Source organism: Bacillus daqingensis (assembly GCF_042654445.1).
Taxonomy (GTDB): Bacteria; Bacillota; Bacilli; order Bacillales; family Salisediminibacteriaceae; genus Alkalicoccus; species Alkalicoccus luteus.
This window is the reverse complement of sequence record NZ_JBHSGK010000009.1, coordinates 1-56,848: the sequence shown is the minus strand read 5'-3', so window position 1 is coordinate 56,848 and position 56,848 is coordinate 1. Positions and strand designations below refer to the sequence as shown.

Annotated in this window: 54 protein-coding genes and 1 pseudogene; 39 read left to right on the top strand and 16 right to left on the bottom strand. The window is 52.1% G+C overall.

Translation table 11 applies throughout. The features are described 5' to 3' along the window. The first annotated feature begins 10 nt into the window (after positions 1-10). Genes ACFO4L_RS09540 through ACFO4L_RS09515 form a run of 6 tightly spaced genes read left to right on the top strand, consistent with a single transcriptional unit; the run spans position 11 to position 4,752 of the window. On the top strand, positions 11-268 hold the full coding sequence (locus ACFO4L_RS09540) for an HPr family phosphocarrier protein (protein ID WP_377909438.1): 258 nt from the start codon (positions 11-13) through the stop codon (positions 266-268). Between the two features lie 11 nt (positions 269-279). After that, the gene (dgoD, locus tag ACFO4L_RS09535) at positions 280-1,428 is read left to right on the top strand and encodes a galactonate dehydratase (RefSeq protein ID WP_377909437.1); all 1,149 of its coding nucleotides are present in this window, start codon (positions 280-282) and stop codon (positions 1,426-1,428) included. Positions 1,429-1,442: 14 nt separating this feature from the next. Continuing rightward, positions 1,443-2,420 carry a sugar kinase gene (locus tag ACFO4L_RS09530; protein WP_377909436.1) on the top strand — a complete coding sequence of 326 codons (978 nt, stop codon included), beginning with the start codon at positions 1,443-1,445 and terminating at the stop codon, positions 2,418-2,420. 17 nt (positions 2,421-2,437) lie between these two features. Then, complete coding sequence (locus tag ACFO4L_RS09525) at positions 2,438-3,070, top strand: bifunctional 4-hydroxy-2-oxoglutarate aldolase/2-dehydro-3-deoxy-phosphogluconate aldolase (RefSeq protein ID WP_377909435.1); 633 nt, start codon at positions 2,438-2,440, stop codon at positions 3,068-3,070. Then, complete coding sequence (gene rpiA, locus ACFO4L_RS09520) at positions 3,067-3,747, top strand: ribose-5-phosphate isomerase RpiA (protein ID WP_377909434.1); 681 nt, start codon at positions 3,067-3,069, stop codon at positions 3,745-3,747. The genes ACFO4L_RS09525 and rpiA overlap by 4 nt, the downstream gene beginning before the upstream one ends. Positions 3,748-3,759: 12 nt before the next feature. Further along, a complete protein-coding gene (locus ACFO4L_RS09515) occupies positions 3,760-4,752 on the top strand; it encodes a C-terminal binding protein (RefSeq protein WP_377909433.1) in 993 nt (330 codons plus the stop codon). An 83-nt stretch (positions 4,753-4,835) separates the two neighbouring features. On the opposite strand, the gene ACFO4L_RS09510 is transcribed toward ACFO4L_RS09515, so the two are convergent. Further along, entirely contained in the window at positions 4,836-6,155 is a 1,320-nt protein-coding gene (locus ACFO4L_RS09510) for a S8 family serine peptidase (RefSeq protein ID WP_377909432.1), read from the bottom strand. A gap of 295 nt (positions 6,156-6,450) precedes the next feature. Here ACFO4L_RS09510 and ACFO4L_RS09505 point away from each other — a divergent pair, with 295 nt between their 5' ends. From ACFO4L_RS09505 to ACFO4L_RS09470, 8 genes are all read left to right on the top strand, one after another. Then, positions 6,451-7,815 (top strand): aspartate aminotransferase family protein, encoded by a 1,365-nt coding sequence (locus ACFO4L_RS09505; RefSeq protein ID WP_377909431.1) that lies wholly within the window; start codon positions 6,451-6,453, stop codon positions 7,813-7,815. A 479-nt stretch (positions 7,816-8,294) separates the two neighbouring features. Continuing rightward, positions 8,295-8,768, top strand: a complete 474-nt coding sequence (locus ACFO4L_RS09500) for a hypothetical protein (RefSeq protein ID WP_377909430.1) — start codon at positions 8,295-8,297, stop codon at positions 8,766-8,768. A gap of 107 nt (positions 8,769-8,875) precedes the next feature. Beyond that, a complete protein-coding gene (locus tag ACFO4L_RS09495; protein ID WP_377909429.1) occupies positions 8,876-10,330 on the top strand; it encodes an NADP-dependent isocitrate dehydrogenase in 1,455 nt (484 codons plus the stop codon). A gap of 698 nt (positions 10,331-11,028) precedes the next feature. Further along, entirely contained in the window at positions 11,029-11,241 is a 213-nt protein-coding gene (locus ACFO4L_RS09490; RefSeq protein WP_168004370.1) for a hypothetical protein, read from the top strand. A 29-nt stretch (positions 11,242-11,270) separates the two neighbouring features. After that, positions 11,271-11,855, top strand: a complete 585-nt coding sequence (locus ACFO4L_RS09485; RefSeq protein ID WP_377909428.1) for a hypothetical protein — start codon at positions 11,271-11,273, stop codon at positions 11,853-11,855. Positions 11,856-11,897: 42 nt separating this feature from the next. Beyond that, positions 11,898-13,550 (top strand): ATP-binding protein, encoded by a 1,653-nt coding sequence (locus tag ACFO4L_RS09480; RefSeq protein WP_377909427.1) that lies wholly within the window; start codon positions 11,898-11,900, stop codon positions 13,548-13,550. Beyond that, the gene (locus ACFO4L_RS09475) at positions 13,543-14,220 is read left to right on the top strand and encodes a response regulator (protein ID WP_377909426.1); all 678 of its coding nucleotides are present in this window, start codon (positions 13,543-13,545) and stop codon (positions 14,218-14,220) included. Before ACFO4L_RS09480 ends, ACFO4L_RS09475 begins: the two co-directional genes overlap by 8 nt. 133 nt (positions 14,221-14,353) lie before the next feature. Continuing rightward, positions 14,354-15,679 (top strand): CitMHS family transporter, encoded by a 1,326-nt coding sequence (locus ACFO4L_RS09470; RefSeq protein ID WP_377909425.1) that lies wholly within the window; start codon positions 14,354-14,356, stop codon positions 15,677-15,679. 59 nt (positions 15,680-15,738) lie between these two features. Here ACFO4L_RS09470 and ACFO4L_RS09465 read toward each other — a convergent pair whose 3' ends face one another. Together ACFO4L_RS09465 and ACFO4L_RS09460 are read right to left on the bottom strand one after the other, a co-directional pair. Next, positions 15,739-16,398: a hypothetical protein gene (locus ACFO4L_RS09465; RefSeq protein ID WP_377909424.1), complete on the bottom strand. Its 660-nt coding sequence runs from the start codon at positions 16,396-16,398 to the stop codon at positions 15,739-15,741. Between the two features lie 114 nt (positions 16,399-16,512). Next, positions 16,513-17,325 carry a hypothetical protein gene (locus ACFO4L_RS09460; RefSeq protein ID WP_377909423.1) on the bottom strand — a complete coding sequence of 271 codons (813 nt, stop codon included), beginning with the start codon at positions 17,323-17,325 and terminating at the stop codon, positions 16,513-16,515. Positions 17,326-17,480: 155 nt separating this feature from the next. On the opposite strand from ACFO4L_RS09460, the gene ACFO4L_RS09455 reads away from it, so the two are divergent. The 3 genes from ACFO4L_RS09455 to ACFO4L_RS09445 all read left to right on the top strand — a co-directional run bounded on the left by ACFO4L_RS09455 (position 17,481) and on the right by ACFO4L_RS09445 (position 20,294). Continuing rightward, a complete protein-coding gene (locus ACFO4L_RS09455; protein WP_377909422.1) occupies positions 17,481-18,233 on the top strand; it encodes a hypothetical protein in 753 nt (250 codons plus the stop codon). 92 nt (positions 18,234-18,325) lie between these two features. Further along, a complete protein-coding gene (locus tag ACFO4L_RS09450) occupies positions 18,326-19,231 on the top strand; it encodes a YusW family protein (RefSeq protein WP_377909421.1) in 906 nt (301 codons plus the stop codon). A 172-nt stretch (positions 19,232-19,403) separates the two neighbouring features. After that, entirely contained in the window at positions 19,404-20,294 is an 891-nt protein-coding gene (locus ACFO4L_RS09445) for a metal ABC transporter solute-binding protein, Zn/Mn family (protein ID WP_377909420.1), read from the top strand. A gap of 277 nt (positions 20,295-20,571) precedes the next feature. Here ACFO4L_RS09445 and ACFO4L_RS09440 read toward each other — a convergent pair whose 3' ends face one another. The 6 genes from ACFO4L_RS09440 to ACFO4L_RS09415 form a co-directional block, all read right to left on the bottom strand. After that, entirely contained in the window at positions 20,572-21,759 is a 1,188-nt protein-coding gene (locus ACFO4L_RS09440; protein WP_377909419.1) for an iron-containing alcohol dehydrogenase, read from the bottom strand. Between the two features lie 19 nt (positions 21,760-21,778). Then, a complete protein-coding gene (locus ACFO4L_RS09435; RefSeq protein WP_377909418.1) occupies positions 21,779-23,290 on the bottom strand; it encodes a sodium:solute symporter family protein in 1,512 nt (503 codons plus the stop codon). Positions 23,291-23,407: 117 nt separating this feature from the next. Next, positions 23,408-23,893: a hypothetical protein gene (locus ACFO4L_RS09430; RefSeq protein ID WP_377909417.1), complete on the bottom strand. Its 486-nt coding sequence runs from the start codon at positions 23,891-23,893 to the stop codon at positions 23,408-23,410. A gap of 11 nt (positions 23,894-23,904) precedes the next feature. Beyond that, positions 23,905-25,347, bottom strand: coding sequence for an aldehyde dehydrogenase family protein (locus tag ACFO4L_RS09425; protein ID WP_377909416.1), 1,443 nt, complete (start codon positions 25,345-25,347; stop codon positions 23,905-23,907). 56 nt (positions 25,348-25,403) lie between these two features. Then, complete coding sequence (locus ACFO4L_RS09420; RefSeq protein WP_377909415.1) at positions 25,404-26,405, bottom strand: LacI family DNA-binding transcriptional regulator; 1,002 nt, start codon at positions 26,403-26,405, stop codon at positions 25,404-25,406. Positions 26,406-26,516: 111 nt separating this feature from the next. Further along, entirely contained in the window at positions 26,517-27,695 is a 1,179-nt protein-coding gene (locus tag ACFO4L_RS09415; protein ID WP_377909414.1) for a pyridoxal phosphate-dependent aminotransferase, read from the bottom strand. Between the two features lie 166 nt (positions 27,696-27,861). On the opposite strand from ACFO4L_RS09415, the gene ACFO4L_RS09410 reads away from it, so the two are divergent. Both ACFO4L_RS09410 and ACFO4L_RS09405 read left to right on the top strand, forming a co-directional pair. Then, positions 27,862-29,262, top strand: a complete 1,401-nt coding sequence (locus tag ACFO4L_RS09410) for an MDR family MFS transporter (RefSeq protein ID WP_377909413.1) — start codon at positions 27,862-27,864, stop codon at positions 29,260-29,262. 555 nt (positions 29,263-29,817) lie between these two features. Next, complete coding sequence (locus ACFO4L_RS09405) at positions 29,818-31,326, top strand: alpha-amylase (protein ID WP_377909412.1); 1,509 nt, start codon at positions 29,818-29,820, stop codon at positions 31,324-31,326. Positions 31,327-31,407: 81 nt separating this feature from the next. Here ACFO4L_RS09405 and ACFO4L_RS09400 read toward each other — a convergent pair whose 3' ends face one another. After that, the gene (locus ACFO4L_RS09400) at positions 31,408-32,214 is read right to left on the bottom strand and encodes an STAS domain-containing protein (protein ID WP_377909411.1); all 807 of its coding nucleotides are present in this window, start codon (positions 32,212-32,214) and stop codon (positions 31,408-31,410) included. 82 nt (positions 32,215-32,296) lie between these two features. Then, entirely contained in the window at positions 32,297-33,304 is a 1,008-nt protein-coding gene (locus ACFO4L_RS09395; protein WP_377909410.1) for a GGDEF domain-containing protein, read from the bottom strand. A 230-nt stretch (positions 33,305-33,534) separates the two neighbouring features. Here ACFO4L_RS09395 and ACFO4L_RS09390 point away from each other — a divergent pair, with 230 nt between their 5' ends. From ACFO4L_RS09390 to ACFO4L_RS09360, 7 genes and pseudogenes are all read left to right on the top strand, one after another. Further along, positions 33,535-34,503, top strand: coding sequence for a S8 family peptidase (locus ACFO4L_RS09390; protein WP_377909409.1), 969 nt, complete (start codon positions 33,535-33,537; stop codon positions 34,501-34,503). A gap of 18 nt (positions 34,504-34,521) precedes the next feature. Next, entirely contained in the window at positions 34,522-35,385 is an 864-nt protein-coding gene (locus ACFO4L_RS09385; RefSeq protein WP_377909408.1) for an alpha/beta fold hydrolase, read from the top strand. Positions 35,386-35,526: 141 nt separating this feature from the next. Further along, positions 35,527-36,270, top strand: a pseudogene (locus ACFO4L_RS09380) (MCP four helix bundle domain-containing protein); the annotation flags it as partial. Next, on the top strand, positions 36,244-37,215 hold the full coding sequence (locus ACFO4L_RS09375; protein ID WP_377909450.1) for a methyl-accepting chemotaxis protein: 972 nt from the start codon (positions 36,244-36,246) through the stop codon (positions 37,213-37,215). The pseudogene ACFO4L_RS09380 and the gene ACFO4L_RS09375, both read left to right, overlap by 27 nt. 270 nt (positions 37,216-37,485) lie before the next feature. Continuing rightward, positions 37,486-38,403 (top strand): transporter substrate-binding domain-containing protein, encoded by a 918-nt coding sequence (locus ACFO4L_RS09370; RefSeq protein WP_377909407.1) that lies wholly within the window; start codon positions 37,486-37,488, stop codon positions 38,401-38,403. 73 nt (positions 38,404-38,476) lie between these two features. Then, positions 38,477-39,148, top strand: coding sequence for an amino acid ABC transporter permease (locus ACFO4L_RS09365; protein ID WP_377909406.1), 672 nt, complete (start codon positions 38,477-38,479; stop codon positions 39,146-39,148). Continuing rightward, positions 39,148-39,870, top strand: a complete 723-nt coding sequence (locus ACFO4L_RS09360; RefSeq protein ID WP_377909405.1) for an amino acid ABC transporter ATP-binding protein — start codon at positions 39,148-39,150, stop codon at positions 39,868-39,870. The genes ACFO4L_RS09365 and ACFO4L_RS09360 overlap by 1 nt, the downstream gene beginning before the upstream one ends. Positions 39,871-39,936: 66 nt before the next feature. Here ACFO4L_RS09360 and ACFO4L_RS09355 read toward each other — a convergent pair whose 3' ends face one another. Next, positions 39,937-40,923, bottom strand: a complete 987-nt coding sequence (locus ACFO4L_RS09355; protein WP_377909404.1) for a 3'-5' exoribonuclease YhaM family protein — start codon at positions 40,921-40,923, stop codon at positions 39,937-39,939. A gap of 101 nt (positions 40,924-41,024) precedes the next feature. Here ACFO4L_RS09355 and ACFO4L_RS09350 point away from each other — a divergent pair, with 101 nt between their 5' ends. The 3 genes from ACFO4L_RS09350 (at position 41,025) to ACFO4L_RS09340 (ending at position 43,499) form a co-directional block, all read left to right on the top strand. Beyond that, a complete protein-coding gene (locus ACFO4L_RS09350) occupies positions 41,025-41,705 on the top strand; it encodes a response regulator transcription factor (RefSeq protein ID WP_377909403.1) in 681 nt (226 codons plus the stop codon). After that, entirely contained in the window at positions 41,702-42,982 is a 1,281-nt protein-coding gene (locus ACFO4L_RS09345) for a sensor histidine kinase (RefSeq protein ID WP_377909402.1), read from the top strand. Before ACFO4L_RS09350 ends, ACFO4L_RS09345 begins: the two co-directional genes overlap by 4 nt. Before the next feature lie 73 nt (positions 42,983-43,055). Further along, positions 43,056-43,499, top strand: a complete 444-nt coding sequence (locus ACFO4L_RS09340) for a hypothetical protein (RefSeq protein ID WP_377909401.1) — start codon at positions 43,056-43,058, stop codon at positions 43,497-43,499. Here ACFO4L_RS09340 and ACFO4L_RS09335 read toward each other — a convergent pair. Both ACFO4L_RS09335 and ACFO4L_RS09330 read right to left on the bottom strand, forming a co-directional pair. Then, complete coding sequence (locus ACFO4L_RS09335) at positions 43,496-44,473, bottom strand: quinone oxidoreductase family protein (RefSeq protein ID WP_377909400.1); 978 nt, start codon at positions 44,471-44,473, stop codon at positions 43,496-43,498. The genes ACFO4L_RS09340 and ACFO4L_RS09335 overlap by 4 nt on opposite strands. Before the next feature lie 117 nt (positions 44,474-44,590). Continuing rightward, positions 44,591-44,767 carry a CsbD family protein gene (locus tag ACFO4L_RS09330; RefSeq protein WP_168004398.1) on the bottom strand — a complete coding sequence of 59 codons (177 nt, stop codon included), beginning with the start codon at positions 44,765-44,767 and terminating at the stop codon, positions 44,591-44,593. Between the two features lie 142 nt (positions 44,768-44,909). On the opposite strand from ACFO4L_RS09330, the gene ACFO4L_RS09325 reads away from it, so the two are divergent. From ACFO4L_RS09325 to nagB, 6 genes are all read left to right on the top strand, one after another. After that, a complete protein-coding gene (locus ACFO4L_RS09325; RefSeq protein ID WP_377909399.1) occupies positions 44,910-46,322 on the top strand; it encodes an MBL fold metallo-hydrolase in 1,413 nt (470 codons plus the stop codon). A gap of 111 nt (positions 46,323-46,433) precedes the next feature. Continuing rightward, the gene (locus tag ACFO4L_RS09320) at positions 46,434-46,925 is read left to right on the top strand and encodes an NUDIX hydrolase (RefSeq protein WP_377909398.1); all 492 of its coding nucleotides are present in this window, start codon (positions 46,434-46,436) and stop codon (positions 46,923-46,925) included. 85 nt (positions 46,926-47,010) lie between these two features. Then, positions 47,011-47,748, top strand: coding sequence for a GntR family transcriptional regulator (locus ACFO4L_RS09315; RefSeq protein WP_377909397.1), 738 nt, complete (start codon positions 47,011-47,013; stop codon positions 47,746-47,748). A 1-nt stretch (position 47,749) separates the two neighbouring features. After that, positions 47,750-48,496 (top strand): SIS domain-containing protein, encoded by a 747-nt coding sequence (locus ACFO4L_RS09310; RefSeq protein WP_377909396.1) that lies wholly within the window; start codon positions 47,750-47,752, stop codon positions 48,494-48,496. Further along, positions 48,493-49,653, top strand: a complete 1,161-nt coding sequence (nagA, locus tag ACFO4L_RS09305; protein WP_377909395.1) for an N-acetylglucosamine-6-phosphate deacetylase — start codon at positions 48,493-48,495, stop codon at positions 49,651-49,653. Before ACFO4L_RS09310 ends, nagA begins: the two co-directional genes overlap by 4 nt. After that, entirely contained in the window at positions 49,650-50,399 is a 750-nt protein-coding gene (gene nagB, locus ACFO4L_RS09300; RefSeq protein ID WP_377909394.1) for a glucosamine-6-phosphate deaminase, read from the top strand. Before nagA ends, nagB begins: the two co-directional genes overlap by 4 nt. Here nagB and ACFO4L_RS09295 read toward each other — a convergent pair whose 3' ends face one another. Then, positions 50,400-51,086, bottom strand: a complete 687-nt coding sequence (locus ACFO4L_RS09295) for an SDR family oxidoreductase (protein ID WP_377909393.1) — start codon at positions 51,084-51,086, stop codon at positions 50,400-50,402. Between the two features lie 119 nt (positions 51,087-51,205). Between ACFO4L_RS09295 and ACFO4L_RS09290 the strand changes: the two genes are divergently transcribed. Next, positions 51,206-51,829, top strand: coding sequence for a DUF1349 domain-containing protein (locus ACFO4L_RS09290; RefSeq protein ID WP_377909392.1), 624 nt, complete (start codon positions 51,206-51,208; stop codon positions 51,827-51,829). Here the strand turns inward: ACFO4L_RS09290 and ACFO4L_RS09285 are convergent. Then, positions 51,820-52,173, bottom strand: coding sequence for a hypothetical protein (locus tag ACFO4L_RS09285; RefSeq protein WP_377909391.1), 354 nt, complete (start codon positions 52,171-52,173; stop codon positions 51,820-51,822). The genes ACFO4L_RS09290 and ACFO4L_RS09285 overlap by 10 nt on opposite strands. Before the next feature lie 155 nt (positions 52,174-52,328). Between ACFO4L_RS09285 and ACFO4L_RS09280 the strand changes: the two genes are divergently transcribed. The 3 genes from ACFO4L_RS09280 to ACFO4L_RS09270 all read left to right on the top strand — a co-directional run bounded on the left by ACFO4L_RS09280 (position 52,329) and on the right by ACFO4L_RS09270 (position 56,711). Next, positions 52,329-53,456 carry an NADH-dependent flavin oxidoreductase gene (locus ACFO4L_RS09280; RefSeq protein ID WP_377909449.1) on the top strand — a complete coding sequence of 376 codons (1,128 nt, stop codon included), beginning with the start codon at positions 52,329-52,331 and terminating at the stop codon, positions 53,454-53,456. A gap of 517 nt (positions 53,457-53,973) precedes the next feature. Then, the gene (locus ACFO4L_RS09275) at positions 53,974-55,323 is read left to right on the top strand and encodes a sigma-54 interaction domain-containing protein (RefSeq protein WP_377909448.1); all 1,350 of its coding nucleotides are present in this window, start codon (positions 53,974-53,976) and stop codon (positions 55,321-55,323) included. A gap of 185 nt (positions 55,324-55,508) precedes the next feature. Further along, positions 55,509-56,711: an ornithine--oxo-acid transaminase gene (locus ACFO4L_RS09270; RefSeq protein ID WP_377909390.1), complete on the top strand. Its 1,203-nt coding sequence runs from the start codon at positions 55,509-55,511 to the stop codon at positions 56,709-56,711. Positions 56,712-56,848: the final 137 nt, after the last annotated feature.

Here is a 56,848-nt window from a genome sequence, read left to right as displayed (position 1 = left end):
TGCTGTAGATATGGAGATTGCCAAACAGGATATTACGATCCGTCTGGAAGAAACTCAGACGATTGTCGAACTGACGAATCTGCTGACGCCGTATGAGTCGGACATTTATATCGTGAATCGCTCCGGGGGCAACGTGATCGAGGCAAACGTCAAAAGCCTGCTCGGGCTCGTCAGCCTGCGTATCGGCAACGGGGACCGGGTCACGGTCAGGGCAGAAGGAACAGATGCAGAGGCGGCGCTCGATGCCGTTGTTCAATTTTTAACGTAGGAGGAATCGGGATGAAAGTGACGTCGATGGAATGCTTTATCGTACCGCCGAGGTGGTGCTTTCTGAAGGTGGAAACGGACGAGGGAATCACCGGCTGGGGCGAACCGGTCGTGGAAGGCCGTGCCGCTACAGTAAAGGCAGCAGTTGAAGAACTGAAGGAATACGTCATCGGCCGCGATCCGCGGCTGATTGAAGATACGTGGAACATGCTCTACCGGAGCGGCTTTTACCGCGGGGGACCGGTGCACATGAGTGCACTCGCCGGTATCGACCAGGCGCTCTGGGACATTAAAGGCAAGTTTCACGGTGTGCCGGTATATGACCTGCTCGGAGGAGCGTGCAGGGAAAAAATGCGCGTCTATTCGTGGATCGGCGGCGACCGGCCTGACGACGTAGCTGGACACGTGAAGCAGCAGCTCGCACAGGGCTTTACCGCAGTCAAAATGAATGCGACCAATGAGATGCAGTACATTGATTCCTATAAAAAGGTCGATGAAGCGGTGGACCGGATTGCGGCGATCCGCGACGCCGTCGGGCAGGACGTGGAAGTCGGGCTCGATTTTCACGGCCGGGTGCATAAACCGATGGCAAAAGTACTTGCCAAAGCACTGGAGCCGTACCGGCCGATGTTTCTGGAGGAGCCGGTGCTTCCGGAAAACAATGAGGCGCTTGCGGAAATTGCGCGCAGCACGTCGATCCCGATTGCGACCGGAGAGCGGATGTATTCGAAATGGGATTTTAAGCCGCTGCTTGAAGGCGGCTACGCTGACATCATCCAGCCGGATCTTTCGCACGCGGGCGGCATCACCGAATGCCGGAAAATCGCGTCGATGGCGGAAGCGTATGATGTGGCGCTCGCACCGCACTGTCCGCTGGGCCCGGTCGCGCTCGCTTCGTGCCTGCAGGTGGACGCGGTCTCGCATAACGCGTTTATTCAGGAGCAAAGCTTTGGCATCCACTACAACGTCGGCAATGACTTAAATGACTACTTAAAGGATACGTCGGTTTTTGCGTTCGAAGACGGATTTGTTCATCTGCCGAAGGGACCAGGTCTTGGTGTAGAGATGGATGAAGATAAAATCCGCCGCGCAGCAAATGATGCGTTTGCCTGGAAAAACCCGGTCTGGCGCCACGCAGATGGCAGCATTGCAGAATGGTAAGGAGGAGAAGCGATATGATGTCCCCGGAAGTGATAACGATGGGGGAAACGATGGTGATCATGAACCCCCAGCAGGATCTGCCGCTTGAATATGTGGATACCTTCCGCAAGCAAATCGGCGGCGCGGAATCGAACGTAGCCGTCGGTGTGGCAAGGCTCGGACATACGAGCGGCTGGATCAGCCGCGTAGGCGACGATCCGTTCGGCACGTATATTGAGAAAACACTCCGCGGGGAAGGGATCGATCTGTCACATGTAGCGCGGGATCAGCAGGCACCGACGGGTTTCTTTTTTAAGGAACGCCGCCGCGCGGCCAGCGTTAACGTGTACTACTACCGGGCCGGCTCGGCAGCTAGCAGGCTGCAGCCGGGGGACGTGGACCCGGAATACGTGGCTGGCGCAAAGCTCGTGCATTTGTCCGGAATCCTTCCGGCATTGAGCACCGACTGCCGTCACGCAGCCGATCAGCTGCAGGAAACGGCGAAAAACGCAGCCATTCCGGTTGTATTTGACCCGAATGTGCGGATGAAGCTGTGGAACAGCCGCGAAGAAGCGGCTGAGATTTTGAACCGCTATGCGCTTGCAAGCGACTACGTGCTGATCGGTCAGTCAGAAGGCGAGCTGCTAGCAGACGAACGCGAACCGGAGGCGATCGCTTCGTTTTACCAGCGACAGAATCCGGAGCTGACGGTCGTGGTCAAGCTCGGAGAAGACGGGGCGTTCGTTTCAGCACCCAGCGAGCAGTTATATGTCGCCGGCTACCCCGTTCAGAACGTGACCGATCCAATCGGCGCAGGCGACGCATTTGCCGCTGCCTTTATGAGCGGACTGCTGCACGAAGAAACGCTCTCGAAATCGGTGCAGCTCGGTAACGCTGCCGGAGCATGTACGGTTCAGGCAGCAGGTGACATAGAAGGATTTCCATCACGACAGGAGCTGGACACGCTGATTCAGGCTGAAGGAAAACGACCGGCCGAAGACGTGAACCGGTAAGTTAAGGAGGGAAAAGTATGCATACATTTCCGATGTTTGAAGCATCACCGATTATTGCTGTGATCCGTAAACCGCCGAAGGAGCACGTGTTTTCGCTCGTCGAGGCGCTGTTAAAAGGCGGTGTTACGAATTTGGAGCTGACGATGCAGGAGCATGATTCTGCTGATACGATTCATGAACTTGTGCACCGCTACGGGCAAGAAGCCTGGATCGGCGCCGGCACCGTGATTGACGAAGCGCAGGCTGTAGCTGCGGTGCAGGCGGGAGCTTCGTTTATTTTTTCCCCGAACATGGACAGGCGCGTGATTCAAACGGCAAAAAAGCTTGGTGCCGTCTCGATTCCCGGCGTGCTTACGCCTACAGAAGCGCTGCAGGCGGTGGAGGCTGGCGCTGACTGTGTCAAAGTCTTTCCGGCGTCCGCGTTCGGACCGCGCTACATCAAGGAGCTGAAGGGACCGCTTCCGCATGTGCCGATCATTCCGACAGGCGGCATCGACCGGACAAACATCGCGGACTTCCGCGAAGCAGGGGCAATAGCCTGCGGACTTGGAGGCTCGCTCGTCGACCAGAAGCTGATCGACTCTGGAAACTTTTCTGAACTAACGAGCCGTGCAGAAGAGCTGGTGGCACTTGCCGGAGGCCGTTCATGAGCCGGGAGCGGGAAAAAGAACTCGCGGCTTTAACTGCCGTCGACTGGGTGAAAGACGGAATGACGATCGGTCTCGGCTCGGGCAGCACGATGAACATCTTTATTGAAAAGCTTGGCGAACGGGTGCAGCAGGGGCTGACAATCGAAGCTGTTTCCTCGTCGGTAAAATCGGCCCGCCTCGCCGGGCAGTATGGCATCCGCGTTCGTACTATGGAGGAAGTGGATGCCGTCGAGCTCGCTGTTGATGGCGCCGATGAAGTGACGCCGGAAGGACTGCTCGTCAAAGGCGGGGGCGGCTCGCTGCTGCGGGAGAAGCTCGTACTGGAAGCAGCAGATAAGCGGCTGATTTTGATTGATGCAGGGAAATACGTGAACGCAGCTGGCGCGTTCCCGCTGCCGGTGGAAATCGTTCCGTTTGCATACAGGCAAACGATGGAGCGGATCCGCCGGACGGGCCTTGAACCGGAGCTGCGTGTACGTGAAGACGAGCCGTTTGTGACGGACAATGGCCTTTGGATCGTTGACTGTAAAACGAAAGGCGTCACGGTTAGCGAATCGCTGCACGAACAGCTGAAGCTGCTTACTGGCATCGTCGAGACCGGTATTTTCGCGTCGGTGGCAGACGATGTGCTGATTGGCAAACAGGATGAGGTTGAGCACCTGACATTCCCGAGGTAGGAGGAGATTCACATGACACAATGGACAATCGCCGTTACCGATTATGACTATACGACATTTGAACCGGAACAGAGCGTGATAGACGGTCAGAATATAAAGCTGGAGCTGCATCAGTGCAAAACAGAAGCAGAGGTCATTGAGGCGTGCCAGCATGCGGACGCGCTGTTGAATCAGTATGCGCCGATTACACGAAACGTGCTGGAACAGCTGCCGAATGTAAAGGTGGTCGCCCGGTACGGGATCGGGGTGAATACGATTGATGTCGAAGCTGCAACGGATCGTAACGTGCTTGTTTGCAACGTCACCGACTACTGTCTGGATGAAGTTGCGGATCACACGATGGCCTTTGTACTGGAGCACGCCAGAAAACTAGTCACTCTGCGTGATTCGGTCCGCAAAGGTGAATGGCATTTTCAAAAGGCAGCACCGATTCCGAGGCTCCGAAAGCAGACGCTCGGGTTAGCCGGATTCGGCAACATACCGAGAAACGTAGCAGAAAAAGCGAAGCCGTTCGGTCTGCGAGTGGTAGCATACGATCCATTTGTCGACGAAGAATCCGCCGCCTCAGCTGGCGTCAAGCTCGTTTCGTTTGAAACGCTCTGCCGAGAATCGGACTTCCTTTCGGTCCACCTGCCGCAGACGAACGAAACAGAAGGCATGTTCAACAAAGAAGCATTTCAGCAGATGAAAGAGAATGCGCTGATTATTAACACGTCACGCGGACCGGTGATCGATGAACAGGCGCTGATCGACGCGCTGAAGCAAGGGGAAATCGGCGCGGCGTCTCTGGACGTGCTGGAGCAGGAGCCGGCAGCTGCCGACCATCCGTTCCGCACGATGGATAACGTGATTCTGACGCCGCACTCCGCCTTCTATTCAGAAGAATCCGTGCATGAGCTGAAACAAAAAACCGCACAGAACGTGGTGGACGTCCTCCAGGGCCGCTTTCCCGCTTACATCGTGAACCGGGATGTGAAAGAAAAACTGGCGCTTGCGGAGCGGTAGCAAAACGATTCCAACCAGTTAAGGAGATAAAGAATCTAAAAAACGTCCGCTCTCCTTCCCGGGGAGCGGACGTTTCTAATGGTCTAGCGCAGTGCTTCGTATACGTCGACGATGCCGTGGCCGAATTCGTTGCTGCGGCCGTTGCCGTCCACCTGATCAGCTGTCTGCTGCAGGTGCGTGATGACGCGCGGGCGCTGCATGTTCGGGTTTTCTACCTTCACGAGCGCAGCAGCTGCGGCTACTTTCGGCGCGGCCATGCTCGTACCCATCGCCCAGCCGTAGGAGCCCTGATCAACTGGGATCGTGCTGTAGGCGCGGGACTCCTCTTCCAGCAGCGACTGATCTTGATCCGGGTTCGGCCAGTTTGGACCGTAGTCACCGCCCGGTGCAGCGAGGCTCACGTTGGACGTGCCGTAGTTGGAATAGTAGGCAAGCGTATCACGGTCGGTGGACGCAGATACGCTGATTACGCCTGGAATGTCCGTAAACGTGTCAAACAGCGGCCCGTACTGACGCCCTTCGCCCGGAACGGTATGAACAGCTTTACCGAGATCGAGTCCGTCATTGCCGTTCGCCCCGACGATAATCATGCCTTCGCGATGTGCATACTGTACGGCGCGCTTGGACGACAGGTGAAGCAGACGGTCTGCTTCTTCATTGATAAAGCTGTACGTGCCGAGGCTCAGGTTAGCAACATCGACGCCATCATCAGCGGCGGTCGTAATCGCATCCAGAATACCGGTCCAGTTCATGCGCCCCTGGTCGTTCGTGACGCGGTAGGAAGCAATGCCGAGCTCTGGTCCAACGCCGAGCACGCGTCCGTTACCGGCAATCGAGCCTGCCACATGCGTGCCGTGCATACCGGAGTCTTCATAGGCATCCTCCGGAGATGAATCCGGGTGGAACGTTTTACCGTACAGCAGGTTGTCTTCTAAGTCCGGATGGGAAAAATCAACGCCGGTATCAATCACGCCGACAACAACAGAATGATCGCCCTTCGTCACATCCCATGCTGCGCCGTCGTTTGTGACGCGTTTAATGTCCCACTGATACTGCTCAAACAAATCTGCCTCTGCGGCTTCATCCGGTACTACGTCATCGGCTTCCAGCACGAGGTCTTTCGTCTCAATGCGCACGTCTTCGACAGCTGAAGCGGCGATCCCGCTCGCTTCCACGTCTTCCAAAAAGCCTTCTCCGGCTGCAACATGTACGAGTCCAATCGCTTCCGCATCGGCGACGACTTCTGCTCCTAGTGATTCCAGTTCTGCCGTACCTTCCTCGATGCTTACATTTCCGTTTAACAGCACCATATATTCGGCTTCTTCTTCAGCTGAAGCGGCTCCAGCGAATGCTCCTGCGCCGATCAGTCCAGCAGCAGATACGATAAACAGCTGTTTTTTCATCATCATCTTCCTCCCCATGTTTTCTTTCGTATAACGAATAAAATCAGCATAGCACATTCAATTATCTGAATAGTTAAAATGAGGCAGGTTCACGAAAAGGTACCAGTTACATTTACTGACAATTGAGCCTGCGCAGGCAATTAGTATGCCAAACGAGCAGGACTTTTTTAAGCGAGGGGTGACTTTCGCATTAATTTCCAAGAAACTGTCCACATTTGATGTGTTTACTCCATTTTTCATATAAAATGGAGTAAATAATTCATTTTGAATAAAAACATGGAGGAATGACTCACGAATGGAAAACGTAACGGAAACCGCAGCGGAAGTCAGTACAGCGAAATCACAGGCGCTTTTTGAGGAAGCGATGGACGTGATGCCAGGGGGCGTAACGGCAAATATCAAGTATTTTAAGCCGCACCCGATCGTGATGGAGGAAGGACACGGAAGCAGACTGTACGACGTGGACGGCAATGAATACATTGACTACCTGCTCTGCTACGGAGCACTCATGACCGGCCATGGGCACCCGGCTGTCTATACGGCGGTAACCGAGCAGATGTATTCCAAAGGTACGACGATCTTCGGCGCCCCGCACCGGCTGGAAATCACGATGGCGCAGAAGCTGCGCGATCTGTACCGCGGCATTGACCAGGTCCGCTTCTGCAATTCCGGCATGGAGGCGACGCTTCTGGCGGTAAGGCTTGCCGCTGCTTACACCGGTCGGCATAAAATCGCAAAATTCGAAGGCCACTATCACGGCGGCTACGATCAAGTGCTGATGAGTGTGAACCCAAATGAAACAGAAGAAGGAACAGCGGAGAACCCGGCTTGCGTGCCGGATTCGAGCGGAGTGTCGAGCGAATGCGTAGCTAACACGGTCATCCTTCCGTTTAACGACATCACCGCATGTGAAACGATTTTACGAAAGCAGGCAGATGACGTTTCCTGTGTGATGATGGAGCCGATTCAATCCGGTTTCATTCCGGCCTCACCGGATTTCATGAAGCAGCTGCGTGCCCTTACAGAGGAGCTTGGCATCGTGCTCATTTACGACGAGGTCAAAACAGGTTTTCGGGTCTCCCTCGGCGGAGCGCAGGAAATCTACGGCATTAAGCCGGATTTGACGACGCTTGGAAAAGTACTCGGCGGCGGTTTCCCTGTCGGCGCACTCGGCGGAAAACGCGAGATCATGGAGCTCTGTTCACCGGCTTCCGGACGTGACATTCTTACAGCCGGCACATCGGGATCAGAAAAAGCATTTTTCCACAGCGGTACGTACAACGGACATCCGACAACGCTTGCTGCGGGGCTCGCAACGATTCAGCTGCTGGAAAAACGCGGCGGCATTGCAGATGTCTTTCGGAAAACCGAGCAGCTAAAGCGCGGCCTCACAGAGCTCTATCAAGAGTTTAACGTGCCGATGCAGGCGATGGGGGTGGGCAGCATTTTCAACATCGTACTGACGGATGAACCGATCCGCAACCTGCGCGATATGCGTAAAGCCGACACCGATCTGCGCCGCCGTATTGACGAAGCACTGCTGACGCTCGGCATTTACTCCAAGCCGATGAACCGCTACTCGATGTCGACCGCTCATGATGAAGCAGATATCGAAAAGACAATCGACGCCCATCGCAGGGCGCTGGAGCTCGTGCTTTAGGTGAATGTGGAAGGAGGCTTCCGGCTGAGTGCCGGGAGCTTTTTTACGGGACTCGTCAGGTTTGATAACTTGGGAGGTCAGGATGAAACGTTTGGTGTTGCAAATGATCATAATTTCGCTATCGAGAACGCCAGGTAATAACACGTATAAGCTTCAGCCCGAAAATGATACGTTCAAGCAGTTTGTTGAAAACTGCTGCCCTGCAAATGAGAAAGTTGCGGAACAGATTAATAACTTTCAGGCCGTTAGTCAACACAACATGTTGTTCGTTATAAAAGTTATACAAAAGGTAGCAAAAAGAAGGTCAATATTCTCTATAAGAAACAAGTTGTGTAAAATAGTTGATTTTTATTGAAAAAATGTCGAATCGTGACGGAATTTTGCTGAAAAAGCGTATACTGTAGGTACGTGATAACGAACGGAAGCGTTTTTTTACCGCCGGGGGAATTCCGGCCTGCAGGCCAAAGAGGAGCATTATCATGAAAGGGTTAAAGGTGCTGATCGCAGGATTGTTGGCCGTCCTCTTTGTTTTTGGAGCAGCGGCATCAGCGGGAGCAGGCTCTTTTGGAAGTGACGCAAACAAAATGCTGGCGGAGACACGAGCAGCAACAGCTAAGTATCAGCAGGTAGAGCGGGCGGAAGATGATGGCTACGTATGGGTTAACTGTGTACCTGGTATGGGAAATCACTACGTTAACTTCGAGCTTGTTGAAACTCCGGGACATGATCATAAGCAGCCGGAGGTTCTAGTGTATGAAGAGATGAAAAACGGGAAGATGAAGCTGGCTGCCGTAGAATTTTTAGGGGGTGCAGAGGAGGCTCCGGAACTTTATGGGCAGACGTTTGATGACGGCCCGTTTGGACCGGGAAGCTATGCGCTGCACGTATGGATTTGGAAACATAATAAAGACGGCATGTTTGCTGAATACAATTCAGCCGTAAGCTGTAAGTAACGATCCAACCGCCACCCCCGGCGGTTTTTTTCATGAAATCAATGATTAGCGCCTCCTGTGAAAGGGGTATGGGAAAAAGAGTCAATTATACAGGAGGAGGCGGAACAATGGGCAGAACACCAGTCACAGTTGCGCGCGGAGACGGGATCGGGCCGGAAATCATGGATGCCGTTCTGCGCATATTGGAAGCGGCAGATGCACCAATTGAACCGGAATACATCGATATCGGAAAAGAAGCCTACTTAAACGGGTGGACGACGGGGATCACCGACGATGCCTGGAAGTCGCTCAACCGCACAAAGCTGTTTTTAAAAGCACCAATTACAACGCCGCAGGGAGGCGGTTATAAAAGCCTGAATGTGACGATCCGTACGACGCTTGGGCTGTATGCAAACGTGCGGCCGACGATGTCGCTTGCTCCGTTTGTGAAAACGAAGCATCCGGAGATGGACCTCGTTGTGATCCGTGAAAACGAAGAGGATCTCTATACGGGTATCGAGTACCAGCAGACGCCGGAAGTCGTGCAGAGCATGAAGCTGATCACGCGTCCCGGCACGGAACGGATCGTCCGCTATGCGTTTGACTACGCAAAAAAACACGGCCGGAAAAAGGTGACGTGCATTACGAAGGATAACATCATGAAGCGCTCGGACGGGCTGTTTCACAAGGTATTTGAGGAAGTGGCGAATGAATATCCGGAGCTGGAAACGGACCACTGGATTGTGGACATCGGCCTTGCGAAAATTGCCGACACGCCGGAGGATTTCGATGTGGTCGTCATGCCGAACCTTTACGGTGATATCGGATCCGATATCGCTGCCCAAATTTCGGGCAGCGTCGGGCTTGCAGGTTCTGCCAACGTCGGCGATGAGTATGCGATGTTTGAAGCGATTCACGGCAGTGCGCCGGACATCGCTGGAAAGGGTATCGCTAACCCATCCGGCCTGTTGAATGGCGCGGTGCAGCTGCTGCTCCATATCGGAGAAGCGGAGACAGCGGAGAACATTCAAAACGCCTGGCTGAAAACATTGGAAGACGGCGTGCATACCGGCGATATTGCGAAAGGCGGTAAGTCGGTCGGCTCCAAGGAGTTTGCGGATGCCGTCATCGAGCGTCTCGGCAGCCGTCCGGAAAAGCTGCAGGCTGTTTCATTCGAAGCGACTTCCGGGAGCATGCCGGAGCCGCTGCCAAAGAAGGCGTCGGAGCGGGCAGGACAGCCTCCAAAGCGGGAGCTCGACGGCGTCGACGTATACGTATATAACAAGGATCTGTCGGCTGATCAGCTGGCAATGCTCATCTCGCGTGCAGCTGAGCCGGACTATGAGCTTTCTGTCATCACGAACCGCGGCGTCAACGCTTACCCGACGGAGCGGGACGATCTGTTTACGACCGATCACTGGCGCTGCCGCCTGCTGCCGGCTGCCGGCGTGAAGGCGGATCATGAGGGCATTTTGAAGCTGCTCGCAAGACTGACCGGCGCAGACGTCGACTGGATTCAGGTCCAGAATCTCTACAGCTTTGATCAAACGGAAGGCTATTCCGAAGCAAAACGGGATCGCTGATCGCAGAACCGCTCCTATTAACGTGGAGCGGTTTTTTCTGTTTGGAGGAAGCGCGGCGTAGTTGAACGTTTCCTTGAAAAAGTTGACTGTTTTACCCGTTCAAATGATGCTTTCTTCGTTATAGCAGTTCTAAGTTAATGCTCGTGAACAACTGCAAGCCAAAGTTAATGCTTTTCAAGCCATTGGTAAAGCTTTCAGGAGTGAGGTTAACGCTTTACCCCGGAAAGTTGAACATTTTCCTAATGGAGCAATTTCATCATCCACCTCCGCAGGCTGCGCCTGCCTCTGATTACACCATTCAAAAAAACCAGCGACGTTCTTTTCACTCGGAATGCTTTTTCCACCGGTCAGCTTGAACGACCAAGCTGCTGCGTGTTCTTCGTATGATAACTTTCGCCACGAAATGATAACTTCATCTATCAGCTTGAAAACTTTTTCGTTATTAAGAACGAAACATGATAACCATAATAAGTTTGAAGCTGAGAATGAAATGTTTCGCGACAAAGACGATAACTCGCGGCCGGCAAATGAAAACTTTGTGCACCAGTTTAATAACTTTCAGCGGAAACAAAAAAGCGTCCTTGTTACAGCATCAGCAAGCATGTTCACAAAAAGCCCTATGTTAGAAATCAGTGAATGCGGGAATAGAGGAATTACTGATGCCGCTAAGAAAAAATGGAAAACAGGGAGGGATAACCATGATACCTGAAGAAGAGTATGAGAACGAGCTGGTTGAGCTTGTATCCAAGGCGCAGGAGCGCTATAAAGAATTGACGGAGCAGATCGAAGAGGAGAAGCGGAAGCTGGAATATGAGGTTCCGGGTGAGCCGGAGGACCGTGTTGCCGTTGAGCAGACGATCGAGCGTCTCGAGGAAGAGCGCCGCCGTATTTCAGAGGGAGGACCGCTTTAACAGACTGCTTCGCAAGCGGGGAGGCTGTCATGCAACGACTACGTACGGCTGCCGTGATCACGGCAGCTGCTTTTTTAGGTGGATGTGGAAGCGATGAACCGATGGAAGTCTGGGAGCCGGACGAATCAGAGACGGAGACCGTGCTGACGATCATGTCGGATACGTGGGTCGGCGTGTCATTTGAGTCAGAGCCCGGGCGTATGGTGATGGCGGAGATGGAGCACTATACATATGGTGAATTGGAGGAAGAAACGAGCGGAGGCGTAGGAGTGGAGCTGGAAGGAGAAGAAGGCTTTGCATTTGGATCGGTGCGCGATGAGGAGGATGCGCTCTTATTTGATGTCGGTATCCGCTCAGATGGGACTACTGGATCGGCGCGCCCGAGAGTCGAAAAAGAGGCTTTACATGAAGACAGTTTCGGTCTCATTTCGATGAGAGAAGAAGATTTTCATGAGCCTTCGCTTGAAGACGGCGTGTATGTGATGGCGTGGGTGTACGGCGAAGAAGACGGCTCGCATGCAGTCGAATCCAACCTGCTCACAGGTGTCACTGACAACCCGGATATGCTGGATGACTATCCGGCGGCTTTTTTACTGAAGCTCTCTTATGAATAACTGACTGATGCGGTATACTGGCATCAGAAGGGGGAGCGGACCGTGGGAAACCTGACGAGGCATGACATGAAAAAGTATATCAGCCGGCCGCCGCAGCGGATCAGTCTGCTGGCGAAGCTGACGATTATGACGGCGGTGCTGATCACGGGCACGCTGCTAGTGCTGGGCCTGTTTTTTTACCAGCTGCTCGCTGATTCGCTCGAGGAGCAGATGGGCGAGCGGGCATTGAGCATGTCGAGAACGGTTTCGGAAATTCCGGAGCTGCAGGAGGAAATGGGCAGCGCCGATCCGTCAGCTGAGATGGTACAGGTATTGATAGCGCCCCTCCATGAAGCGTCGGAGGCGGAGTTTATCGTCGTCGGAGACACGGAGGAAATCCGCTATTCCCACCCGAATCCGGACCGGCTCGGGGAGCGCATGGTCGGAGAAGACAACGAGCGGGCGCTGGCACTTGGGGAGTCGTACATATCACAGGCGGAAGGATCGCTTGGGCCCTCGATCCGCGGCAAGACGCCGCTTATATCAGACGGGGAAATCGTCGGGGTCGTGTCGGTCGGGTTTCTCATGGAAGACGTGCGCTCTGTCGTCGGGCCGTACCGGAACGAGCTGCTATCGACGCTGGCATTGATCACGGCGTTCGGGGCAGGAGGGGCGTGGCTTCTGTCGCGCTACATTAAACGGCGCCTGTTTCAGCTGGAGCCGGAGGAAATTTCCTACCTGCTGCTGCAGAAGGAAACGATGCTGCAGTCGGCGTATGAAGGTATTATCGCCGTCAACCGCGAAGGAAAAATTACGCTCATGAATCGGGCCGCGCAAAAGCTCGTGAAGGGCGCGGAGGAAGCTTCCGCCTGGATTGGGCGTCCGATTCAGGAGGTGCTGCCGCTCTCCAGGCTCCCGGAAGTGCTCGAGACGGGGGTTGCCCAATATGATGAAGAAATGGCGTTCGGGGCGAACGTCGTCCTCGTCAACCGGGTCCCGATGTATGATGGGGATAAGCTGATCGGCGCGGTGTCAACGTTTCGAAACAAAACGGAAATTGAGAAGCTGTCCAATGAGCTTGCGCGCGTGCGTGAATATGCTGAAGGGCTGCGTGCTCAGACGCATGAGTTTTCCAACAAGCTGCACACGATTTCCGGACTCCTGCAGCTGGAAGAGATCGAAAAGGCAAAGCGTTACATTAAAGAAGAGAGTGTGAATCAGAAAAACTGGATCCGCCGCTTAATTCATAACGTGAAAGACCCGATGCTAAGTGCGATTCTGCTCGGGAAGCTGAACCTGGCGCATGAAAACGGGGTGAAGCTGGAAATTGATGAATCGAGCCATCTGGCAGAGGAGCTTCCGGAAAATGTGCGGCAGGCACTCATCACCGCTGTCGGCAACATCATCGATAACGCGATTGAAGCGATGCAGGAGCTGCCGCGCGGCGAGAGGCTGATCGAGGTTTATTTCAGCGATGCCGGGCAGGATGTGCTCATTGAAGTGGAAGACGTCGGACCAGGCATTCCTGAAACGATGGAGCAGTCGCTGTTTGAGCAGGGTGTTTCCAGTAAATCCGGCGAAGGACGCGGCTTCGGCCTGGCGTTATCGAAGGCGCAGGTGGAGGCATGCGGAGGCACCATTTTTGCCGAAAACACCGATGAGGGGACGTGCTTTGTCGTGACGATTCCGAAGCAGAGGAGGAAGCTGCATGGCTGAACCACTGAAGGTCATGATCGTAGAAGATGATTTCCGGGTAGCAGAAATCACGCAGGCGTACGTGGATAAGCTGGACGGCTTTTTTACGGCCGCCCAGGCAAAGACAGCGGCTGAAGCCGAGCAGGCGGCTGACGCAGTGAAGCCGGATATCATTCTGCTCGACATGTTTATTCCGGACACGCGCGGGCTGCAGCTGTTTCATTCGCTGCAGCAGAAGCTTCCGGACGCAGCGCTGCTTGTGGTGACAGCCGCGAAGGAGCAGGATATCGTCAGGCGCGCGCTTCTTGGGGGAGCAATCGACTACATGATAAAGCCAGTCGAATTCAACCGGCTTGAAAGCGGTCTGAAGCGTGCGGCGCACTGGCTGCATGTGCTGAACGCTTCGGATGAGATGCCGCAGCAGGACATTGACCAGCTGCTGCACCTCACCGATCAGACCAGTGCGAAGGAAGAGCTGCCGAAAGGGATTGACCGGATTACGCTGGAGCAGATTTTGGAGCTGCTCGCGAGCGATCGCGGGGTCACAGCGGTAGAAGCCGGCGAAGCAATCGGTGCGAGCCGGTCGACGGCACGGCGGTATTTGGAGTATCTCGTCACCGAAGGAAATGCGGAGGCTATCTTAAAATACGGAGACGTCGGCCGTCCGGAGCGACGCTACGTCCGTTCGTGAACAAAATGAACAAAATAACATAAACGACGAATATACGGTTTATGTTCGTTATATTTTCTTTCAAAACCCCTCCTGATACGCTTAGTGCAATCAACTCGTAAGCGTTTTCAATTAAGACAGGAGGGGTTTTCCTATGCTCAGTATTATCGGTATTTTGACGATCGGTGTTATTGTCGCCCTGTTGATCAGCGGCCGCATCACGCCGATTGTCGGGCTCGTACTCGTTCCCGTGATTGGCGCCCTGCTGACCGGCTTCTCGGTAGAAGCGATCGGCGGCTTCTTTAACGAAGGTATCGATTCCGTCATCAGCGTCGTTATCATGTTCATCTTTGCGATTCTCTTTTTCGGCATCATGCAGGACACCGGACTGTTTGACCCGTTCATTAACCGTGTGATCTCGCTCACTCGCGGAAGTGTCGTCGCGGTTGCTGTTGGTACGGTTGCGATCGGAGCGGTGACGCATCTGGATGGATCCGGTGCATCGACGTTTTTGATCACGATTCCCGCGCTTTTGCCGATTTACTTGAAGCTCGGCATGAGCCCTTACCTGCTTTTGCTGCTCGTCGGGCTGAGCGCGAGTATCATGAACATGGTGCCGTGGGCCGGACCGATCGGCCGGGCCGGTGCTGTACTGGGCGTGGATCCGACGGAGCTGTGGCGTCCGCTTATCCCGGTGCAGATCAGTGCGATGGTGCTGCTCGTTGGTCTTGCTGTCTTCCTCGGTCTGCGTGAGAAAAAGCGTATTGCCAAGCGCGGTCATGAGGCAGCGGATCAGGTGTCAGAGGAAGTGGCCGCAACACTTGATACCGCAGATGACGAGTGGAAGGATGAAAAAGACGATCTGCGCCGTCCGAAGCTGATCTGGCTGAACGCGCTCATTGCAATTGCCGTTGTCGTGACGCTCGTCTGGGGCATTATCCCGTCTGGATTCGTGTTTATGATTGCGCTCAGCATTGCGCTGCCGCTGAACTACCCGAAGGTGGACCAGCAGATGGACCGGATCAAAACACATGCGCCAAACGCGCTGATGATGGGTTCCATCATTCTCGCAGCCGGTTCCTTCCTCGGTATTATGAACGGAACAGGTATGCTGGATGCGATTGCTGTTGATATGGTGGCGATTCTGCCGGCCTTTATCGTGCCGTACCTGCACGTGATCATGGGGGTATTCGGTGTCCCGTTTGACCTGATTTTAAGTACAGATGCCTATTACTTTGCGCTTCTCCCGGTTGTGGAGCAGATTGTGAGTGCGAACGGCATCGACTCGATTACGGCTGCCTACACGATGATTATCGGCAACATCATCGGCACGTTCGTCAGTCCGTTCTCCCCGGCGCTCTGGCTTGCGCTCGGACTTGCCGGCCTCGAAATGGGCAAGCACATCCGCTACTCGTTCTTCTGGGTATGGGGCTTCAGCATCGTCCTAATGGGAGTTGCGTTTTTGCTCGGTGTTATTTAATCAAAACAGACCTCAGGGTGACGAAATAAGTCACTCTGAGGTCTTTCTTTATGCAGCGATCAATTAATGTTGTCATACGACTCCATCTGCTCGTTGAAGACGAATTCCACCATAGTAAAGTCGTATCCCCAGTCTTTAAAGGCGCGTTCGAGCTGGGTTGCTTCTACTTCCGTTGTGATGGAAAGATTTTTCAGTGTGTTGTAGGCTGCCTGCTGCTCCCCGATCACAAATTCCCGCATGCTGTAATCATCAGCCCAGTCGGCTTCTGCCTGTTTGCGGATTTCCGCTTCCACGTCTGAGGATGAAAGAGCGGCGATCACGTTCGTGTAGCTGCCGCTTTCGGTCTCTTCCTCTGCAGGTTCATCGGCTGTTTCTTCCGGTTCGCTTTGCCCGGACTCGGGCTCCGCCTCGGCCTGAGCCAGCTTTAATTCCAGGCTGCTGTGGTTATCTTCAAGCGTTTCGTAGTCGGTTTCCAGCTCCTGATATGCGTCCTGAAGCTCCTCCAAATCCGCTTCTAACGCCGCATAGGCGTCTTTTAATTCCTCGTGATCGGCAAGCAGATCGGGATTGGACAAGTCGCTCAGCAGCTGTTCGAGCTCGTCATTTTCCACGTGTAACGCTTCAATTGCTGCTTCCTGTTCGGCGGCTTGCTCCTCTGCTTCCGCATTGGAACAGGCTGCAAGCAGGCAAATCGCAGAGAGTAGTACGGCTTTTTTCATAGTTTCCTCCGGCGTGAACGTTTTTCTTTTTTATCATAGCCGAGGGAAAGGCAATATACAAGCATTTTTGGGTATATTATCCTGGTCATAAAGGATAATATCGCGTGGGATCGGTTAATTGATGTTTTCGTGAGACTTCATCTGTTCTTCAAACACGAATTCCACCATGATAAAATCGTAGCCCCAGTCCCAGTAGGCGCGTTCCAGCTGTGTCGCCTCCACTTCCGTTGAGATCGTCAGGTTTTTAAGCTTGTTATAGGCAGCTGTTTGTTCATCAATCACAAATTCCTGCATGATATAATCGTCGGGCCAGTCGGCTTCTGCTTTTTTTCGGATTTCACTTTCAACCTCAGATGCAGAGAGACCGGCGATGACATTGTCGAGCGAGCTGCTGCTCGTCTCGGACTCGCTTTCTTCGCTGGAGTCAGAGGTGGTGGCAGCGGATTCTCCCGAAGCAGCGGCGCTCTCAGCAGCTTCTGCCTCCGCTGTCAGGCGGCTGTTTTCAGATGTCAGCGTCTCGACTTCGTCTTCTAAGGCAGACAGGTTATTTTGGAGGTTTTCTTTCTCGGAAGAAAGCGACGCGGCTTCTTCTTCCAAGGAGGCCGCGGTGTCCGCAAGTTCGTCATAGGTTTCCTCCAACTCGCTCATTTCCTCCTGCAGCTCAGCGAGTTCTTCCTCCAGTTCAGTGCTGCTGGCTGCTTCCGCTTCGCTCAGCTCTTTTTTCAGTTCACTGATCTCGTCCCGGCGCTCTCGTCCGCGGTTTCGCTCACGTTCCAAATCGGTCTCCAGGTTGTCCACCTGCTCCTCCAGCCCGCTGATCTCCTCCTCTGCCTGAAGCGCCTCTGCCTGTCCATCCGCCTCCTCACTCGTATCGCTGCACCCGGCGGCAACCAGCATCATCGCGGCTAACCAGACTGCCCGTTTCATGGGTCTATCCCCTTTCTATTTCTCTGTTAGCTTTAGTGTAAGGGAAATGCAGGCAAGCTGCCATAATTATTCTGATTTTTCTGTAAATTTAGTGAGCAGGAACTTTTTCCCTCTTTTATCGTAACAAGTAGCAGAGAATTCGGAGGGGATGCGTCATGAAAAAGGGATGGGCTGCGGCGTTGCTGCTTCTGCTTACAGCTTGTGGGGAGGAAGAGCAGGACGTGATTACAGGATATAATTTAGGAAGCCATGTACTTGAACACGGGAAGATTACGGTATTTGTAGAAGATAACAAATTCGGAACGGAGCTCCCTCCGCATGTCACGAGCATGACGGCGGAAATGGAGGAATACGAAGTAGAAGCATACACAGTCGTGTATGATGACGACACGGAGATCATTGACAGCGAAACAGGAGAACGTATAGAGAATCCTCCAAATCTGTTCACACCGGTCTCCCAGCAAATACGTGTTGTTCCAGAGGCGGGGTTCAAGCCGACAATCTCGACGAACCGGGAAAATCACGTACTTCATGACCGAGCGCTGCTTCCAACGGTCCGAGCGCAGCAGATCGAGCTGGAGCCGCTCAGTCTGGAAAACATTCATGCGTATGTAGATGAAACGGCGTGGGACCATTTTACAGATGGATTTGTGCTGGCTCTTTTAGAGGACGGCACGCAGGAAGCGATTGATTTTGCCACACGCCAGCAGGCCTATCACGAGGAGCTGAGAGAAATCAGCGGGGGCAGAGATCGCTGGTCGATTGGAAGCTTCGGAGAATCCTATGCGGATGCGATGAGCGGCGGAGAAGTCGAATTCCCTTCCTATTTCATTTATCAGGAAGGCGAGGAGCCGGTAAAAAAGAAGTCCATCGATGAGGTAATGGAATATGTAGAAGGCGTTTCCTGAATTCTCATCAAATTCTAATGAACGTTTCACGATCCTCTCATACAGGCGGGGTAAGCTATACCTGTAATGAACAAACGAGAGGATGAGATATGATGAAAAAAATAATGACAGGACTTACAGCGGTGGCACTGCTGACAGCATGCGGACAGATGGAGAGTGTGGAGCCGGATAATGGCGGGACAACCGCTTCTGAACAAAATGTAGAAACCGAGATGAGTACAGAAAACGAGGACGATCAGGCTGCTGATGAGGAACCTGCGGCAAACAATGAAACAGCGGAAGAAGCGCAGGAAAATGAGACGGCGGACGAATCCGCCAAAGAGGCCAACACAGAAGAAGAGGAGGCCGCGGCATACGAGGCAGAGGTGGATGAATTTGATCTGGACTTGGAATGGAAAAACGGCGATGAGTGGGAGTACGACTACCGAGCTGACCGCGATAACGAAACAGATATCGAACGGGACGGGGACGAATCGGTCCGGGGAGAAGCCGCAGCACAGGAAATAGAAGAATTGCTAGCAGCCGTTGACATTCACAAGGACCGCTCCATTGAAGAGATGCGTGATGATATCCTCGCTCACATCGATATGCCGCTCGAGGAGCTTGATGATATCGAAATTGAAATGAAGCTTGCTTCCGGAGAAGAGCTGCAGGTGGATCAGGAAAATATCGCCGGTACAGAGCCGGGAGCGGTGCGGGAGCTGGACATAGATATCGATTTTACAAACGGTGAGGACTTGGAATACGACTATGAAGCGGACGATCCGGAGGCTGAAATAGAGCATCGTGACGGAACAGAAGTGGAAGGACGTGAAGCTCTTGAGGAGATCGAATCTTTGCTTGGCGCGATTCAACTGCAGACGAACCGTCCGATTCGTGATATGAAAGACGAGCTGGTCACCGAGCTGGACCTGGATGAATCAGAAATCGAAAAAATAGAAGTAGAAGTAAAATGGGAATCTGGAGAAGAAATGAAGTGGAAGCATAAAACATCCTGATTTTATCATCATAAGCAGAACGGCTTCGAAGCAATACAGAGCCGTTCTGCTTTTTTTTTGAAGCAAACAGCTTTACTTTTCATGAAGAGCAGGATAAGATGGTCTCAACAACAAAAGTTTCCTTAGGGAAACATCGTGGCTGTACATAAACATATATAAAGAGGGATGACGAATGAAAAAGTTGATTTGGCTGCTGCCGGCGCTGCTGCTGGCCGCCTGCGGAGAAGCAGAATCCGGAGGCAGCAATGAAGAAGAGGATTTATATATTACAACAAGCTTTTCCGTGCTCGGTGACATTGCTGCCACGGTTGCAGGCGAGCATGCGGAAGTTGATTACATCGTGCCGATCGGCGAAGAGCCGCATGAGTACGAGCCGGTACCAAGTGATTTCCGTAATGTGAATGAAGCAGATGTGTTCTATGTAAACGGTTTGGGGCTGGAAGAGTGGCTGCAGCGGGTGGTCGAAAATGCTGCGGACACCGATGTTGTGGAGACGTCTACCGGCGTTAAGGAAATTCCGCTTGAGGGCGAAGAGGGCGTCGACCCGCACGCATGGCTGAGTCCAGCAAACATTCCTTACTATGTAGACAACATCGTCGCAGATCTGTCCGAGCGGGCGCCGGACGCCGCTGCCGATTTTGAAGCAAACGGCGAACAGCTGAAGCAGGAAGCAGAGGAGCTGTCGGCGCAAATTGAAGAAGAGCTTGCAGACATTCCAGAAGAGCAGCGGCTGATTGTCGTCAGTGAAAATGCCTTTAAGTATTTCGGGGCTGATTTTGATATCGACACCGACGGCATCTGGGAACTGAACTCGCACGAAGAAGGCACGACCGGCCAGATGAACCGGATCATAGACGTGATTCAGGATCGCGGCGTCCCGGCAGTATTTGTCGAGTCAACCGTTGATCCGCGCTACATGGAAACCGTATCTGATAACTCCGGCGTGCCGATTGCCGGCGAAGTCTACACCGATGCTGTCGGTGAAGAAGGAAGCGGAGCAGAAACGTACCTCGATATGCTGCGCCACAACGCATCGGTGTTTGCAGAGGGATTAACAGAATAAACAAAGAGGAGCCGGCGGTTGCGGCTCCTCTTTTTAGTGCGATCGCTGAAACACGTCCAGCTAGCTAGAGTTTTTGTGAGAGCCGCGGTCAAACGTAACAGACAGCGGCTTGAAAGCAACTTAACAGATCTTTATAACGAAAAAACGACAAGTCAGCCGCTTAAAAATAACGTAAGGCTTACAGAAAGCGACAAGTACCTGACTGAACCAATATGGCGGTATTTGCATAAGAGTGCATGAAATATGGGAAGAGGAGCCTTAGAAAGGTGAACTATTATCAACTATGAGTTTTACTGACTTCTAATTTTCCTTCGAAAGCTGCTACATACCGATCAAAGATCTCTTCGTATGAATAGGATTTTGGACTTCGGGCAAGCAAGCGGGATTGCTTAGTAGCTGCTTCCGTTAACGCCTTCAAATCATCGCGCTTTACTCCGAAGTGTGTTAGATCAGCTGGGATTTGCACATCTTCTACAATAGATTTTAGTTCTAATACAGCGGCTTTTGCTGCTTCCTCTTCTGACATATCTTCTTCATAAACATTCAAGGCCTGAGCCATCATATTCATTTTAGGGGTAGCGTAGGGCCAAATGAAATCAAAAATATATGGAAGAAGTACAGCGTTGGCTTCACCATGGGGCACCTTAAACATACCGCCGAGCGGGTATGCTAATGCATGGACACCAGAGACACCTGCGTTATAAAAACTTAACCCTGCTATCATACTGCCCCAAGCCATATTGGATCTGGCTTCTTTATTGGACCCATCTCTCACTGCTTGCCTGATACTGCTGGAAATGAGCTGAATCGCTTTCATAGCTAATGTGTCTGTTAAAGGAGTAGCATTCACGGATACTAAGGCTTCAACCGCATGAGTAAGCGCATCGACTCCAGTTGCTGCAGTAATAGAAGCGGGAACGGTATAAGTCAAGGCGGGGTCGACTACGGCAGCATCGGCTAACAAATATTCATGCGTTAACACATCTTTTGTATTCTCCAGAGAAAATACTGCGATGTCTGTGATTTCAGCCCCAGTTCCAGCAGTGGTGGGAATTAATATTTTTGGGAGCCCTTTATGCTGGAACGATTTGGTGCCGCTTAAGTTTAAATAATCTTCTATAGAGCCTTCATTCCCATGCATAACAGCAGCTGCACTGGCTATATCCAGAGCACTCCCGCCTCCAACACCAATCACCAGGTCAGCCTGAAAATCCTTTAAAGCCGCTACTGCATGATCGCCAATGTGAATCGGCGGTTCCGGCTGTAAATCCTGATAGACGTAATAGGTAATCCCTTCTTGATCAAGCTCATCAGTTACAGGTGTTGTAATACCTGCTTTGACAACCCCGGGATCTGCAAAAACAAATACTCGTTCAGCCCCAAAGGATTTTACTAGGTTGGGAAGTTGTTTTACAGCCGCTTCACCGGCTTCGATACGTAAAGGTGATACAAATGAAAATGACATCGTTTAAAACCTCCAACTATTATCCGGTTTTCACCGTGGATTTACGTTCAAAAGGCACACTAACATCATGCTTCGCAGAAGTGGCCAAGGTTACAAAATACATCGTAGACATGCTGATGATGACACCTAGTCCAGCTGCACCAAATGGATTAGCGAAATCAAATCCGAAAGGCAAATAGATGATCCAATAAGAAATGGTGCCAGCCAAGAGGGACGAAATAGCTGCACTTTTTGTAGCTCTTTTCCAAAGGGCACCCACAATTAGCGGTCCGGCAGTAGCTGCCATGATACCTCCTATTCCTATCCACATAAATACAGATAAAAATTCGGGAGGAGACCAGGCAATAAAGATGGCTGCAATGATCACTATAAATGTACTGTATCTGCTGATCAGAAGTTCGTTTCTTTCTGCTTTCTCTTTTGTAATCCGCAGCTTTGGAACAATAGATTTTCGATATAAATCATTTGCAAGAAGTTGGGTTAAGGAGACGATTAGCCCATCCGAAGTCGACATAATTGCTGATAAAACAGCTACTGCGAAGAAAGCGGCAATGACTGGTGGAAACAGTTCGCTGAATAAAACAGGGATAATCTGGTCAGGATGGATACCGGCATCACCGCCGATGACTGCGATTCCCAGCATACCGCCAAGTGCCATTAGTGGCAAAATGGTAGCGATAATCGTACAGTACATGATCAACTTTTTTAGATCTTTTCCAGATTTAACTGCCATGAATTTATTTCCCAAATGAGGCAGCACAGCAAAAGGAAGGTGAGCGATAAACAATAAGCCTACGAGCCATAAAGAGCCATATGTTGCATCCCCTGGTAAAAAAAGTTGATTGAAACCACCTTCAGGACGCTCCTGACTGATGGTCGAGAGCATTTGCTGGAAGTTCCCTCCAGTTCCAAAACTGGTTAAAAATGTAGTGAAGACAACTACAGCAATAATCACCATCAAGAAACCTTGAATAGCATCGGTAATAATATCTGAGTGAGAGCCTCCCATAAATACATAGATGGCAAGAACTACAGCTGTTAAGATGAGCCCTGTTCCATAGTTAATGCCCATCATCGTCTGGAACATCGTTGCAGCTGCAACAAATTGAGAAACCACGTAAAAGATCAGCAAGATTGAGATGATCGTCAGTGCTAGTCTTAAAAAATCACTTTGGAATCGTTCACCAATAAACTCTGGAATCGTTCTTGTTCCAAATTTATCACCGTAGCGCTTGATTACCTTTGCTACAAAAACCATTCCTATAACAGTCGCTATCGGGTAGAGGAGCGGATACCACAGCGAAGGTGTACCGATGGAATATGCCAGCCCGGGCATACCCATGAAAGTAGATCCGCTGGAGATGCCTGCTGCAATAACCAATGCCACTACAAGAGGACCGTAGCTGGAGCGGGCAGTAGCAAAATCATCTGGTGTATTAGTACGTTTCATTCCTACCCAGCCCATTGCCAGCATAAGAAGAATAAACAGACTCATGAATATCCAGGAAAACGTAATAATTGTCGTATCCATTTACGAAACCTCTTTTCTTTTTTTATTCTTCTTCATCTACTAATCTTGTTTTAAAAAGAAGCAGTGCCATGCCAATCCATGTACCGATAATTAACGTGCCCATAATAAAAAGAAAAGTCATCCAATCGCCTCCTTGGCAGATACATGCTCTAATATTTCAGGGTGCTTTTTTAAAGGTTCTTCACTGTTTGACAAAGGCTCGTACAGAAAAAGAGCATCTTTTTTCAGCCAACGTGTTTGCTTGACATAATACTCAAATGGAACATACACCAGCGTTGAATACTGAAGCGTAATATCAGGTATTTTCCAGGAACGGGCTTTATGCAGATAAAATCTTCTAAGCATTTCGAACGCATCTTCTTCAGCTTCGTTAAAAGATACTGCTGAAGTCATCACAGATCTTGGTAACGCTTTCATAATTGTCGTATGTGGGGGAACCGCAAAACTGGTTCCTCCTTTAACCAAGTTGGTCATTAACGCGCGCTTCTCTGTTTGCGGAGAAAATAGTGTTCGATATGATGATCGCCATACTGAAAGTAGATAAGGGTAGTACAATTGTCTTCTCGTTGAAGTTGGTTGAAAGGTGATAGTGGTAATCTCCATTTCAGATCCTCCTAAGATTGGTAATTGATGCTGATCATCTTCAGTTCAGCCATTTCCCTCATCGCGTACTTGACTCCTTCTCTGCCATAACCGGATTGTTTTACACCTCCATAAGGCATGTGATCAAATCGTAATGTTGGAACATCATTGATGAGTACTTGACCAGTCTCAAGTTCATGAGCCATTTGCATAGCTTGAGATAAGTTATTAGTAAATACGCCGGCATTCAATCCATAGTGGCTGTCATTCATCGCCTCTAAAGCTTCTTGGCTATCACGCACTTCGTTGATTAAAACTACGGGACCGAATACCTCTGCACAAGAAATGGAGGCGGTGGCCGGAACACGTTCAAGAACTGCTGGTGTTATTCCGTTATCTTTTTTCTCCCCCCCTGTAAGCAAAGAGGCTCCTTGCTCTACAGCTTCTCCAATCCATTTAAAAACTCGTTCTTGAGAGCGTTTATTTATCAAGCTGGAGACATCCGTTTCCTGCTCTTCAGGTGCACCAAATCGAAGTTTTTCTGTAAACGTTACAAACGCTTTTTTGAATGATGAAGCTACTTCCTCATGCACATAGATGCGCTGGGTGCTAAGGCAAACTTGTCCATTATATGCAAAAGCTCCCTGAACCGCTTTTTGAGCTACAGTCTCTACATCGGTAATGGAGCGGTCAACATACATAGGGGAGTTGCTCCCTAGCTCTAACGTTACTCGCTTTAGACCTGCCTGACTTTTAATTAGTTTTCCTACCTCAGGGCTTCCAGTAAAGGATATTTTTTTCACGCGATCGTCTTCCAGCAGCACCTTTCCAAGAGAAACTCCATCACCGGGAACGACCGATAAAGCTCCTTTTGGAAAACCGGATTTAGTTAATACTTTTGCTAAATATAAAGCAGAGAGAGGGGTTTGTTCACTGGGTTTAATAATTATAGGATTTCCAGCTGCAAGAGCTGGTCCTACTTTATGCACTGTCAAATTTAAAGGGAAGTTAAACGGTGTAATAGCTCCAATAACCCCAATAGGCTGAAAAATAGTATACGCATCTCGCCCTTCACCACCAGCTGCTGCATCTAAAGAAAGATATTCACCATCCAGTCGCTTTGCTTCTTCGCCGGCGAACTGTAAAGTCTGCACAGTTCGGTCCACTTCAGCTAAGGAAGCTTTTAATGGTTTACATGCTTCTTTGCTGATGGTTAGTGCGACTTCCTCTTTCTCTTGCTCAATGAAAGAAGCTGCTTTAAAAAGCATGTCTGCGCGTTCTTTTTTCGTTAGCTTTTTAAGCTTTGGGAATGCAGCATGCGCAGCCTCAATCGCTTGTTTCATCATATCTGGAGTAGAATCAGGCACTTGTGCTAGTTTGTCTTCTGTATGGGGATGAAAAATATCATATGTTTTATCAACGTACGTTTCTTCGCCATTTAAAAACCAACCTCTAGTAGTTTCTGTTAGTTGCATGTCAACTCTCCCTTTCTATGAATACGTATTCAAGAAAACTTAAAGTGAATCCCCGATTATAACAATCGGGGCTTTGTTGTCTTTCGATCATATAATGCTGGTTCTAGTGTGATCTGAACATCTTCATTAGCTGGTTTTTCCATTAATTCAATTAAGTGTTCAGCACTTATCAAACCAAGATTTTTAGGACCTTTTTGTCCAATAGATGTAAGCTGAAATGACCGGTGATTTGCTAAGCTCACGTTGTCCATACCACAAATTGAAACATCGTCTGGAATACTATAGCCAATTTGCTGTAGCTTATCCATTGCAAAAATAGCGATGGCATCAGTAGCTGCAAAGATGGCTGTTGGTGGTTTCCTGCTGCTCATAATGTCTAAAACAGCCTGATGAACAGCAGCTTCAGTTGTATTGGTTTCCTTTATCAGGTCTAGAGTGAGGTCCATTCCAGTTATTCGCTTGTATTCATCTAAAAATCCTTGCTTTCGACCATGAAAGGTCGAGGTATAGTTAGGACCGCTGACGACAGCCAGCCTTTCGTGTCCTAGCTCCAGTAAATGATTCGCAGCTAGTCTGCCAGACTCGATATTGTTGATTTCTACAAAATTACCACCTTTATTATGACGGCGATTATACATGACGACAGGAATGTCAAGGGCTTGAAGGTCGTCAAAAACCGGATCTTCTCTGAAAATTGAAGATAAAAGAATACCATCTACTCGTTCAGACAGTACAGCGTCATAAATAGGCTTGTTTTCATCGGTGTGTTCGAAAAAGACCATCGTGCGATACCCTTTGGACTCTGCATAGTTCACAATGGAAGTCGTAGTTTCCACGAAAAATGGATTATGCAAGGGGCCCGAAATTAGTGCGATCGTCCGTGTTCTATTGCTGACAAGAGACCTGGCGACAGAGTTTGGCCTGTAGTTCAACGCTCTCATTGCCTCCTGCACTTTTAAAACATTCTCACTATTTACTTTAGAAGGCTCGTTTAAAACACGGGAAACGGTGGATTGTGACACTCCGGCATACCTAGCTACATCTTTTGACGAAACCAATGGACATCTCTCCTGAAACATTCTTGAATACGTATTCAAGAAGTTAGTTTTCATAATAAAGCGCTTACAACAAGAAGTCAATACAGAAAATGAAATTTTCTGATTTTTTATTTACGGCTGAAACACGTCCAGCTTGCTGATCCGCTCTACGGCTTCCTGAATCCGTTCTTCCGGCTGGACGAGACCGACGCGCAGAAACCCTTCTCCTGACGGACCGAATCCGCTGCCTGGTGCGGTGACGACATGGGCTTCGTGAAGCAGCTTGTCAGCGAACGTTTCCGAAGTCCAGCCGTTGGGTACGGGGAGCCAGGCGAAAAATGATCCCGCCGGAGCAGGAACCTCCCAGCCGGCGTCGCGCAGGCCGCTGATAAGCAGATCCCGTCTTTTTTTATACGTGGCCGTAAGCTCCAGTACGCTGTCCTGCGGTCCGTTCAGCGCATCAGCGGCGGCATGCTGCACGGCGCCGAACAGGCTCACGTACAAATGGTCCTGCAGCAGGTTCAGGTGCTTGATGACAGAGGCATTGCCGACGGCGAATCCGACCCGCCAGCCCGCCATGTTAAAGGCCTTTGACATCGTAAACATTTCCACCCCGATGTCTTTCGCCCCCGGAGTTTCCAGAAAGCTGACCGGTTTTTCTTCAAAGCCGATCGTCCCGTACGCAAAATCATGGCAGACGCAGAGGTCGTGCCGTTCGGCGAGGGAGACCGTTTCCTCAAAAAAGCGGCTGTTCGCGACTGCGGCAGTCGGGTTGTTCGGGTAGTTTAAGAACATCAGCTTTGCTTCATCCAGCACGCTGCTGTTGAGCTGACCGAAGTCCGGTAAAAACTGATTTTCCTGTTTGAGCGGCATAAACGTAACGTCTGCACCGGCCATCGACGTACCGGAAAGGTAGTCGGGGTAGCCGGGATCCGGCAGCAGGGCACGGTCGCCCGGATTCAACAAGCACTGACTGATTTCAACAAGACCCGTTTTCGCACCGGAAAGTACGGCGACCTCCGTTTCCGGATCGAGCGTGACACCGTGCTCGCGCTTGTAATACGCGGCGACAGCCTCCTTTAAAAACGCCCAGCCGGTAAATGGGGAATATTTATGATAGAGCGGATGTTCTGCAGCATTCTGGAGGGATTGGACGACGTGCTCCGGCGTTGGCAGATCCGGATTTCCCTGCCCAAGATTAATGACATCATGGCCTTCCTGTTTCAAAGCGGCAGCCGTGCCGGCAAGCTTGGCAAAAAACTGCTCCGGCAGCTGCTGGAGCATCGATGATGGTGCAAATGTGCGGCTCATAGCATCGGTCCTTTCTTCATCTGTTTCCTTTAGTGTACGGAAAAGGGAGCGGAATCGTAAACAAAAGCTTCGACTCTCGTCAGGCAGAACCCTTTTTCGGGTATGTAGAAAAGAGTAAGATAGAGGAAGGCGCGTTCCAGCCAGGAACCAGACGGGAGAGGACATCATGCCAGACGACATACGAAAAGGCCCGCTCGTCGCCGTGTTGCTGACAGGTACGTTCGTTGCGATTTTAAACCAGACGCTGCTTGTCACAGCGATCCCGCCGATTATGAGGGATCTTGGAATCGATGCGAATACGGCGCAGTGGCTGAATACGATTTTTATGCTCGTAAACGGAATTATGATTCCGATTACAGCCTTTTTAATAGGAAAATATACGACGAGAGCATTGTTCATGACGGCGATGAGCCTGTTTGCACTCGGGACGCTCATTGCCGGGCTTTCGCCGAACTTTGAAATGCTGATCGCCGGGCGGATCGTCCAGGCATCCGGCGCCGGAATTATGATTCCGCTGATGCAGACGGTGCTATTTATGGTCTTCCCGGTTGAAAAGCGGGGACAGGCGATGGGGCTTGTCGGGTTGGTCATTGCGTTTGCTCCGGCGATCGGCCCAACGCTCTCCGGATGGGTCGTCGACCAGTATCCGTGGCGGGCGCTGTTTTTCATCGTGCTGCCGATTGCGGTTATCGATTTGATCGTCGCGTACTTCGTACTGAAAAATGTGACGAAGCGGACCTTTCCGAAAATTGACCGGCTCTCGATAATGCTGTCGACACTTGGCTTCGGCGGTCTGCTTTACGCCTTCAGCAGCGCCGGTTCAACGGGCTGGGGAAGCACGCAGGTGCTCGCCTCTGTATCCGTCGGCGCCGTAGCGCTGTTTTGGTTTATCAGCCGTCAGCTGAAGCTGACGGAGCCGATTCTTGAATTCCGCGTCTTCCGCTACGGCATCTTCACGATTTCCAACATCATTGGCGTCGTGCTGTTTATGTCGATGATCGGGGCAGCGACGATTCTGCCGATCTACATGCAGGACATGCTCGGCTTCAGCGCATTTCAGTCTGGGCTGATGCTGCTGCCGGGAGCCATTTTGATGGGTGTGTTCAATCCGATCACCGGGCGTATTTTTGACAAGGTTGGAGCCAGGTGGCTTTCGATCAGCGGCATGGCGCTCTTAACGGTGATGACATTTCTCTTTACGAGACTGACGGAAGATACGTCGTTTGCCTACATGGCGACGGTGCACGCCTTCCGGATGCTTGCGCTGGCCATGGTGATGATGCCGGTCACTACAGCCGGATTAAACCGGCTGCCGGAGCATCTGATTCCGCACGGCACGGCGATGAACAACACGCTCCGCCAGGTCGGGGGCTCGCTCGGCACCGCCTTTCTCGTGACGATGATGACCGTCGGGGCAGCGGCCTCCGGAAACGGCATCTCCGAAAACGAGGCGATGATTCAGGGAGTGAACATTTCTTTCTGGGTCGCGACCGGCCTGTCATTTATCGGCTTCGTGATCGCGATGTTTATCAAAAATCCAGCTTCTAAACAACAGGAAGAAGCATAAGAGAGCGGTGCCGGAGATTGACCTCCGGCACCTTTTTCAAGGGAGCAGCGGATTTTCATAAGTCGGAGTTTTCGACTTGTAAACTGGTGACAGCAACGCATAAAGAGGTAGTGGATACGCATAAAGCGGGAACCCGTTGCGGATAAGGGTCTCCAGTTACGCATACGGGGGAGAACGATGGTTAAAAAAGGTCGCCAGCGGCAGTTTCACGTAAAGCGGTTGAGCTTCCTCGTAAAACGAGAAAACCTCCTCATAACGTGCCGTCTCCTCCTCACAAAAAGCAGAAGCATCCTCATAAAGCGGGAACCCGTTGCGAATAAGGGCCTTCAGTTACGGATAAGGGTCTGACTGATACGAACAGCTGCCGCTTCCCGCACCCCCATTCCCGTCTACAATAGTCCTGTGCAGTCCGAGTAGTTGCACAATCGTTTGCACAACGATAGCCGCAACAGGTCTTATGCCATTCTGCTGAACTTGACAGACAGCGTTGCAAGAAAAAGAAAAACAGGCTAACGTCATAAATGAAAGCGATTTCATAAAAGAGAGGATGGTTTCATGAAAAAGACGTTGCTGACTGGATTGGCGTTTTTCATGCAGATGCCGGCGGGCACAGCGCTTGCAGAAGCAGAAAATGGCACGATGATGCAGTATTTTGAATGGCACCTCGAAAATGACGGAGAGCATTGGAATCGAATGAATGCGGAAGCGGAGGCGTTGAGCGATGCCGGCATCACGGCGCTTTGGATTCCGCCTGCTTATAAAGGCTCCGGACAGGGGGACGTTGGATACGGAGCCTACGACTTGTACGATCTCGGTGAATTTAATCAAAAAGGTACCGTGCGGACAAAGTACGGAACGAAGGCAGAGCTGGAATCAGCCATCAGCGAAGTGCAGTCTCAGGGAATCCAGGTATACGGCGATGTCGTCATGAATCATAAAATGGGGGCAGATTTTACAGAGCCAGTGGAGGCGGTGCAGGTAAATCGCTCCAACAGGATGCAGGACATTTCCGGTGCTTATGAAATTGAAGCGTGGACCGGCTTTGACTTTCCGGGGAGAGACGGGGTGTATTCTGATTTTCAGTGGCGCTGGTTTCATTTTAACGGCGTAGACTGGGACGCCCGGTATGAAGAAGATCACCTTTTCCGCTTGACACATACAGGCTGGAATTCCGACGTCGATCTGGAAAATGGCAATTACGATTATCTGCTCGGAGCAAACATTGATTACAGCCACCCGGAAGTCCGGGAAGAGATGATGAACTGGGGCAGCTGGTTTACGGACGAGCTGAATCTCGATGGCTACCGGCTGGATGCAGTGAAGCACGTACCCGCCTGGTACATGAATGACTGGGTCGGCTTTCAGCGTAACGAAGCAGAGCAGGATTTGTTTGTCGTCGGTGAATACTGGGCGGATGATCTGGGTGCGATTGAGAGCTACCTGGAGCGGATGGACTGGGATGTATCCATGTTCGACGTACCGCTGAACTACAATTTTTATGAAGCGTCGAGAACAGGCGGCAGCTACGATATGCGCAACCTGTTAGACGGCTCGCTCGTTGAAACGCATCCGATGCATGCGGTGACGTTTGTCGACAATCATGATACGCAGCCGGGAGAATCGCTGGAATCATGGGTGGACGACTGGTTTAAACCGCTTGCCTACGCCGTTATTTTGACGCGTGAAGGCGGCTATCCGTCTGTTTTTTACGGGGACTATTACGGCATTCCCAACGACGGCATCGGCGCAAAGCAGGAAATGCTCGATACGCTGCTGGAAGCGAGGCAGGATTACGCATATGGTGCGCAGCATGACTATTTTGACCACTGGGATGTCGTCGGCTGGACACGTGAAGGAAGCAGCAGTCATCCCGGATCCGGCATGGCAGCGGTTATGTCCAATGGCCCCGGCGGATCAAAGTGGATGTATGTAGGCAGAGACCGGGCCGGCGAAACGTGGAGCGATATGACGGGTAATCACGGCGCGTCTGTCACCATTAACAGCGACGGCTGGGGAGAATTCCATACGGACGGCGGAGCTGTATCGATTTATGTGCAGCAATAGGGAGTCGGCTCACACTAAAAAAGCGCTGAAACAGGGGACAACCTTGTTTCAGCGCTTTTTTTATCCCGGCTGCTTATAAGCTCAGTTCTCGTGACCGGCGATGTCGTTTAAGACGGATTTCACGCTTTGATATGTTGGATAGTCCGCGAGGTTGATGTTCTGTTCAATGATCATCTGAGCTGTTTCGGAGCGAATACCGCTTACGATAACCTTCAGTCCGACGAGCTTCATCGAATCGAGAATCATAAACAAATGGTCGGCTACCTCCTGGGTGATTTCATACGCGCCGGAAAAATCAACGATGATCGTCTGTGTTTTCGATTCGGTCAGGCGTGGGAGCGTATTTTCGAGCAAGCTGCTCGTGCGCCGCTGGGTCAGATTGCCGATGAGCGGCAGCACGGAAATGCGGTCGCGTACAGGAACAATTGGCGCAGAAAGCTCCAGCATTTCCTTTCGCATCTGCTCGAGCTGCTCCTGATAGCGGCTGTTGTAGTTCGATGTCGTAGTGTTAATCACTTCATCGAACACTTCGACGACGCTGTTGATCAGCTGATAGCAGCTCATCGACGTGTGCTCGGCTTTCCCCTGCAGCCGTTTCAGCAGTTCCATGCGCATCTGATTTAAGTAACCGGTCATATCTTCAATTTCCAGTCCGCCTTCTGCAGCGCGGTTATGTGTATCATAGTCCAGTTTATCGAGCGGTGTGGCCCCGTTTTTCCCTTCAAGCCGGCGCCGGATCGTCTCCATTAGCCCATAAGATAGACGGTAGTGCATCTCATAGCTGTTTTCGTCCTCATGTAAAAATGGAGAGCTTTCCCGCAGACTTTCCATCAAATCGGCGGTTAAGCCGTCCAAATCCTCAAATATTTCCGCTTCCTGAACAGACATCGTCATTCGATCACCTTTATTCTTAATAGATTCAGAGTCCATATTACTAGATGGAGGCAAAAATTACAATCGATGACTGCGCTCATGACGCACCCGTAGCAGGCAGAAACGTTACTTGATTTTTAGCAGACTGCTTGCCTTCCACGAGCGCCTGATCGGCTCTGGACAGCGTTTGCTCCAAGGAAGAATCGACTTCGGTCAGGCCGCCTGTGAAGGAAAGGCCCTGCGGCTCTGGCAGCTCATTAATCGCGAGTGCCATACGGCGTACCGCCTGCTCGACCTCTGATTTATCGCCATCAGGAAAATAAAGTAAAAATTCTTCGCCGCCCCACCTGGCTGCCATAGCGTTTGCCGTCATTTCCGCTTTAATAATTCCGGCCGCCTGAGCCAAGGCGTGGTCACCAGCAGTTTGACCGAGCTCGCCATTGATTTTTTTAAAATCATCCAAATCAAGCAGCGCCAAATAGCCGGATTTCCCCTGGTCCAGAGCTTCCTGCATCTGTACGTACATCCAACGCCGGTTGAACAGGCCAGTCAGGGGGTCAAACCGCTCGGCGGCTTCCAGTTCCATGCTTTTTTGATCGTGCATGCGCTTATAAAACAGCAGGCAAATAAAAAAGATCGCAAATATCATAAATACGTTCATCGTCAAAATGGTCTGGAGTACACTCGGCGGAAAATATCCGGTATTAGCGGGGGCAATCAAAAAGATGAGAAAGAAAAACGAAACGGCAGCAGTATTTAAGACTACCTGCCAGGCGAACGGCAGAAAAATCAGGGTCAGAACAGGAAAATTTAATATAAACAAATGAAGGCCGGCGGCTGTACCGACGAGGTAAGAGCCGATGGTGATATGGACAATTGTGTTAACGAGCTGGGTGACCGCAATCTGCTTATACTGCTCCTTTTGCACAAGCGGCAGCAGCAGGAAAACGACGATCGTGCTGACCACGTGCGCACTCGCCAAAATCCAGTCTCCAGAAAAAATGTTGAGGATCATCAGAATCAAGTGGACCGACCAGTTTAGATAAAGAAAACGGGTCATCAGCTTCTGCAGCGGCGTGTAGGCGTTAGTTGCAGCATGATTCACAGCACTCATCCTCCAAATTTGATAAGAAAAACACGTCTCAGGTCCTATTGAAAAATAGTTCGTTACTATAATAATAACGTAAATTGCTAAAAAATCAATCCGCCCATTTTCGCAGAATGGCTGCTGCCCGAAATGAGGGCGCTGTTTTAAGCAGCTATGTCCCGCAGGAGTGTGTGTTTGTACAATTTATGGAAGGGAATGAGAGTGGAAACAGGAAAGGAGTGTCCTGCATGAGCGATGTAAGGCTGATTCCATATAAGGTGGAAAAACGGTTTCGAACAATGTCGGACGTACCGCGCGGAATTGAAATGGTAGAGGCCCCTGCTTTCTGGAACACAGCAGGTAAAGGAAGCGGACACGTTACAGCTGTCATTGATACGGGCATTTCTCTAAACCATCCGGACTTAGAGGATCGGATCGTGGGAGGAAGGAACTTTTCGCAGGATGACGGGGGAGACCCGGAGAGCTATGACGACTATAACGGTCACGGCACGCACGTTGCAGGTACGATCGCAGCAGCTGAAAATGGGTCCGGCGTAGTCGGTGTGGCTCCGGAAGCGAAGCTGCTCAGCTTAAAGGCACTTGATCAAAACGGTGGCGGTTCGATGCAGTCGGTCGTTGACGCGATCCACTATGCAGTAGACTGGGAAGGTACTGACGGAGAGCGAGTGCGTGTGATCTGCATGTCGCTTGGAGGACCGGAAGATCTTCCGGAACTGCACGAGGCAGTGAAGCGGGCCGTGTCAGAACGGATCGCAGTCGTCGTCGCAGCTGGCAATGAAGGCGATGGCAATCTGGATACAGACGAGTTTGCTTATCCAGGCGCTTATAATGAAGTCATTCAAGTCGGCGCAGTCAATTTTCAAGGTGAGCTGACGGAGTTTACAAACACGAACGATGAAATTGATCTCGTTGCCCCTGGTCATAACATTCTCTCCACGTACCTCGACGGCGGCTACTCGGAGTTGAGCGGAACGTCAATGGCAGCTCCGCACGTAGCCGGTGCGATGGTGCTGCTGCTTCACTGGGCCGAAGAAGGCTTTGGACGGCGTATTTCAGAGGCAGAAATGTACGCACAGCTGATCCGCCGTACAACACCGCTCGGAAATCCGCTGACAGCTGAAGGAAATGGTCTCCTTATGCTCGGTCTGGTGGAACGAATTGCCGCCTGGACCGGTGAACAGCCGGCGGCCCCATAAGCAGAGGAGGAACGAATGATGGCAGTTGATATAGAGTTTACATTTATTGATACGAATCATGTGACCCTGCACACCGCACTCGCCGGACCGAAGGACGGCGAACTCGTTGTTTTGCTGCACGGCTTCCCGGAGTTCTGGTACGGCTGGCGCCATCAGATCGAAGCGCTTGCGGAGGCAGGCTACCGGGTCGCGGTGCCAGACCAGCGCGGCTACAATTTAAGCAGCAAGCCCGATGGTGCATCGCTTTACACTGTTGATCTGCTCCGCGACGATGTTGCCGGTTTGATCGAGCAGCTTGGCTATCAGGAGGCGTACTGGGTCGGCCACGACTGGGGAGGCGCAGTTGCGTGGTATGCGGCAGCGACAAAGCCGAAGCTCGTCAAAAAACTGACGGCGATTAACATTCCGTATCCCGGAGCGATGGGCAAGGCGCTGCTTCGATATCCGCCGCAGCTGTTGAAAAGCTTATACATGGCGTTTTTCCAGATACCGGAGCTTCCCGAAAAGCTGATGCAGACGGATGATCTGGAGCAGATGAAAAAAGGCATCGCGATGGCAGCCAACCCGGGAGCGTTTACCGAAGACGATCTCGATCGCTACAAAACCGCCTGGGCGCAGCCCGGTGCTTTGACCGGCATGCTGAACTGGTATCGTGCCATTTGGCGAAAAGAGATCCGTCCCGATCTCGTGCAGGTGCCGGTGCGGATTCTCTGGGGGCTGGGGGATCCGTTTCTGCACAAAACGACGGCGAAGGTGAGTCTTGAGTACTGCGCGAAGGGCGAGCTGATCTATATTGACGATGCCACCCACTGGGTTCATCATGAACAGCCGGACGTCATCAACCGACTGATGCTGGAGTTTTTGCAGCAGGAAAAAACGTAAGACCAGAAGTCACTAAGGTACCTTTCGACTTACGAAAGGTGCCTTTTTTTATGCCTTCAGCTTCCAACTAAGTGCTCCGGTGCCGATATTAGAACCGGAGGACAAGGGCCTCTGCCACCATACGAAGAGGGGGAGAAGATCGTGACGCTGAAAGCAAAGCTGCTTGGCGCATTTTCGGTCGTTGTTGTCATTATTTTTGTTATTGGAGGACTGGCGCTCTCAAGCCTCAGTTCGATGAATCAAAACGGGGAAACCATGTATGAGGATCGCGTGATGGCATTAAGCTACCTGATCGACATCGTGCAGCATGCCGAAATGGCCAGGGGTGAAATGTTGACATCCCTATTGACAGGAGAAGCACTGCGGGCAGAGGAGGCCCTTGGTGAACTGGAATATGTAGATGGTGTCCTGGAAGCATATGCAGGAACGTATTTAACGTCAGAGGAAGCCGAAGCGCTGAGCCAGCTGGAATCAGAGTGGCTGGATTTCTCAGCAGCATTACAGTTTATGAATGAGGAAATTCAAAATGGAAATGTGGAGGCTGCTACCCGCTTTACAGAAACGGCAGCAACAGAGTTTGCACAGGTGGAGGAAACGCTGGAGTCCTTGATCGTGATTAATGAAGGAGTTGCGGGGGAACTCAATGCCGCAAACCAGTCTTTGTTTGAGCAAAGCCGTATGTTAATGATTGCAGCGGCCGTTGCTGCGGTTATCGCTGCAGCAGGTCTCGGTATCTTTCTCGGGCGCTCGATCGGCGGAGCAGCAAGCCGGGTGTCGGATTATATGAAATCAGTGGCTGCGGGGGATTTGACGCGGGAGCCGCTTCAGGTCAACCGAAAGGACGAGCTTGGTGAGCTGATGACATCCGCTAACACGATGCAGGAAAGCTTGCAAGATGTCCTGCAAGGGGTCGCAGATGCCTCCTCTGATGTGACGCAGAACAGCGAGGAACTGCTTCAATCCGTGGATGAAATGCGAAATGGCAGTGAACAAGTCGCTTCTACGATGGAAGAGCTGGCGTCCGGTGCAGAGCTTCAGGCAGGCAGCGCCGGTACGCTTGCGGAAAGCATTGAGGCGTTTTTGGAGCAGATTGAAGCAAGCCGGATTGCAGGAGAGGCGGCTTCTGAAAATACGAAGGCGGCTGATGAAGCGGCAGCCGTAGGACGCGAACGAATGGTTTCGTCCCTCACGTCGATGGAAGACATTCACGATGCGGTGCGCTCTGCAGTAGCCGACGTACGCGGCCTGGATGAAAAAACGAAAAACATCACGTCGCTCGTGGATATGATTCAAGGTGTGGCGGATCAGACAAATCTGCTTGCGCTGAATGCTGCGATCGAAGCAGCGAGAGCAGGCGAACATGGACGCGGTTTTGCCGTTGTAGCAGATGAAGTGCGCAAACTTGCGGAACAGGTGTCGGTGTCCGTCTCGGAAATTACGAGCATCGTTCACGCGATTCAGCAGGAGTCGGCGGTTGTCGCTGCCGGCCTTGAAAGCGGCTTTAAGAAAGCGGAAGCCGGTGCGGAACAGGTACGCCTGACCGGCGAAGCGTTTGAAACGGTTCAGCAGGCTGCGGCTGCTTCAGCTGAGCGGATGCAGGAGCTGACCGGCCGGCTTGCCGAGGTAACAGCCGGAAGCGGAAAAATCCGCAGTTCGATCAGTGAAGTTGCTTCTGTGTCGCAGCAGTCGGCAGCCGGAATTGAAGAAACAGCTGCTTCAACCGAGCAGTCTCTCAGCTCCATGGAAGAGATTGCTTCCAGTTCCGCAGATCTCGCCCGTCTTGCAGAAAATCTGCAGGAAAAAGTGCAGCAGTTTCAGCTTCGTGCATAATTAAGAACGTTTTCGATTAAAAATGTATACACGCTGACGCTTTTGTCAGGTGACGCATGACAGAGAACGGCAGAAAACGGCTGACAGCAGCCGTTTTCCTTGTTTAATTTGAGCTGAAATCATGTAAGGAAATATGACATACTTTTCAGCTTATTCATAAAAATGTTTTATCAGAATATTGATAATTATGTAATTGTATGATACGCTCTTTTTTATCAGTAATCATTTTCAAATTAATTAAACCATTAGGACGAGAGGGGATCAGTACACATGAAAAAGAAATGGGCAGGTATCGTTTTAGGTACAGCAGCAGTTACAGCACTTGCTGCCTGCGGGGGAAATGAAGATGGGGATATGCCTACATACACGGTGGCGACAGACTCCAACTACGTTCCGTTTGAATTTCTGAATGATGAGACAGGGGAAATGGAAGGCTTCGATATTGACCTGATCAATGCGATTGCCGAAGAAGTTGGCTTCGAAATCGATCTGGAAGTAGTCGAATTCGACGGTATCGTTTCCGGAATGGGAACAGGACGCTATGACATCGGGATTGCCGGCATGACGATCACAGAAGAGCGTGCCGAGAACTTTGAATTCTCACGTCCTTACTACAGTGCCGGTCTGATTCTGGCAGTGCAGCCGGGTGAAGAAGAAATTCAGTCCATCGACGACGTCGACGGTCTGCGTGTCGCAACGCGTGCTGCTACAACGAGCCAGACTTATCTGGAAGAAAACACGGATGCAGAAGTGGTCACGTTCCCAGACATCGTGAACGCTTACCAGGATCTGCAGGCAGGTCGCGTTGATGCCGCTATTTATGACCTTCCAAACGTTCTCTACTACATTGAAACAGAAGGTGTAGGCGAAATGGAAACAGTCGGTGATACGCTCACTGGTGAGCAGTATGGCATTGCCTTCCCGGAAGGCTCCGAGCTGCGTGAAGACGTAGATGCTGCGCTCGAAACACTGATGGAAGATGGCACATATGCCGAAATTTATGAAGAGTGGTTCGGTCAGGAGCCTAACCTCGACCAGCTTGCAGATACAGCAGAAGATGCGATGAATCTGGAGCCGGAAGATGCAGAGGATGCGGACGACGCGGATACTGCAGATGAAGAAGTAAACGACGGCGAAGATGTTGAAAACGATCCAGCAGAAGACAACGAAGAAGACAACAACGAGTAACACACTGCAGGCAGTTGACCCGGTCTGATCACTCGTCGGACCGGGTTTATTTCGTAGAGGAGGTCTGAAGGACATGCTTGAAAATTTACAGGAAATTTTCTCGAGTCCACACTACACGAACACGCTCCCGTTTTTATGGCGCGGCATGCAGCTGACGCTTCTCGTCACGTTCGTCGGGGTATTTATCGGGTTTATCATCGGAAGTCTCATCGGACTGATGCGGCTTTCCAAAAACAAAGTCGTTTACGGCATCGCCACGGTTTACATAGAAGCATTCCGCGGTACGCCGATTCTCGTACAGGCGCTCTTCCTGTACTTCGGTTTTTCCGATTTTCTCGGGATTAACTTTACGGCAATCCAGGCAGGTATTCTCGTTATCGCCTTGAACGCCGGGGCGTATATCGCGGAAATTGTCCGCGGTGGTGTTGAGTCGATCGACAAAGGACAGATGGAAGCCGGCCGCTCCATGGGAATGACATCCACCCAGACGATGCGCTATATCATCTGGCCGCAGGCGTTCAAGCGGATGATTCCGCCGCTCGGCAACCAGTTCATCATCAGTCTGAAGGATACATCTATATTCGCGGTTATTTCACTCGGCGAAATGACGTATCTGATGCGTCAGTATGTAAGTACGACCGGGGATCCGTTTGTCCCGTATATCATGCTCTGTCTCGGGTACCTGATTATCACGATTCCGAGTATGGTCATTCTGCGACGCGTTGAACGGAGGTTGGATGTATAATGATCACAGTTAAAAACCTGCACAAAAGCTTCGGAGATAACGAGGTTCTTTCCGGCATCGATGCTCAAGTCGAAGAGCGAGAGGTGGTCTGCGTCATCGGGCCATCAGGCTCCGGAAAAAGTACGTTTCTTCGCTGCATGAACATGCTGGAAGAAATTACGAGCGGTGAAGTTATCATCGACGGCGTAAGCCTCACTGATCCGAAAACAAATATTAACAAGCTTCGCGCTCAGGTCGGCATGGTATTTCAGCACTTCAACCTGTTTCCGCACATGACTGTGATGGAAAACGTTACGCTCGGCCCGCGTAAAGTGAGCGGCAAGGAAAAAGGCGAGGCCGATCAGCTGGCAAAGGAGCTTCTCGATAAAGTAGGACTGGCCGACAAGGCACAGGCGTATCCGGGAAGTCTATCAGGAGGTCAGAAGCAGCGGGTAGCGATCGCACGAGCGCTTGCAATGAACCCGAAGGTGATGCTGTTTGATGAGCCGACCTCGGCGCTTGATCCTGAGCTTGTCGGAGACGTACTCGGCGTTATGAAGGATCTTGCCAAGGAAGGGATGACGATGGTCGTTGTCACGCACGAAATGGGCTTCGCGCGCGAGATGGGCGACCGCGTGATCTTCATGGATAAAGGCGTCATTCAGGAAGAAGGGAAGCCGGAGCAGATCTTCGATAATCCGCAGAACGAGCGGACCCAGTCCTTCCTGAGCAAATTGCTGTAAATCAGCACGATAAAACCCGGCCGCTGTGCCGGGTTTTTTGCCGTAAACGAAGTACTCCATCGCCGTCTATTCATCCGTCATCGGCTTGTACAGCTTGCCGAGCGGGAACACTTTTGTGAATTCGCCTTCCGGTGCGTCCTTTAATCCACGCTCGACCATGTTGACGCGGGAGTCGATCATATCAACAAGGTGGATGATGTGCGCTTCAAGAGTTTTCGGTTCGACCGGCGAGCCCCACTCGAGCCTGCCGTGATGGCTGAGGATGCAGTGCTGCAGCTGGTACACGGCTTCCTGCTCCAGCTTAGTCAGCTTGGCATTGTCGCCGCGTTCGCTCAGGATACGCTGTACTTCCCGGTCGACCAGCATGGAAGACATGGAAATATGACCGATAAATTCACCGGGTACACTGTACTGGGGGGCAATGTGATTCGTATATTCCATCACCTTCGACGCATCATGCAGCGTGATGCCGCCGATAATAAAATCTTTATTAATCGCAGGATAGCGGCCGGCGATGTCGAGTCCGAGCCGTACCATGCAGACGGTGTGATACAAAAGACCGCCGACGAAGGAATGGTGATTGCTCGTTGCAGCCGGATAGCTGCTGAACGGCTTTTTATAGCGAGTGTAGATGCTGGAGACGATCTCCTGCAGCAGCGGGTCGACAATTTGGTTGATCGCCTGCTCGAGCTCCTGCTGCAGCGATTCGATCGGTTCCGGCGGCATTTCCAAAAATTCGTTCAGGTCGACCTCGTTTTCCTGCATCGGACGGAACGAGCGAGCCGTCATCTGCAGCTGATCCTGGTAGGTGGACGTATCGCCTTCTATGTAAATAATCTTTCCTTCTTGCAGCACCTGCTTTACTTCGTCTTCGCGGCCGTTGATCTGATCGCTCCACACTTTCACGGGGATTTCCTTTGCTCCTTTTGAGACAGACAAATTGTAAAACGGATCGCCCTTTTTCGTCTGTGCCAGATTGGCGCTGCGGATGAGGCCAAAGCCTTGAAACTGCTGATTCGCTTCTTCAAGCAAAGCTAAATCTTCTACTGCCATCGTGCATCCCTCCTCATGTATCTTTCTTTCCATTTTATCATACGGGCCGTTCATCCGGTGTTCATAAAAATCTGCTACACTGCAGGCAGGAGGTGCTGAACGTGTACAAACTGCTGATGGTGGAAGACGATGCTCACATTTGCGAGCTCGTATCGCTCTATACAGATAAAGCAAAGCTTGAACTCATCACGGCAGCGGACGGGGAAGCCGGGCTCGCTGCTTACTATGACGAGGAGCCGGACTTAGTTCTGCTTGATATTATGCTGCCGGAGCGAAGCGGCTGGGAACTGTGCCGGGAAATGAGAAAAGACAATCCGCTGCTGCCGATTCTGATGCTGACCGGAAGAGGAGAGGCGGACGACATCGTACGTGGACTGGACATTGGCGCCGACGACTATGTCGTAAAGCCATTCGATCCGAATGAACTGATGGCACGGATTCACGCGCTTCTCCGGCGGGCTCACCCTTTTTCGCCCGGGAGCCTGCTTTCAAGCGGTCGCTTGCAGGTGGACATGCAAAACCGGGAGCTGACGGCTGCCGGAGAAAAACTGCTGTTTCCGCCGCGGGAGCTGGAGCTGCTTGCTTTTTTCATGCAGTGCTCCGGACAGACGCTGACGAGAGAGCAGCTGCTCGATGCCGTCTGGGGACGGGACTTTGACGGTGATCCCCGGACGGTGGACGTACATGTAAAGCGCATCCGCAGACGACTTGATACGGTTGAGAGCGGCGTTCAACTCGTCACGGTGCGGCAGGCGGGCTACCGGCTTGAGGAAATAATATGAGAAAGCAGTCGCTGTTCCGAAAGTTGTTCTCGACATACGCTGCTGTCATTCTCGGATCGTTTCTCGTCTTCGGTGCCGCTTATATCATTCAGTTTCACTACACGCTGTACGACGATTTTGAGCAGCGGCATGCTGACATCCGGGAAGCAGTGAAGAGCCAGCTGCAGACGGCTGATCGCTACGGCTGGTCTTCAGATGAACGAGAGGAAAGCCTGTCCGCGGTGCTCAGCGGCTCTGATTACGAGGCAGAGCTGCTGGATAGCGGAAGCGAAACGGCCTCAGGCTACTGGACCGGCGGCGAGCTGCATTACGAAGTCGTGTCGTCATTTGACGAGGGCTATATCCGCACAGTATTCACCGGTCTGGAGCATGATTACATCCGTGCAGTCACGGCGATTGCGGGCACGATCGGCGGTGTTTTAATGCTTGCAGCAGGGATGGTCTGGGTTGTATCCAGGCGCCTTGCAGATCCGCTTCGTGAGATGAGCAGGGCGGCGTCTGCTGTAAGCGGCGGCGATTTTTCGATGCGGGTAAACGAGAGCGGACCGCTTGAGATCAGCCGGCTCGGCCGTTCTTTAAACCAGATGGGGAAGGAGCTTGCCGAGACGGAGCAGCTCCGAAAAGCGTTTCTAGCCAACGTGACCCACGATCTCCGTTCTCCGCTGACGTCGATCAAGGGGTTTTTAACGGCGCTGGAGGACGGTACGATTCCGGACGAACGGCGCCTCTATTACTATAGACTCATGCGCGGAGAAACGGAGCGGCTGATTAAGCTGGTTCATGACTTGCTTGACCTCACGAAGCTGGAAGGCGGAAGAATCGAGCTCGATTGTGCACCGGTAGCACTTAAACCTGCTCTCGAGCGGGTTCTGGAAACAGCCCGGCCCGAACTCGGAAGCCGCCGCACGGTGCTGACAGGAGAAACAGAAGCGGTTGTCTGGGGGGATCGAGAGCGGCTGGACCAAGTCTGGATCAACCTGCTCGCCAACGCTGCCGCATTTTCACCGGAAAACAGTACGATTACGCTTACGTTCACGGAGCACCGGGAATCAGTTTCCGTTTCGATACGTGATGAAGGAAGCGGGATGACAAAAGAAGCGCTGGAGCAGATGTGGGACCGTTTTTACAAAGCAGACAGCTCCCGCTCCGGCAAAGCAGGCACCGGGATCGGTCTCTCGATTGTCCGTTCATTGACGGAGCTGCATGGAGGCGCTGTTTCTGCCGACAGCAGTGTAGGAGAGGGAACGACAGTGACCGTGACGCTGCCGAAAGCATAACAGTTGTTCATTTGCTGTTCATATTCGCCTGGTACGCTGAGTTGGACGTTATCAGCAGAAAGGATGAATGAACATGGTATATGAAGCAGCATACAGCCTGCACATTGGGGGGATTGCGCTCTGGATCGGCTCCTTTGCAGCCTTTGCCTGGCTGCTGAGAGGAATGGTGCAGCAGGGGGAACTAGCAGAAGCAGAGAAGCGGCAGATTCGCCGGATGACAAGGTTTGTCAATCTTGGCGTCCTGCCTGCAGCAGGAATTGTTTTGATGACGGGCGTGTACATGATTTTACAGCTGAACCGGGAGACGCTCCCGCTTTACATGCTCGTCATGGAGCAGGCCGGGGCACTGATTATTCTCGTGACCGCTGTCGGCACCGGTCTTTACAGCCGCCGGCTTGTGAAGCAGCTGGACGAAAAAGGAGCGCGGGCAGCCGCATCCAGTTACAGTGTAGCACTGCTGCTGTCTGCGGGCCTCGCGCTCGCGGTCGTAGTCTTTGTCGGTCTGCGGATTGGTTAAGGCGTCAGGATCATTTTTCCGCTCGTGCGGCGGTTTTCCATGTCTTCGTGAAGGGAAGCCGCCTCCCGCAGCGGATACGTGCCGCCGATCGTCAGCTTCAGCTTGCCCTCGGCAGCGAGCCGCATGATCGTTTCCAGGCTTTCCTGAAATGCTTTAGGTCTTGCCATCATCTGCGGCAGAAAGAAGCCGATGACGGACTTATTTTTTTCGAGCAGACTGAACGGACTGAATTCCGGCAGCTCTCCGCTCGCGGCACCGAAGAAGACGAGGCGTCCAAACGGAGCTAAAATTTCGAGCGTATCGTGAAAAATGGAACCGCCGGCCATTTCAAGAGCCACGTCGACGCCATCATCACCGGTCAGCTTGAGCACCTCATCCTTCCAGTTGTCCTTCGTATAATCAACGGCGTGATCCGCTCCAAGATCGAGCGCGGTCTGTCGTTTTTTCTCTGTGCTCGCAGTCGCAATGATCGTGCCAGCCCCGGCTTCCTTGGCGAGCTGGACAGCGAGAGTGCCGACACCGCCGGCCGCCGCATGAATAAGAATCGTTTCTCCGGCTTCAAGCCGGCCCATCGTATGGATAATGTGGTAGGCGCTCAGCCCTTGCAGCGGAAGAGCAGCCGCTTCTTCGTCGCTCAGGTTTTCCGGCACAGGGATGAGCGTCTTTTCATGCGCGGTAACCTGCTCTGCGTATGCCCCTTCTCCGATCAGCGCAGCGACGCGCTGTCCTTCCTGAACCTGGTCGGAGACGCCGCTTCCTTTTGCGGACACGGTACCAACGACTTCTGAACCGGGGATAAACGGCAGCGGCGTGTCAACGACATAGGCATCCTGACGTCTCATCGTATCGGCGAAATTGACGCCGATCGCCGTTACGTCGATCAGGACCTCCTGTTCACCTGGAACAGGCGTATCAAGCTCTTTGTATGCAAGTACATCCGGACTTCCAAACGTTTCAATCTGTACAGCTTTCATCGAAAAACCGACTCCTTTTATATGACAGTACTGTCAATTTAGTGGCAGAGCAGAGCCGTCCATCTCTTTGTGGACGGCTTCGGCCCATTGAGCAGATTTGTTTCAAAACAGACATTGCTAGTCTTTGTTTTTAATATCGCCTTTTTTATCTTCAACGCTGCCCTTTACCTTTTCCTTCGTACCTTCGCGCTTCGTTTCCTTGTCGTCCGTCCACTCGCCGACTTTTTCCTTTGTCTTTCCTTTTGCTTTCTCAAACTTACCTTTCGTCTTGTCTTCCATTCCGTCCTTACTCATGTGAATGCCTCCTTTAAGCATGTAGTAGTAAGACATTACCCTTTTTATTTCCAGACGAATCAGATGAATCATGTTTAATTGTGGAGAAGAAAGGTGATAGTACCTATGTGGGTATATAAATGATTCAAGGAGGGACTGTTTTATGCTATTGCAGTATTTTTATGATGACAAGCTTGCCCAGGCATCTTATCTTGTAGGCTGCCAGGCGGCGAATGAGGCGGTCGTGATTGATCCTGCCCGGGACGTGCAGCCGTATATTAAAGCCGCTGAGGAGCACGGAATGACGATCACAGGTGTCATGGAGACGCATATTCATGCCGATTATTTGTGCGGGGCCCGCGAGCTTGCCGACCGTACCGGAGCCGTTCTGTATGTGTCGGATGAGGGGCCATCCGAGTGGAAATACGAGAACATAGATATGCTGGATCATCAGCTGCTGAAGGACCAGGATCAGATTATGCTCGGAAAGATCCGGTTTGATGTCCTGCATACACCGGGACATACGCCGGAAAGTATATCCTTTCTCGTCACAGATGGCGGAGCAGAAGCGGATGAGCCGCTCGGAATTTTCACCGGTGATTTTGTGTTCGTCGGCGACATCGGCCGGCCGGATTTGCTGGAAAAAGCGGCCAAGCAAAAGGACTCGGCCGCGGCCGGCGCGGAGGATATGTTTCATTCGCTTGAGACATTTAAGCAGCTGCCGGACTTTACTCAGGTGCTTCCCGGGCATGGTGCAGGCAGCGCCTGCGGCAAGTCACTCGGTTCCGTGCCGAGTTCGACTGTCGGCTATGAGAAGCGCTTCAACTGGGCGCTGCAGTATACGGATAAGGAGCAGTTTAAACAGGATCTTGTGGCAGACCAGCCGGAACCGCCGGTCTATTTCGCAGAAATGAAGAAAGTGAATAAAGCAGGCCCGGCATTTTTGAAGGATCTCACCGATCCGGAAGTGATGGGCAAGGAGTTGCTCCAGGAAGCTGTCTCAACCGGTCAAGTGATTGATACACGGCCGCCGGAGCAGTTTGCAGCTGCCCATATGGAGGGCGTGATGAACCTTCCGCTGAACAAATCGTTTACGAACTGGGCCGGCTGGCTGTTGAACTACGATGAGCCGATTTACGCGATCGTTGAAGAATCCCAGGTCGACGAGCTGAAAACGGCGCTTCGCTCGATCGGACTCGATCAGCTGAAAGGGTGGGCCAATCCATCCGTCGCGATGACGATTGGCAAGCCGCAGTCGTTTGACCAGCTGACACCTGAACAGGCATCGGTCTGGATTGAAAGTGGGAGCGTGCACGTGCTGGATGTGCGCGGTGCAGCCGAACGGAAAAATGGATATGTCGAAGGCTCGACGCACATCATGCTTGGAGAACTGCCGCACCGGATAAAAGAAGTGGCGACAGACAAACCGGTGCTCGTGCAGTGCGGAACCGGCCTGCGGTCAGCAATCGGGGCGAGTATTTTGCAAAAGAACGGCATCACCGACGTGAAAAACATGATGGGCGGATTCGGCAGGTTTGCGAAAATAGGGAATGAAGACGTTATTGTCGACGGGTAGAAAAGGAAAAAACGGCGGGCTGCGGTGGCCCCGCCGTTTTGTTATCATAATGGAAAGGTGATCGTTTCATGAGAGCCGCCTGATGATTGGCTGAAAAAGGAGCGGGATCAAATGGAGATCTGGGATTTGCTTGACCAGGAAGGGAAGAAGACGGGGCAGACGATCCAGCGCGGCAAACCATTGCCGGAAGGGTACTATCACTTAGTCGTGCACACGTGGATCGTCGATCAGGATCATGTGCTCATAACCCGGCGGGCCCTTGAAAAGCCGCACCCCGGAATGTGGGAAACACCAGGCGGATCGGCGCTTTCAGGGGAATCGTCCCGGGAAGCAGCTGTCCGGGAAGTGAAAGAGGAAATCGGAATGGAGCTGGAGCTATCCAAGTTAGACAAGCTGAAGCGAACGTGGCATGACAGCTACGTGCACGATATCTGGTTCGTGGAGCGCCCGTTTTCTTTGGAGAGGCTTGATTTACAGCGTGAGGAAGTGTCCGAGGCCCGCCGGATTAAACTGGAAACGCTGCACGAGTGGATCAGACAGGACTGCCTGATTACCGGACTTCAGGCTTCAGCCAACGAAATGGTTGAAAGAGCAGGGAAATAAATGCCCTGTATGTATAGTGGTATAGACAACCATACATAAACTTGCTACACTATATAGAAAGACATTGACTTCAGGAGGGAACGCTATGGTGAACAAGGAATCGTCTATACCGATTTATTATCAGCTGGCTGAGCAGCTGAGACGGCGGATCGACCAGGGAGAACTCAAGCCGGGAGATATGATGCCATCTGAACGGGAGCTGTCGGAGCAGTTTGCGATCAGCCGCATGACGGTCAGGCAAGCGATCGCTTCTCTCGTAGATGACGGGATCGTCTATCGTAAAAAAGGCACAGGCACCTTCGTCGCCGAAGAAAAAATTGAGCAGCATCTCAGTGGCCTGACAAGCTTCAGTGAAGACATGCGCGCACGCGGCATGGAGCCTTCGGCTACGGTATTAACGTTTGAAAAGCAGGGATGCCCGGCAGAGGCTGCTTCGTTTCTCGGGCTGGAGCCGGATGAGCCTGTTTATTATATGAAGCGGCTGCGACTTGCGGATAAGGTGCCGATGGCGCTTGAAGAAACGTGGCTGTCGGCCGCACTTTCAGGACCGATGCCCGAAGAAGCTGCCTCTGGATCCCTCTATACGTGGCTGGAAGAACGGGCCGGCATCCGGATCGGCCGTGCAGAGCAGTGGATGGAGGCCGCAGTGCTTAGCGAAGCAGAGGCGATGCATCTTCAGGCGAAAGCCGGGGGACCGGTTCTCGTCATGGAACGGCAGACGTACACCGCAGACGGTCGCCCGCTTGAGCTTGTCCGCTCCCGCTACCGGGCAGACCGTTACCGTTTCCATCTTGATCTCCCGCGTTCACAGGGAGGGAAGTAAGGTGCTGCGCGCCTATACGGAGAAAGTACGGGAGCTGCTGGACGATCTTGAACAGGAGGAGGGCGCTATTCATCAAGCAGCACAGCTTGCTGCAGAAGCGATTGCAAAAGGCGGCATCCTGCACTGTTTTGGAGCCGGACATTCCCACATGATCGGAGAGGAGTTGTTTTTCCGAGCCGGTGGACTCGTTCCGGTCCGGCCGGTCTGGATAGATGAGCTGCTTCCACAGCACGGGGCGCTTCGGTCGATGGAGGCGGAACGGAAGAACGGCTGGGAGGCTGTGTTCAGGGAACAGCTTGATCTGCGTCCGGAAGACGTGATGATCGTTGTATCGACTACCGGACGAAATCCTGCTCCACTCGCAGCGGCGCGGGCAGCGAAAGCAGCGGGGGTGCCGGTGATCGGTATCACTTCTGTCAAGGCGTCCGCGGAAACAGAACCGCGGGGCGACGCCGGTATGCGCCTGTTTGAAGCGGCTGATGTCGTGATCGACACGCACGTTCCGCCGGGTGATGCCGCATTACAGGACGAGCGGCTTCACGTCCGTTTTTCTCCGGTTTCCACGGTGGCAGCGACAACGGCCGGGCATGCTTTCACTGCTGAAACGGTTCGTCTGCTGCTGGATTGGGGCGAAGAAGCACCGGTGCTGCTCAGCAGCAATATTGATGGTGCTGATGAATGGAACGAAAGGCTGATCAGACGCTGGGAGAGGCGCATTCCCGAACTGCGCAGAGGAGGACAAACATGACGACGCTGATCTTTAAAGGAGCACATGCTTATACGGAGCAGGGAGTGATCCCGGATCCGCTCTTCCGTCTGGAAAAAGGTGTTATCGCCGAACTGCGTCCTGCGCAGAAAGAGGATGAAGGAGAGCGGATTGACGCTGAGGAGCTGCGGATCGTTCCAGGTTTTATCGATATTCATATTCATGGAGCCGCCGGAGCCGACGTCATGGATGGCACAGAGGAAGCACTGGATACGATCGCACGCGCGCTTCCGGCCGAAGGAACAACCTCTTTTTTGGCGACGACGCTGACGCAGTCCATAGCAGATACGAAGCAGGCGCTTGCAGCTGCTGCCGCATTCCAGCCTGATGGAGAAGGAGCTGAACTGCTTGGTGTTCACTTGGAGGGACCGTTTATCCATGCGGCCAGAAAGGGAGCGCAGCCGGAAGCCTTTATCGTGCCACCTTCGATCAAGCTGTTTGAAGAATTTCAGGAGGCGGCAGGCGGTACGATCCGGCTTGTGACGATGGCGCCTGAGCTTGACGAGGAAGGATTAACAGAGGTACTTGTTGGGCATGGCGTCATCGTCTCGATGGGCCACACGGATGCAACGTGCAGCCAGACCGCTGAAGCCCTGGCGCGCGGTGTGTCGCATGCGACTCATTTTTATAACGGCATGAGAGGATTTCATCACCGGGATCCGGGTGTTGTCGGCGGAGTGCTCATGAACGGCAGCGTCCGGGCAGAGCTGATCGCAGATGGCGTGCACGTCAGTCCGGAAGCCTGTGCGTTTACGTATCAGCAGCTTGGTGCGGAGCGGCTGCTGCTGATCACCGATGCCATGCGGGCGAAAGGAAAAGAAGACGGCACGTATCAGCTTGGCGGCCAGGAAGTCACAGTGCGCGGCAACGAAGCTGTCCTGGAAGATGGAACGCTCGCCGGAAGCGTCCTTCGTATGCATGAAGCTGTGCGCAATATGAGTGAATTCAGCGGTGCTTCATTTGAAGAAGCGGTGCAGATGGCCTCGCTTCAGCCTGCGAAGGCGCTCGGTGTATCCGACCGGAAAGGAAGTCTTGCCACTGGAAAAGACGCTGATTTCACAATGCTTGATCCGAATGGGGACGTAGCTAAAACATACATTAAGGGAGTCTGTGTGTATAACGGAGGTGAGGACAAATGAATATCATCGAGATGAAAAACTATGAAGATATGAGCGAAGCAGCCGCCGGATATGTATGGCGGCGCCTGCAGAGTGGTATGCGGGTGCTTGGGCTTGCAACAGGAGGGACGCCGATCAGATTTTATGAGCGGCTGACAAAGCAGATCAACCATCACAGTCATTCATTAAAGGAGCTGACGACGGTAAACCTCGACGAATATATCGGCCTTGGAGCAACGCATCCGAACAGCTATCACGTCTATATGCAGGAACACTTTTTTAAGCACGTAGACATCCCGATGGAACACGCATATTTGCCGGATGGAAAGGCAGCTTCGCCGGAAAAAGAGGCGGATGATTACGAAAAGCTGGTAACATCGCTTGGCATTGAGCTGCAGCTTCTAGGTATCGGCGCAAATGGACATATCGGGTTCAATGAGCCAGGCAGCCCGTTTGATGGGAAAAGCCGAGTGGTGGATTTAACGGAAGAAACAATCGAAGCCAATGCGCGGTTCTTTGAAAAAGAAGAACAGGTGCCGCGTCAAGCGGTCACAATGGGGATCGGAACGATCATGAAGGCAGAGGAAATTCTGCTGCTCGCGTCCGGAGCCGAAAAGGCAGAGGCAGTCCGCGATATGATCGAGGGTCCTGTAACAGAAGAAGTGCCGGCAACGGTTCTGCAGCGGCACCCGAATGTGACGGTGATTGCCGACCGGGAGGCACTTTCACTTACGCATGCTGCCCGATCGGTATTTCCCGGGAAATGATTACGGATTTAAGATGATTTCCATCTCACCGGTATCGTCAGGAAGCTCCAGCGTTTGCACGATCGTCCGGGCTACTGTGTCCGGATGCAGTCCGCTGCTTTTTTCCGATGCGCTGACGCCGGCGAAATCGGTTTGCACGAGTCCGGGGGAAACGGTCGATACGCGGATATCGTAGGCTCTGCCCTCCTGATTCAGCGTTTTGGAAAAGCCGACAAGCGCCCATTTGCTTGCGCAGTAGGCAGAAGCTTTTTCCCGAACTTCATAGCCAAGGTTGGAGGCGACGTTTACAATCTGGCCGCCGCTCTCCTTCATCATCCGGAACGCTTCCCGCGCACATAAAAATGCACCGCGCGTATTGACATTCAGCTGCTGATCCCAGTCATCGGCCGTCATTTCTTCGACCGGCTTAAAAATGCCGACGCCGGCGTTGTTCACAAGCGCATGCGGGTGTCCGCATGTCGATGAAACGTTCTGAAAAAGCTGCAGCACGTCTTCTTCTGAACTTACGTCTGCCTGGAACGTGTGCAGGCGGCTGCTGTTTAGCTCGCGCTGCAGTGCTTCGAGCGATTCACTCGTACGGGCTATGGCGGCAACGATCGCTCCTTTGTCAAGCAGCTGGCTGACGACTGCGCGGCCGATACCCCTCGCCCCGCCGGTTACGATAATAATTCGATCTGTCAGATTCATGCACTCCACATCCTTTCGTCGTGCTATTCCCCTTTATTTGAGCTTAAAAACAGTGGGTTGAGCCGGCCTAAAGCGGGTAAAGGTGAGTACATACCAGTTTGGAAAGGGGCGGGATGGAGATGGCAGAGCTGCTGACAGAAACGGAGTTTAAGAATGGGCTTCCGGACGGTTTCACTTGGAGGAATGAGCCTGAGTGGCATGTAGGGGAAAAAGGTCTTTGCATTGCGCCGGCTGCAGAGACGGACTACTGGCAGCGGACGCATTATGGATTTTGTCACGACAATGGACCATTTTTATTTACGCGGATGAAGGGCGATTTTCGTCTCACGGTCCGCTGCAGCGGACGAGCTGAGCATCAGTACGATCAGGCGGGCATCTACCTGCGGCATTCGGAAGAGACATGGGTCAAAGCTTCGGTGGAATACATGGAAAAAGGACCGTCCAAGCTTGGAGCTGTCGTCACGACGCACGGCTACTCAGACTGGTCTTCCCAACCTGAGCCCGATCCGGATAAACCGGTTTTTTTCCGGATAAGCCGGGTCGGAAATGAAGTATTCATTGACACCTCAAAGGATGGCGAAAGCTGGTTTCAAATTCGCATCGCCCATTTGGAGGAGAGCGCTGGGCAGCCGCTTGAGGCCGGGATTTACGCCTGCTGTCCAGGGAAAAGTGCCTCGTATGAAGCGTGTTTTTCCAGCTTAAAGCTGGAGCGATTGTCAAAAGATGATACGGTTTATCTCTGACTTTGAATCAGCAGATACCGCTCGCGAGCTCCGCCGGATTTTTTATAGACATCTGTATAGTCGATTACCTGAACCGCCTCTTCAATCGAAGGGGCGGTTTCGATATATTCAGCATCAAGCTTTTGAACGAGCGTGTAAACATGCATCGGATCCAGATTGAACTTTTCGGACGCTTCTAGCACGGGCGGATTGCGGCGGGCTGCCTCAAGCAGATCGCTCTCTGATTCAGCTGCATCAGCCAGCTGCAGCTCCCGCTGGTAAACGTATTCGTAAACGCTTCTGAGCGGCTCCGGAACCGAGTCAAGCCACCTCCGTCTTGCAAATTCCTGTCTCGCAGAGAGCATCGTCATCTCCTCCTGATCTATATTATAAATCGAAACTATTACGATTTATAGTTTCGCACATTCACCATTGATCTGCAAGAGGGATGAGCAGATCATTTCTCATTCGCTGCAGATCTGCTTACAATAAGAAAGGCATGAACGATTTAAAGGAGGAAATGAACATGAGACGATTTATGGAACCTTATACATTTGCAAATGGGGCAGAGCTGCGCAACCGCATTATGCTTGCGCCAATGACAAACTTTTCTTCAGCAGAAAACGGAGAAACGACGCAGGCTGAGCGTGACTATTACCGGGAGCGTTCCCGCGGAGTCGGTGCCGTTATCACGGCATGTGCCAACGTCACGCCGGGCGGACAAGGCTTCCCGGGCGAGATTGGCGTGGAGCGCGACGAGCTGGTGCCAAGCCTTAAGCAGCTGGCAGATACAATTAAAGGCGAGGGGGCAAAAGCGATTCTGCAGATTTTCCACGGCGGACGTATGGCGCCCCCAGAGCTTCTTCCGGACGGCCAGCCAGTCAGTGCCAGTGCCGTAGCACCGGTACGGGAGGGGGCTGTCACGCCTCGCGAACTGAAGCCGGAAGAGATCGATGAAGTAATAGAAGCGTTCGGTGAAGCGACGCGCCGGGCGATCGAAGCTGGCTTTGACGGAGTCGAAATTCATGGTGCCAACACGTACCTGATTCAACAGTTTTTCTCGCCGCATTCCAACCGCCGTTCAGACAAGTGGGGCGGCACCCTCGAAAAGCGGATGGCATTCCCGCTGGCAGTTGTGGAGAGCGTCATGAAGGCCGCTGAAAAAGCAGATGATGACTTCATCATCGGCTACCGTATTTCACCGGAGGAAATGGAGAATCCGGGGATTACGATGGAAGATACGATGCAGCTCGTGGAGCGTCTCAGCAGTGAAAAGCTCGATTACCTGCACATTTCCGTTCAGGATTTTCACGGAGGATCGATGCGCGACAAGAGTGACTCCCGCTCCCGTGTGCAGATGATTCAGGATGCAGTAGGTGAACGCATCCCGGTCGTCGGCGTCGGATCGCTGCATACACCGGACGACGTGGAAAAAGCGATGGAAGGCGGCGTTCCGCTCATGGCAATCGGGCGCGAGCTGGTCGCAGAGCCGTACTGGGTTGAAAAAGTGGCAGAAGGGCGCGAGGATGAGATCCGTACCGAGCTGTCGGTGGATGACCGTGAAGAACTGGTCGTACCAGAGCCGCTCTGGAATGCGATCGTAAACACACCAGGCTGGTTCCGGGTAAAGGAGCACGCTGAAAAGTAAGGAAACGCAGCCTTTTGTAGACAGGCAGTAACACCGCTTACGAACAGAGAGCCGGAGGTCCAACATGGACTACCGGCTCTTTTTTTTGAGATGCTGTAAACTATATTGGAGGTCTGCTTTATTACATAAGCTCGGTTAATGAACGTTACCAGAGACGCTCATGAAATGACAACCTGCACCATGAAAGAGGAGTATTTCGAACGCTGTGAAACGAAGGCGAGGACACCAAAAGGATCAGCGCAGTGCGAGAATCCACGTTGGCGACAGGCTCTTTCGCCAATAGTAGTCGAGCACAAGCCCTTGGGTAAGCCTTCGCCGATGATGTACGTTGTTTGAACGAGCTATTTTCAAGGCAGCTGTTTCATCATTTATCTTCTTCTTATCAAGCTTACTTGTTAATTCGGCGATTGGAGATACGACAGGTTTTTTTGCTTTTTCTTGAATTACCTGCTATGATGACAAAAAAATTTGCTGTAGAGGGGGCGTGCCGGTGAAGGAGTATGAGCGGAACTTAAAAATGTATGAAAAGCTGATGGAGGAAATTGATGTCGGCGTGCATGCAATTGATACTGACGGCAGAACGATTATGTATAACCGCAAGCTGTCCGAAATCGAAAACATGGATCCGGAAGAAGTGATCGGCCAGCCAATCCGGGAGGTGTTCCGCTTCACCGACGATGGCGGGAGTACGCTTCACCGCGCGATGGCAGAGGGAAAAGAGGCACGAAACGAAAAGCAGACGTACATGAACAAGCGCGGAGTCGAGATCACAACGATCAACCATACGTTTCCCGTGCGGGACGGGGAAACAATCATCGGTGCGCTGGAGGTGACAAAGGATATCACCCGGCTGGAGCGGCTCGTGCAGGAGAACATGCGAAACGGAAGCAGGCGCTACAGCTTTGAGGATATTATCGGCGTAAGTGCCGCGTTGAAAGAAGTGATTGATCATGCACGACGAGCCGTCCGCACGACGTCGTCCGTCCTGATTGTCGGTGAGACCGGAACGGGAAAAGAGCTGTTCGCCCAAAGTATTCATAACGGCAGCAGTCGCTCATCCGGTCCGTTTATCAGCCAGAACTGTGCGGCGCTTCCGGAAAGCCTGATTGAGGGGATTTTGTTTGGGACGACAAAGGGAGCTTTTACGGGAGCGGAGAACCGGCCCGGATTATTCGAACAGGCCGAGGGGGGCACGCTTCTGCTGGATGAGCTGAACTCGTTAAGTCCGGATCTGCAGTCGAGGCTGCTGCGGGTTATTCAGGAGAAATCGGTGCGCCGGATTGGAGCACAGGAGGAAAAAAAGGTCGATGTCCGCCTGATCGCAACGATGAACGAAGATCCGATTGATGCGGTGACTGAAGGCAGACTTCGTAAAGACCTTTACTACCGCCTTAGCGTCGTAGCACTGTTTGTTCCGCCGCTCAGAGAGCGAATGGAGGATCTGCCGGTGCTCATGGATTTTTTCATCACTAAATACAATGATCTTTTTCAGATGGATGTACAGGGAGTAAGTACGCAGACAAATGAGCTGCTGACCGGCTATCACTGGCCCGGCAACGTACGCGAGCTGGAGCATGTCATTGAAGGCGCGCTGAATATGATGACTGAAGAGGATCGCATTGAGGTTCGCCATCTTCCACTCCACTTTCAGAAAAAAAGGCGCAGAGAAGCCGTGGTGCCGGAGCCTGCAGCAGTGGAAAACATCACGCTGAAGGACTATTTGCATGAAGCGGAGCGCCGGTTCGTGCTCGAGCAGCTGGAGCGGCACCGGTTCAAAATCCAGGAAACGGCCGAAACGCTTGGATTGAGCAGGCAGAGCCTGCAATACCGCATGAAAAAGCTCGGTATCCGGAAAACGATGCGCTGACGCAAAAATGGTTGGCGTGTTATTTTCTGCGAAAGAAAAATAATTTTGCGTGCTATACGTTGAAACCCCTTTCAGGAAACACTTTGAAAGTTGGCATCCTTTTTGCATTAAAAGAGTGGTGGAACATCATGATGGCATTCTGTTTGTTGATGAACGCCTGATGATCAATGGAAAGGGTGATAAGCATGGCAACAACAGTAAGCACAAAGGAAGTTATTACGCAAACGGAAAAACACGGGGCGCGGAACTATCATCCGCTGCCAATCGTTATATCGAAAGCAGAAGGAGTCTGGGTGGAAGATCCGGAAGGCAACCGCTATATCGACATGCTCAGTGCTTATTCTGCACTGAACCAGGGGCACCGTCATCCGAAAATCATTCAGGCACTGAAGGATCAGGCTGAAAAGGTAACCCTGACATCCCGTGCGTTTCATAACGATCAGCTCGGTTTCTTTTATGATAAAGTCAGTGCGCTCACCGGCAAAGAGCTTGTGCTGCCGATGAACACAGGTGCAGAAGCTGTTGAAACCGCGATCAAAGCGGCCCGGCGCTGGGGCTACCGCCGCAAAGGAATCGCGGATAACCAGGCAGAAGTGATTGCCTGCCACGGGAATTTCCACGGACGTACGATGACGGCTGTATCGCTTGCAGCGGAAAAAAATGATACAACGGGCTTTGGGCCAATGCTTCCAGGTATCAAGACCATTCCTTACGGGGATATTGAAGCACTGAAGCAGACGATTACGCCAAATACAGCAGCGTTTCTCGTTGAGCCGATTCAAGGTGAAGGCGGCGTTGTGCTGCCTCCGGAAGGCTTCCTGAAAGAAGCGCAGAAGCTCTGCAACGAGCATAACGTTCTCTTTATCGCAGATGAAATCCAAACCGGCCTTTGCCGTACGGGTATGACGTTCGCTTGTGACTGGGAAGAAGTAAAGCCGGATATGTACATTCTCGGGAAAGCACTCGGCGGCGGCGTGTTTCCAATCTCCTGCGTAGCTGCAGATGAAGATGTGCTCGGTGTATTCGATCCAGGCTCGCACGGCTCTACGTTTGGCGGCAATCCGCTCGGCGCAGCTGTTGCCGTTGCTGCACTCAACGTACTGGAGGAAGAGCAGCTTGCTGATCGTTCCCGCAAACTTGGCAGCTACTTCCGTGAGCGTCTCGCTAAAATTGATAACGAAAAAATCAAAGAAATCCGCGGACGAGGCCTTTTTATCGGTGTCGAGCTGACGGTGCCGGCACGCTCCTACTGTGAAGAGCTGAAGGCAGAAGGGCTGCTCTGCAAAGAAACACGTGAAAATGTCATTCGTTTCGCACCTCCGCTCATCATTTCAGAAGAAGACCTTGACTGGGCGCTGGAGCGCATTGAAAAAGTACTGGCTAAGTAATAGTTATTCTATTTGAAGGAGTGATTTTTATGTATACAGCATATAAGCATGAACCGTTTACGGATTTCACAAAGGAAGAGAACCAGAAAGAATTTTTAGAGGCCCTTGCGGTCGTGAAAAAAGACATCGGCAAGGAA

Excerpts from the sequence above, each read along its gene's own strand:
- dgoD (WP_377909437.1), top strand. The coding sequence starts at position 280 with ATGAAAGTGACGTCGATGGAATGCTTTATCGTACCGCCGAGGTGGTGC.
- ACFO4L_RS09285 (WP_377909391.1), bottom strand. The coding sequence starts at position 52,173 with ATGCTCTCTGCGAGACAGGAATTTGCAAGACGGAGGTGGCTTGACTCG.
- ACFO4L_RS09435 (WP_377909418.1), bottom strand. The coding sequence starts at position 23,290 with ATGGATACGACAATTATTACGTTTTCCTGGATATTCATGAGTCTGTTT.
- ACFO4L_RS09390 (WP_377909409.1), top strand. The coding sequence starts at position 33,535 with ATGAGCGATGTAAGGCTGATTCCATATAAGGTGGAAAAACGGTTTCGA.
- ACFO4L_RS09335 (WP_377909400.1), bottom strand. The coding sequence starts at position 44,473 with ATGAAAGCTGTACAGATTGAAACGTTTGGAAGTCCGGATGTACTTGCA.
- ACFO4L_RS09315 (WP_377909397.1), top strand. The coding sequence starts at position 47,011 with ATGGTGAACAAGGAATCGTCTATACCGATTTATTATCAGCTGGCTGAG.
- ACFO4L_RS09470 (WP_377909425.1), top strand. The coding sequence starts at position 14,354 with ATGCTCAGTATTATCGGTATTTTGACGATCGGTGTTATTGTCGCCCTG.
- ACFO4L_RS09450 (WP_377909421.1), top strand. The coding sequence starts at position 18,326 with ATGAAAAAAATAATGACAGGACTTACAGCGGTGGCACTGCTGACAGCA.
- ACFO4L_RS09495 (WP_377909429.1), top strand. The coding sequence starts at position 8,876 with ATGGGCAGAACACCAGTCACAGTTGCGCGCGGAGACGGGATCGGGCCG.
- nagA (WP_377909395.1), top strand. The coding sequence starts at position 48,493 with ATGACGACGCTGATCTTTAAAGGAGCACATGCTTATACGGAGCAGGGA.
- ACFO4L_RS09485 (WP_377909428.1), top strand. The coding sequence starts at position 11,271 with ATGCAACGACTACGTACGGCTGCCGTGATCACGGCAGCTGCTTTTTTA.
- ACFO4L_RS09425 (WP_377909416.1), bottom strand. The coding sequence starts at position 25,347 with ATGCAACTAACAGAAACTACTAGAGGTTGGTTTTTAAATGGCGAAGAA.
- ACFO4L_RS09360 (WP_377909405.1), top strand. The coding sequence starts at position 39,148 with ATGATCACAGTTAAAAACCTGCACAAAAGCTTCGGAGATAACGAGGTT.
- ACFO4L_RS09440 (WP_377909419.1), bottom strand. The coding sequence starts at position 21,759 with ATGTCATTTTCATTTGTATCACCTTTACGTATCGAAGCCGGTGAAGCG.
- ACFO4L_RS09330 (WP_168004398.1), bottom strand. The coding sequence starts at position 44,767 with ATGAGTAAGGACGGAATGGAAGACAAGACGAAAGGTAAGTTTGAGAAA.
- ACFO4L_RS09290 (WP_377909392.1), top strand. The coding sequence starts at position 51,206 with ATGGCAGAGCTGCTGACAGAAACGGAGTTTAAGAATGGGCTTCCGGAC.
- ACFO4L_RS09275 (WP_377909448.1), top strand. The coding sequence starts at position 53,974 with ATGTATGAAAAGCTGATGGAGGAAATTGATGTCGGCGTGCATGCAATT.
- ACFO4L_RS09530 (WP_377909436.1), top strand. The coding sequence starts at position 1,443 with ATGATGTCCCCGGAAGTGATAACGATGGGGGAAACGATGGTGATCATG.
- ACFO4L_RS09320 (WP_377909398.1), top strand. The coding sequence starts at position 46,434 with ATGGAGATCTGGGATTTGCTTGACCAGGAAGGGAAGAAGACGGGGCAG.
- ACFO4L_RS09270 (WP_377909390.1), top strand. The coding sequence starts at position 55,509 with ATGGCAACAACAGTAAGCACAAAGGAAGTTATTACGCAAACGGAAAAA.
- ACFO4L_RS09525 (WP_377909435.1), top strand. The coding sequence starts at position 2,438 with ATGCATACATTTCCGATGTTTGAAGCATCACCGATTATTGCTGTGATC.
- nagB (WP_377909394.1), top strand. The coding sequence starts at position 49,650 with ATGAATATCATCGAGATGAAAAACTATGAAGATATGAGCGAAGCAGCC.
- ACFO4L_RS09415 (WP_377909414.1), bottom strand. The coding sequence starts at position 27,695 with ATGAGCCGCACATTTGCACCATCATCGATGCTCCAGCAGCTGCCGGAG.
- ACFO4L_RS09430 (WP_377909417.1), bottom strand. The coding sequence starts at position 23,893 with ATGGAGATTACCACTATCACCTTTCAACCAACTTCAACGAGAAGACAA.
- ACFO4L_RS09465 (WP_377909424.1), bottom strand. The coding sequence starts at position 16,398 with ATGAAAAAAGCCGTACTACTCTCTGCGATTTGCCTGCTTGCAGCCTGT.
- ACFO4L_RS09490 (WP_168004370.1), top strand. The coding sequence starts at position 11,029 with ATGATACCTGAAGAAGAGTATGAGAACGAGCTGGTTGAGCTTGTATCC.
- ACFO4L_RS09515 (WP_377909433.1), top strand. The coding sequence starts at position 3,760 with ATGACACAATGGACAATCGCCGTTACCGATTATGACTATACGACATTT.
- ACFO4L_RS09505 (WP_377909431.1), top strand. The coding sequence starts at position 6,451 with ATGGAAAACGTAACGGAAACCGCAGCGGAAGTCAGTACAGCGAAATCA.
- ACFO4L_RS09475 (WP_377909426.1), top strand. The coding sequence starts at position 13,543 with ATGGCTGAACCACTGAAGGTCATGATCGTAGAAGATGATTTCCGGGTA.
- ACFO4L_RS09370 (WP_377909407.1), top strand. The coding sequence starts at position 37,486 with ATGAAAAAGAAATGGGCAGGTATCGTTTTAGGTACAGCAGCAGTTACA.
- ACFO4L_RS09540 (WP_377909438.1), top strand. The coding sequence starts at position 11 with ATGGAGATTGCCAAACAGGATATTACGATCCGTCTGGAAGAAACTCAG.
- ACFO4L_RS09385 (WP_377909408.1), top strand. The coding sequence starts at position 34,522 with ATGGCAGTTGATATAGAGTTTACATTTATTGATACGAATCATGTGACC.
- ACFO4L_RS09445 (WP_377909420.1), top strand. The coding sequence starts at position 19,404 with ATGAAAAAGTTGATTTGGCTGCTGCCGGCGCTGCTGCTGGCCGCCTGC.
- ACFO4L_RS09345 (WP_377909402.1), top strand. The coding sequence starts at position 41,702 with ATGAGAAAGCAGTCGCTGTTCCGAAAGTTGTTCTCGACATACGCTGCT.
- ACFO4L_RS09405 (WP_377909412.1), top strand. The coding sequence starts at position 29,818 with ATGAAAAAGACGTTGCTGACTGGATTGGCGTTTTTCATGCAGATGCCG.
- ACFO4L_RS09375 (WP_377909450.1), top strand. The coding sequence starts at position 36,244 with ATGACATCCGCTAACACGATGCAGGAAAGCTTGCAAGATGTCCTGCAA.
- ACFO4L_RS09340 (WP_377909401.1), top strand. The coding sequence starts at position 43,056 with ATGGTATATGAAGCAGCATACAGCCTGCACATTGGGGGGATTGCGCTC.
- ACFO4L_RS09400 (WP_377909411.1), bottom strand. The coding sequence starts at position 32,214 with ATGTCTGTTCAGGAAGCGGAAATATTTGAGGATTTGGACGGCTTAACC.
- ACFO4L_RS09325 (WP_377909399.1), top strand. The coding sequence starts at position 44,910 with ATGCTATTGCAGTATTTTTATGATGACAAGCTTGCCCAGGCATCTTAT.
- ACFO4L_RS09410 (WP_377909413.1), top strand. The coding sequence starts at position 27,862 with ATGCCAGACGACATACGAAAAGGCCCGCTCGTCGCCGTGTTGCTGACA.
- ACFO4L_RS09355 (WP_377909404.1), bottom strand. The coding sequence starts at position 40,923 with ATGGCAGTAGAAGATTTAGCTTTGCTTGAAGAAGCGAATCAGCAGTTT.
- ACFO4L_RS09460 (WP_377909423.1), bottom strand. The coding sequence starts at position 17,325 with ATGAAACGGGCAGTCTGGTTAGCCGCGATGATGCTGGTTGCCGCCGGG.
- ACFO4L_RS09365 (WP_377909406.1), top strand. The coding sequence starts at position 38,477 with ATGCTTGAAAATTTACAGGAAATTTTCTCGAGTCCACACTACACGAAC.
- ACFO4L_RS09500 (WP_377909430.1), top strand. The coding sequence starts at position 8,295 with ATGAAAGGGTTAAAGGTGCTGATCGCAGGATTGTTGGCCGTCCTCTTT.
- ACFO4L_RS09455 (WP_377909422.1), top strand. The coding sequence starts at position 17,481 with ATGAAAAAGGGATGGGCTGCGGCGTTGCTGCTTCTGCTTACAGCTTGT.
- ACFO4L_RS09280 (WP_377909449.1), top strand. The coding sequence starts at position 52,329 with ATGAACATGAGACGATTTATGGAACCTTATACATTTGCAAATGGGGCA.
- ACFO4L_RS09295 (WP_377909393.1), bottom strand. The coding sequence starts at position 51,086 with ATGAATCTGACAGATCGAATTATTATCGTAACCGGCGGGGCGAGGGGT.
- rpiA (WP_377909434.1), top strand. The coding sequence starts at position 3,067 with ATGAGCCGGGAGCGGGAAAAAGAACTCGCGGCTTTAACTGCCGTCGAC.
- ACFO4L_RS09510 (WP_377909432.1), bottom strand. The coding sequence starts at position 6,155 with ATGAAAAAACAGCTGTTTATCGTATCTGCTGCTGGACTGATCGGCGCA.